Source organism: Gallibacterium melopsittaci (genome assembly GCF_042433085.1).
In the GTDB taxonomy this organism is placed as follows: Bacteria; Pseudomonadota; Gammaproteobacteria; order Enterobacterales; family Pasteurellaceae; genus Gallibacterium; species Gallibacterium melopsittaci.
In genome coordinates, this window is sequence record NZ_JBHLWA010000033.1 from 1 (window position 1) to 57,671 (window position 57,671).

General features: G+C 36.6%; 47 protein-coding genes and 1 tRNA gene (1 of these 48 running past the window's edge). 23 read left to right on the forward strand and 25 right to left on the reverse strand.

Features of this window, described 5'->3' with window-relative positions:
• Positions 1-66 precede the first annotated feature (66 nt).
• Positions 67-828: a DeoR family transcriptional regulator gene (locus ACFFHT_RS07490; RefSeq protein WP_382375046.1), complete on the reverse strand. Its 762-nt coding sequence runs from the start codon at positions 826-828 to the stop codon at positions 67-69.
• A gap of 245 nt (positions 829-1,073) precedes the next feature.
• Between ACFFHT_RS07490 and ltnD the strand changes: the two genes are divergently transcribed.
• The 5 genes from ltnD to ACFFHT_RS07515 all read left to right on the forward strand — a co-directional run bounded on the left by ltnD (position 1,074) and on the right by ACFFHT_RS07515 (position 6,055).
• The gene (ltnD, locus tag ACFFHT_RS07495) at positions 1,074-1,973 is read left to right on the forward strand and encodes an L-threonate dehydrogenase (RefSeq protein ID WP_382374958.1); all 900 of its coding nucleotides are present in this window, start codon (positions 1,074-1,076) and stop codon (positions 1,971-1,973) included.
• A gap of 1 nt (position 1,974) precedes the next feature.
• Complete coding sequence (gene otnK / locus ACFFHT_RS07500; RefSeq protein ID WP_382374960.1) at positions 1,975-3,213, forward strand: 3-oxo-tetronate kinase; 1,239 nt, start codon at positions 1,975-1,977, stop codon at positions 3,211-3,213.
• Entirely contained in the window at positions 3,210-3,842 is a 633-nt protein-coding gene (gene otnC / locus ACFFHT_RS07505; RefSeq protein ID WP_382374962.1) for a 3-oxo-tetronate 4-phosphate decarboxylase, read from the forward strand. The genes otnK and otnC overlap by 4 nt, the downstream gene beginning before the upstream one ends.
• 2 nt (positions 3,843-3,844) lie before the next feature.
• Positions 3,845-4,627 (forward strand): 2-oxo-tetronate isomerase, encoded by a 783-nt coding sequence (gene otnI, locus ACFFHT_RS07510; RefSeq protein WP_382374964.1) that lies wholly within the window; start codon positions 3,845-3,847, stop codon positions 4,625-4,627.
• A 72-nt stretch (positions 4,628-4,699) separates the two neighbouring features.
• The gene (locus ACFFHT_RS07515) at positions 4,700-6,055 is read left to right on the forward strand and encodes a GntT/GntP/DsdX family permease (protein WP_382374966.1); all 1,356 of its coding nucleotides are present in this window, start codon (positions 4,700-4,702) and stop codon (positions 6,053-6,055) included.
• Positions 6,056-6,286: 231 nt separating this feature from the next.
• On the opposite strand, the gene znuA is transcribed toward ACFFHT_RS07515, so the two are convergent.
• From znuA to ACFFHT_RS07530, 3 genes are all read right to left on the reverse strand, one after another.
• Positions 6,287-7,288, reverse strand: a complete 1,002-nt coding sequence (znuA, locus tag ACFFHT_RS07520) for a zinc ABC transporter substrate-binding protein ZnuA (protein ID WP_382374968.1) — start codon at positions 7,286-7,288, stop codon at positions 6,287-6,289.
• Positions 7,289-7,437: 149 nt separating this feature from the next.
• Positions 7,438-9,702 (reverse strand): heavy metal translocating P-type ATPase, encoded by a 2,265-nt coding sequence (locus tag ACFFHT_RS07525; protein WP_382375048.1) that lies wholly within the window; start codon positions 9,700-9,702, stop codon positions 7,438-7,440.
• A gap of 32 nt (positions 9,703-9,734) precedes the next feature.
• Positions 9,735-10,118 carry a cation transporter gene (locus ACFFHT_RS07530; RefSeq protein WP_382374970.1) on the reverse strand — a complete coding sequence of 128 codons (384 nt, stop codon included), beginning with the start codon at positions 10,116-10,118 and terminating at the stop codon, positions 9,735-9,737.
• A 93-nt stretch (positions 10,119-10,211) separates the two neighbouring features.
• Here ACFFHT_RS07530 and cueR point away from each other — a divergent pair, with 93 nt between their 5' ends.
• Positions 10,212-10,637, forward strand: a complete 426-nt coding sequence (cueR, locus tag ACFFHT_RS07535; protein ID WP_382374972.1) for a Cu(I)-responsive transcriptional regulator — start codon at positions 10,212-10,214, stop codon at positions 10,635-10,637.
• Here cueR and ACFFHT_RS07540 read toward each other — a convergent pair.
• Together ACFFHT_RS07540 and ACFFHT_RS07545 are read right to left on the reverse strand one after the other, a co-directional pair.
• The gene (locus ACFFHT_RS07540; RefSeq protein WP_382374974.1) at positions 10,620-12,023 is read right to left on the reverse strand and encodes a multicopper oxidase domain-containing protein; all 1,404 of its coding nucleotides are present in this window, start codon (positions 12,021-12,023) and stop codon (positions 10,620-10,622) included. The genes cueR and ACFFHT_RS07540 overlap by 18 nt on opposite strands.
• An 18-nt stretch (positions 12,024-12,041) precedes the next feature.
• Positions 12,042-12,773 carry a 1-acylglycerol-3-phosphate O-acyltransferase gene (locus tag ACFFHT_RS07545; RefSeq protein WP_382374976.1) on the reverse strand — a complete coding sequence of 244 codons (732 nt, stop codon included), beginning with the start codon at positions 12,771-12,773 and terminating at the stop codon, positions 12,042-12,044.
• 123 nt (positions 12,774-12,896) lie between these two features.
• Between ACFFHT_RS07545 and lpxH the strand changes: the two genes are divergently transcribed.
• Positions 12,897-13,631, forward strand: coding sequence for a UDP-2,3-diacylglucosamine diphosphatase (gene lpxH / locus ACFFHT_RS07550; protein WP_382374978.1), 735 nt, complete (start codon positions 12,897-12,899; stop codon positions 13,629-13,631).
• 115 nt (positions 13,632-13,746) lie between these two features.
• Here lpxH and ACFFHT_RS07555 read toward each other — a convergent pair.
• From ACFFHT_RS07555 to ACFFHT_RS07570, 4 genes are all read right to left on the reverse strand, one after another.
• Positions 13,747-13,822 (reverse strand) — tRNA-Asn (locus ACFFHT_RS07555).
• A gap of 70 nt (positions 13,823-13,892) precedes the next feature.
• Entirely contained in the window at positions 13,893-14,348 is a 456-nt protein-coding gene (locus ACFFHT_RS07560) for an RrF2 family transcriptional regulator (RefSeq protein WP_382374980.1), read from the reverse strand.
• A 100-nt stretch (positions 14,349-14,448) separates the two neighbouring features.
• On the reverse strand, positions 14,449-15,846 hold the full coding sequence (locus ACFFHT_RS07565; protein ID WP_382374982.1) for a YdgA family protein: 1,398 nt from the start codon (positions 15,844-15,846) through the stop codon (positions 14,449-14,451).
• 45 nt (positions 15,847-15,891) lie between these two features.
• Positions 15,892-17,202 (reverse strand): L-cysteine desulfidase family protein, encoded by a 1,311-nt coding sequence (locus ACFFHT_RS07570; protein ID WP_382374984.1) that lies wholly within the window; start codon positions 17,200-17,202, stop codon positions 15,892-15,894.
• Positions 17,203-17,507: 305 nt separating this feature from the next.
• On the opposite strand from ACFFHT_RS07570, the gene dnaK reads away from it, so the two are divergent.
• Together dnaK and dnaJ are read left to right on the forward strand one after the other, a co-directional pair.
• The gene (dnaK, locus tag ACFFHT_RS07575) at positions 17,508-19,424 is read left to right on the forward strand and encodes a molecular chaperone DnaK (RefSeq protein WP_382374986.1); all 1,917 of its coding nucleotides are present in this window, start codon (positions 17,508-17,510) and stop codon (positions 19,422-19,424) included.
• A gap of 129 nt (positions 19,425-19,553) precedes the next feature.
• A complete protein-coding gene (gene dnaJ, locus ACFFHT_RS07580; protein ID WP_382374988.1) occupies positions 19,554-20,675 on the forward strand; it encodes a molecular chaperone DnaJ in 1,122 nt (373 codons plus the stop codon).
• Positions 20,676-20,733: 58 nt separating this feature from the next.
• On the opposite strand, the gene ACFFHT_RS07585 is transcribed toward dnaJ, so the two are convergent.
• The 8 genes from ACFFHT_RS07585 to uvrB all read right to left on the reverse strand — a co-directional run bounded on the left by ACFFHT_RS07585 (position 20,734) and on the right by uvrB (position 32,694).
• Complete coding sequence (locus tag ACFFHT_RS07585; protein ID WP_382374990.1) at positions 20,734-21,690, reverse strand: ABC transporter permease; 957 nt, start codon at positions 21,688-21,690, stop codon at positions 20,734-20,736.
• Between the two features lie 24 nt (positions 21,691-21,714).
• Positions 21,715-23,232, reverse strand: a complete 1,518-nt coding sequence (locus tag ACFFHT_RS07590) for a sugar ABC transporter ATP-binding protein (RefSeq protein ID WP_382374992.1) — start codon at positions 23,230-23,232, stop codon at positions 21,715-21,717.
• A gap of 164 nt (positions 23,233-23,396) precedes the next feature.
• Positions 23,397-24,335 carry a substrate-binding domain-containing protein gene (locus ACFFHT_RS07595; protein ID WP_382375050.1) on the reverse strand — a complete coding sequence of 313 codons (939 nt, stop codon included), beginning with the start codon at positions 24,333-24,335 and terminating at the stop codon, positions 23,397-23,399.
• 442 nt (positions 24,336-24,777) lie between these two features.
• Positions 24,778-25,494, reverse strand: a complete 717-nt coding sequence (locus ACFFHT_RS07600) for a 3'-5' exonuclease (protein ID WP_382374994.1) — start codon at positions 25,492-25,494, stop codon at positions 24,778-24,780.
• Positions 25,491-27,350, reverse strand: a complete 1,860-nt coding sequence (locus ACFFHT_RS07605; protein WP_382374996.1) for a DUF294 nucleotidyltransferase-like domain-containing protein — start codon at positions 27,348-27,350, stop codon at positions 25,491-25,493. The genes ACFFHT_RS07600 and ACFFHT_RS07605 overlap by 4 nt, the downstream gene beginning before the upstream one ends.
• Before the next feature lie 68 nt (positions 27,351-27,418).
• The gene (locus ACFFHT_RS07610) at positions 27,419-29,110 is read right to left on the reverse strand and encodes a solute:sodium symporter family transporter (RefSeq protein ID WP_382374998.1); all 1,692 of its coding nucleotides are present in this window, start codon (positions 29,108-29,110) and stop codon (positions 27,419-27,421) included.
• Between the two features lie 56 nt (positions 29,111-29,166).
• Positions 29,167-30,300 (reverse strand): Gfo/Idh/MocA family protein, encoded by a 1,134-nt coding sequence (locus ACFFHT_RS07615; RefSeq protein WP_382375000.1) that lies wholly within the window; start codon positions 30,298-30,300, stop codon positions 29,167-29,169.
• Positions 30,301-30,657: 357 nt separating this feature from the next.
• Positions 30,658-32,694, reverse strand: a complete 2,037-nt coding sequence (uvrB, locus tag ACFFHT_RS07620) for an excinuclease ABC subunit UvrB (protein ID WP_382375002.1) — start codon at positions 32,692-32,694, stop codon at positions 30,658-30,660.
• 161 nt (positions 32,695-32,855) lie between these two features.
• On the opposite strand from uvrB, the gene ACFFHT_RS07625 reads away from it, so the two are divergent.
• Positions 32,856-33,869, forward strand: a complete 1,014-nt coding sequence (locus ACFFHT_RS07625; protein WP_382375004.1) for a YeiH family putative sulfate export transporter — start codon at positions 32,856-32,858, stop codon at positions 33,867-33,869.
• A gap of 491 nt (positions 33,870-34,360) precedes the next feature.
• Here ACFFHT_RS07625 and ACFFHT_RS07630 read toward each other — a convergent pair whose 3' ends face one another.
• Entirely contained in the window at positions 34,361-35,560 is a 1,200-nt protein-coding gene (locus tag ACFFHT_RS07630) for a Bcr/CflA family multidrug efflux MFS transporter (protein ID WP_382375006.1), read from the reverse strand.
• A gap of 18 nt (positions 35,561-35,578) precedes the next feature.
• Positions 35,579-36,283, reverse strand: a complete 705-nt coding sequence (gene rsuA, locus ACFFHT_RS07635) for a 16S rRNA pseudouridine(516) synthase RsuA (RefSeq protein ID WP_382375008.1) — start codon at positions 36,281-36,283, stop codon at positions 35,579-35,581.
• 390 nt (positions 36,284-36,673) lie between these two features.
• Between rsuA and ACFFHT_RS07640 the strand changes: the two genes are divergently transcribed.
• Together ACFFHT_RS07640 and ACFFHT_RS07645 are read left to right on the forward strand one after the other, a co-directional pair.
• Entirely contained in the window at positions 36,674-38,944 is a 2,271-nt protein-coding gene (locus ACFFHT_RS07640) for an NADP-dependent malic enzyme (protein WP_382375010.1), read from the forward strand.
• 503 nt (positions 38,945-39,447) lie between these two features.
• Positions 39,448-40,245, forward strand: a complete 798-nt coding sequence (locus ACFFHT_RS07645; protein WP_382375012.1) for a glycosyltransferase family 32 protein — start codon at positions 39,448-39,450, stop codon at positions 40,243-40,245.
• 53 nt (positions 40,246-40,298) lie between these two features.
• On the opposite strand, the gene pgeF is transcribed toward ACFFHT_RS07645, so the two are convergent.
• Positions 40,299-41,045 (reverse strand): peptidoglycan editing factor PgeF, encoded by a 747-nt coding sequence (gene pgeF, locus ACFFHT_RS07650; protein WP_382375014.1) that lies wholly within the window; start codon positions 41,043-41,045, stop codon positions 40,299-40,301.
• On the reverse strand, positions 41,045-42,019 hold the full coding sequence (gene rluD, locus ACFFHT_RS07655; RefSeq protein ID WP_382375016.1) for a 23S rRNA pseudouridine(1911/1915/1917) synthase RluD: 975 nt from the start codon (positions 42,017-42,019) through the stop codon (positions 41,045-41,047). The genes pgeF and rluD overlap by 1 nt, the downstream gene beginning before the upstream one ends.
• A gap of 184 nt (positions 42,020-42,203) precedes the next feature.
• Between rluD and bamD the strand changes: the two genes are divergently transcribed.
• Positions 42,204-42,998, forward strand: coding sequence for an outer membrane protein assembly factor BamD (bamD, locus tag ACFFHT_RS07660; RefSeq protein WP_382375018.1), 795 nt, complete (start codon positions 42,204-42,206; stop codon positions 42,996-42,998).
• 46 nt (positions 42,999-43,044) lie between these two features.
• Here the strand turns inward: bamD and ACFFHT_RS07665 are convergent, their stop codons facing one another.
• The 3 genes from ACFFHT_RS07665 to ACFFHT_RS07675 are packed head-to-tail and all read right to left on the reverse strand — an operon-like array spanning position 43,045 to position 45,604.
• Positions 43,045-44,550: a peptide ABC transporter substrate-binding protein gene (locus tag ACFFHT_RS07665; RefSeq protein WP_382375020.1), complete on the reverse strand. Its 1,506-nt coding sequence runs from the start codon at positions 44,548-44,550 to the stop codon at positions 43,045-43,047.
• Positions 44,550-45,197: a YchE family NAAT transporter gene (locus tag ACFFHT_RS07670; RefSeq protein ID WP_382375022.1), complete on the reverse strand. Its 648-nt coding sequence runs from the start codon at positions 45,195-45,197 to the stop codon at positions 44,550-44,552. The genes ACFFHT_RS07665 and ACFFHT_RS07670 overlap by 1 nt, the downstream gene beginning before the upstream one ends.
• A 53-nt stretch (positions 45,198-45,250) precedes the next feature.
• A complete protein-coding gene (locus ACFFHT_RS07675) occupies positions 45,251-45,604 on the reverse strand; it encodes a RidA family protein (RefSeq protein WP_382375024.1) in 354 nt (117 codons plus the stop codon).
• Positions 45,605-45,683: 79 nt separating this feature from the next.
• Here ACFFHT_RS07675 and ACFFHT_RS07680 point away from each other — a divergent pair, with 79 nt between their 5' ends.
• The 10 genes from ACFFHT_RS07680 to ACFFHT_RS07725 form a co-directional block, all read left to right on the forward strand.
• A complete protein-coding gene (locus ACFFHT_RS07680) occupies positions 45,684-46,406 on the forward strand; it encodes a YwiC-like family protein (RefSeq protein ID WP_382375026.1) in 723 nt (240 codons plus the stop codon).
• 80 nt (positions 46,407-46,486) lie between these two features.
• A complete protein-coding gene (gene parE, locus ACFFHT_RS07685; protein ID WP_382375028.1) occupies positions 46,487-48,397 on the forward strand; it encodes a DNA topoisomerase IV subunit B in 1,911 nt (636 codons plus the stop codon).
• A 23-nt stretch (positions 48,398-48,420) separates the two neighbouring features.
• Entirely contained in the window at positions 48,421-50,715 is a 2,295-nt protein-coding gene (gene parC, locus ACFFHT_RS07690) for a DNA topoisomerase IV subunit A (RefSeq protein ID WP_382375030.1), read from the forward strand.
• Positions 50,716-50,832: 117 nt separating this feature from the next.
• A complete protein-coding gene (gene rpsO / locus ACFFHT_RS07695; protein ID WP_382375032.1) occupies positions 50,833-51,102 on the forward strand; it encodes a 30S ribosomal protein S15 in 270 nt (89 codons plus the stop codon).
• A gap of 449 nt (positions 51,103-51,551) precedes the next feature.
• A complete protein-coding gene (cyoA, locus tag ACFFHT_RS07700; protein ID WP_382375034.1) occupies positions 51,552-52,547 on the forward strand; it encodes a ubiquinol oxidase subunit II in 996 nt (331 codons plus the stop codon).
• A gap of 26 nt (positions 52,548-52,573) precedes the next feature.
• A complete protein-coding gene (gene cyoB / locus ACFFHT_RS07705; protein ID WP_382375036.1) occupies positions 52,574-54,559 on the forward strand; it encodes a cytochrome o ubiquinol oxidase subunit I in 1,986 nt (661 codons plus the stop codon).
• The gene (locus ACFFHT_RS07710; RefSeq protein ID WP_382375038.1) at positions 54,559-55,167 is read left to right on the forward strand and encodes a cytochrome o ubiquinol oxidase subunit III; all 609 of its coding nucleotides are present in this window, start codon (positions 54,559-54,561) and stop codon (positions 55,165-55,167) included. The genes cyoB and ACFFHT_RS07710 overlap by 1 nt, the downstream gene beginning before the upstream one ends.
• Entirely contained in the window at positions 55,164-55,496 is a 333-nt protein-coding gene (cyoD, locus tag ACFFHT_RS07715; protein ID WP_382375040.1) for a cytochrome o ubiquinol oxidase subunit IV, read from the forward strand. The genes ACFFHT_RS07710 and cyoD overlap by 4 nt, the downstream gene beginning before the upstream one ends.
• Before the next feature lie 11 nt (positions 55,497-55,507).
• Positions 55,508-56,395 carry a heme o synthase gene (gene cyoE / locus ACFFHT_RS07720; protein ID WP_382375042.1) on the forward strand — a complete coding sequence of 296 codons (888 nt, stop codon included), beginning with the start codon at positions 55,508-55,510 and terminating at the stop codon, positions 56,393-56,395.
• A gap of 103 nt (positions 56,396-56,498) precedes the next feature.
• Positions 56,499-57,671, forward strand: the 5' portion of a protein-coding gene (locus tag ACFFHT_RS07725; RefSeq protein WP_382375044.1) for an MFS transporter. 198 nt of this gene lie beyond the right edge of the window; the window shows 1,173 of its 1,371 coding nt (coding positions 1-1,173); the start codon lies at positions 56,499-56,501; the stop codon falls past the right edge of the window.

The window sequence follows — 57,671 nt, forward strand, 5'->3', positions numbered from 1 at the left end:
ATAAATATTAGCCACAATTTTGTCCACTTGGCATAGTTTTTGACAGATTAGCAACAATTTTGTCTACTATGCCGCCAAAACTAATTCAATATCCATATTCCGAATCGTTTTTTGAATATTATCAGGCAACTGAGCATCAGTAATTAAACGATCAAATGCGGTTAATTCACAAATCCAAAAAGTGGCTAATTTGCCATATTTTGAAGAATCAGTAACTAAGGTTTTATGACGACTTGAAGCTAAAATTGCTCGTTTTACTGCTAATTTGCTTTCATCTGGTGTCGTTAGCCCTTTTAAACTCCAAGAGGAAGTAGAAACAAAAGCTAAATCAATCGAGATGTTGCGTAAAAACTGAGCTGCTAATTCACCGACTGCAGAACGGTTTAGTTTGTTAATTTTGCCACCTGTATGAATTAATTCACCTTTGCCATGGCTAATTAAAAAATCAGCGACTGCAAAATCATTAGTAATAATTAACAAATCTTCACGATCAGCAATATGGCGAGCGATTTCTAATGTGGTGGTTCCAGCATCAAGATAGATGGTAGAGTGTTCTGGAATTCTTTCTGCAGCATAACGGCCTATTTTTTCTTTTTCTGTCTGGAATAACAAAGATTTAGCGGTATGTGTTGGTTCTACGGATAAACGTTGCTGTAACTGTACTCCTCCCGAAACTGAAACCACAGCTCCCTTTTTTTCTAATGCTTGAATATCTCGGCGGATAGTCATATGTGAAACATTTAACAGTTCCATCAAAGTATTAATACTAACAATATTCTGTTCGTTAAGGATTGTTAAAATATGTTTTTGTCGTTCTGCGGGAATCATCATTCTATCCTGACTGTTTTTTATTAATTATATCCTTGATATTTCTATATATTCAATATGAATTTTGTGTCATGAGATTTTCATAGTTGAAATCGATTTATAATTCTCTTTCTACTTTTTTCACAAAAATATTTATAAGATATGTTAAGTTTTGTTAGAAATTGTGATCTAGATCGAAGAATTGATTGTATGAATAGAGTAGTATGCGTTTCATACAAAATAAACAACTCAAAGGAGAGATTAAAATGACATATTCAGTAGCCGTTGTTGGCTTAGGTGCAATGGGAATGGGTGCAGCTTTATCTTGTGTAAATGCAGGATTAGATACTTATGGTGTTGATTTAGATGAAAAACTTTTAGCTAAATTGAAAGCTGCTGGTGCAAAAGGAGTAGCAAAAAATGCGGCAGAATTTGCCGATAAATTAGATGCTGTTGTGTTATTAGTGGTGAATGCAAAGCAAGTTAATCAAGTCTTGTTTGCTGAAAATGGTTTAGCAAGTCAGTTAAAACCAGGTACAGTTGTGATGGTTTCTTCAACGATTTCTGCACAAGATGCAAAAGAAATTTCACAAAAATTAACAGAATTAAATTTAATTATGTTAGATGCACCTGTATCAGGTGGTGCTGCAAAAGCTGCTGTTGGTGAAATGACTGTGATGGCAGCTGGTTCAGAAGAGGCTTTTGCAAAATTACAACCCGTTTTAGATGCTGTGGCTAGCAAAGTTTATAACATTGGTACAGAAATTGGTTTAGGGGCTACCGTAAAAATTATTCACCAATTATTGGCAGGTGTACATATCGCAGCAGGTGCCGAAGCAATGGCGTTAGCAGCAAAAGCAGGTATTCCATTGGATTTAATGTATGACGTCGTAACCCACGCTGCGGGTAATTCATGGATGTTTGAAAATCGAATGAAGCACGTTGTTGATGGCGATTACACCCCGTTATCTATGGTGGATATTTTTGTTAAAGATTTAGGATTGGTGAATGACACGGCGAAATCATTAAAATTCCCACTTCACTTAGCAAGCACAGCATACAGTATGTTCACTGAAGCAAGTAATGCAGGTTATGGCAAACAAGACGATAGTGCGGTAATTAAAATTTTCAGCGGTATTGAATTACCACAAAAACAGGAGAAGTAAGATGTTAGGTGTAATCGCAGATGACTTTACTGGTGCGAGCGATATTGCCAGCTTTTTAGTTGAAAACGGCTTGCGTACGGTACAAATGAATGGGGTACCACATAGTGCGTTGGAAGAAGAAGTAGATGCGATTGTGATCAGCTTGAAATCTCGTTCAAATCCAGTTGCAGAAGCTATTCAACAATCATTAGATGCGTTGCATTGGTTGCAAAAGAATGGTGCAACACAATTCTATTTTAAATATTGCTCAACCTTTGATAGTACCGAAAAAGGCAATATTGGGCCTGTTACTGATGCGTTATTAGAGGCATTAGGTGAAGATTTCACCATTATTACACCAGCATTACCAGTAAATGGCCGTACGATTTTTAATGGCTATCTTTTTGTTGGACAAGTGTTATTGAATGAATCAGGTATGCAAAATCATCCAATTACGCCGATGAAAGATGCAAATTTGCTCCGTTTAATGGACTGTCAAGCAAAAGGAAAAACAGGATTAGTGCCGTATGCCGAGGTCATCAAAGGGGCCGAGAATGTTAAGCAATGTTTTGCACAATTAAAACAACAAGGTTATCGCTATGCAGTCGTAGATGCGGTCGATAATTCTCAACTTGATGTTTTGGCACAAGCTGTGGCCGATATGAAGCTAGTAACTGGGGGTTCAGGATTGGCAGCTTATATGGCAAAACATCAAGCACAAGGAAAAACACATCAAGCGTTTGTGCCGCCAAAAGGGAAAACCGTCATTTTATCAGGCTCTTGTTCCGTGATGACCAATAAACAGGTTGCAGATTATCAACAAAAAGCAGCAACAAAATGGTTGGATGTTGAACAGGCGTTGACCAGAGATGATTTTGTGGAAGAACTGTTTTCGTGGGTAGTGAAACATTTAGCAGATCAATATGCGCCGTTAGTCTATGCCACTGTACCACCAGAACAACTGAAACAAATTCAACAAAAATTTGGGGCAGAGATAGCGAGTCAAGCGATTGAACGTACCTTTGCACAACTTGCTGGTAGATTGCGTGATTATGGCGTAACCAATTTCATTACAGCAGGTGGAGAAACCTCAAGTATTGTTGTGCAACAACTTGGTTTTAAAGGTTTTCGTATTGGTAAACAAATTGCACCAGGTGTGCCTTGGTTAGCAACATTAGATGCTCCAGTTTATCTTGCATTGAAATCAGGCAATTTTGGACGTGAAGCCTTTTTCAGTCAGGCTCAGGAGATGATGCAATGAGTGAACAAGAAATTAAAACATTATTAGTTGAACTCTCTCGCTCGTTATTTGAGCGAGGGTTCAGTGTTGGTGGTGCTGGGAATATTTCAGTACGTTTAGCTGAAAACCGTTTTTTAGTTACTCCAACAGGTTCTTCACTTGGTCGTTTAAAAGAAGATGAATTATCGATAATTGATGGTGAAGGCAATGTATTAAGTGGGAAAAAACCATCAAAAGAGTATTTTTTCCATTTAGCACTTTATCAAAAGAAACCAGAATGCAATGCGATTGTACATTTACATTCAACCTATTTAACCGCGTTATCTTGTAAAGCAGACCTTGATTACAGTAATGCAATGAAGGCGTTTACACCTTATTACGTGATGCGAGTAGGGCAATTACCTGTGATTCCTTATTATCGTCCAGGTGCTGCCGAGATTGGTCGGGATCTTGCAGCGAAAGCAGATCAAGGAAAAGCCTTTTTATTAGCAAATCACGGTGTCGTGGTATGTGGGAAAGACTTACAAGATGCAGTGGATAATACAGAAGAGTTGGAAGAAACCGCAAAATTACTCTTTATTTTGCAAGGACAAAATATTCGTTATCTCACTGATGCAGAAGTAGAAGTGTTAAAGAATAGGGGGAAATAACAATGCCTAAATTTGCAGCTAATTTATCTATGATGTTTACTGAAGTACCATTTTTAGATCGTTTTGAGGCGGCAGCTAAAGCAGGGTTTAAATATGTGGAATATCTTTTCCCATATGAATATCCAGCAGCAGAACTTAAAGCGAAACTCGATCAATATGGTTTAAAACAAGTGTTATTTAATACCGCACCAGGCAATGTATCGGCAGGTGAATGGGGTGTTTCGGCAATTCCAGGACGAGAAGCAGATAGTCATCGTGATATTGATCAAGCACTAGAGTATGCCATTGCATTAGGTTGCCCTAATGTCCATGTGATGGCAGGCGTTGTACCAGATCCAAAAGAATATGCGAAATATAAACAAACCTTTATTGATAATGTACGTTATGCCGCTGATAAATTTAAACCTTATGGCATTAAGGTGTTATTAGAAGCATTAAGCCCACAAGTGAAACCTAATTATTTAATGTCTAGCCAATATCAAACCTTAGAATTGGTTGAGTTAATCAATCGGGATAATGTGTTTGTACAACTAGACTATTTCCACGCTCAAAATGTTGATGGCAACTTATCTCGTTTAACCGATCGTTTAAAAGGTAAATTTGCGCATGTACAAATTGCTTCTGTACCAGATCGACATGAACCAGATGAAGGTGAGATCAACTATACCTATATTTTCAACAAACTTGATGAAGTCGGTTATGACGGTTGGGTAGGTTGTGAATATAACCCACGAGGTAAAACCGAAGATGGGTTAGTGTGGTTTGAGGCATATAAAAATAAATAAGTTAATTAAACATAGGTGCGATTCATAATTTGTGTCGCACTTGGATATTCCGCCAAATTTAAAGGTGATTCTATGTCAAACGAAATGTTAATTTTAATAGGTATTGTGAGTGTTTTGGCTTTACTTACAATGATGATCAAAGGAAAAGTCCATCCATTCCTTGCCTTAGGAGTTGTTAGTATCGCAGTAGCTTTAAGTGCGGGAATTCCAATGAGTAAAGTCATTCCAACCTTAATCTCAGGGATGGGAAATACATTAGGAAGTGTTGCCCTAATTGTTGGTTTAGGTGCTATGTTAGGTAAAATTATTGAGAAATCTAATGGTGCAGATGTGTTAGCATCATGGTTACTTGATAAGTTTGGTGCCCAAAAAGCTGCTTTTGCTTTAGGAATGACAGGGTTTATTTTTGGTATTCCAGTATTCGTGGATGTTGGTTTTATCGTGTTAATTCCAATTATTTTCAGTGTGGCACGTAGAATTGGTGGAAATATGTTGGTGTATGCACTTCCAATTGCATTATCAATGTTGACCGTTCATGTGTTTATGCCACCTCATCCAGGTATTGTTGCTGGTGCACAAGGCTTAAATGCAGATATTGGACTTGTTCTTGGTTTTGGTTTTTTAGCAGCATTTCCTGCTTATATGATTGGTCAATTCTGTATTCCATTCTTTACTAAACGAGTATTTGTTGAGATTCCAGCTTCTACAGATTTAATCCAATATCAAAAAATGTTAGCTCAAGATGCAAGCGGATTACCAAAATTTGGCACTGTATTAGCGATGATTGTTACTCCATTAGTTTTAATTATGCTAGGTACTGTGACAGCAACAACTTTACCAAAAGGTAATATTGTTCGTGAAGTCTTTAGTATGATTGGTAGTTCTCCATTTGCATTACTATTGGCAGTATGTTTATCTTCTTATGTATTAGGGATTCGTCGTGGTTGGGATAAAGCAAAATTAGAAGAAATTCTTAATTCAGCATTAGCGCCAATTGCAGGAATTATCCTTATTACTGGTGCTGGTGGTATGTTTGGTAAAGTTCTTGATGCGAGTGGTGTAGGTAAAGCATTATCTGATGTTTTAGCAAGTACAGGTTTACCTCTTTTAGCGTTAGCATTCATTTTATCAGCGTTATTGCGTGCTGCACAAGGTTCTGCCACTGTTGCGACTATTACGACTGCAACGATTCTTGCTCCAGCGATTGCAGCAGCTCAATATAATGGTATTCAAATTGCATTACTTACTTCAGCTATTGGTGCAGGCTCAATGACATTATCTCATGTAAATGATTCATTATTCTGGGTATGGACAAAATTCTTTGGAATTTCTGTTTCACAAGGTTTAAGAACATGGACATTCTTAACAACAATTTATGGAACACTTGGTTTCTTAATGGTATGTATTATGTGGATGTTCGTATCATAAGATATTGATTCGCAAAATAAAAAAACTGCATCTTACTACTAAATAAGTAAGGTGCAGTTTTTATATTCTAATTTAGACTATATGCCTTTCTGTAAAGTGATTTTTTTATAAACTATATAGGAATTTAGGCGTAATAGGCTCAAATGAATCTGACAGCTCCTATTATTCGGAATAGGAGCTGTCAGGTTAAGAAGGAGAATATTTAGCGTTAAATATTGCTTTCTTTTGAGGTTACTTCAAACAACTCGCAAAAGCATCAGCAATTTGTTGTAAGAAAGCAGTATAAGATCCCTTACCTAATTTAATTTTCTCACCCATTGGATCAAGTTGTCCAACATTCACCTTGGTACTGTGTTGTAAGGTTTCAATCACTTTAGGCGTAAATTGTGGTTCTGCAAATAAGCATTGCACTTTATGTTCATTAATCTCTTCTTTGATTTCAGCTAATTTTTTTGCACCTGGTGCGATTAATGGGTTAATTGTGAAATAACCAGTTTGTTTTAAACCGTAAGCATTTTCAAAGTAACGATAGGCATCATGGAAGACATAGAAACCTTTATCTTTAAGAGATACAAGTTGTTGATTAATTTGTTTATTTTTATCTGCTAATTGTTGTTTAAACTCTGCTAGATTAGCTGCAATTTTATCTTTTTGTTGTGGGAAAGATTGGGTTAATTTTTCCGCTAATTGTTCTGCAACACGTTGGCTAATAGCGGGTGAAAACCAGATATGCCAATCTTGTTCTAATTCGTTAGCGTGATTATGATTATGGTCAGCGTGTTCATGGTTGTGTTCATCATGTTGTTGATCAGAATGTTGATGGTCGTGGTCGTGGTCGTGGTCGTGGTCGTGGTCGTGGTCGTGGTCGTGGTCGTGGGCAGAGGTTTCACCTAGCAATGACGCCAATCCATCAATTTTACTAATTGTTAATACGGTTTTTGGATCACGTTTCTCAATCGATTTTGCTAAAAAAGCATCGACATCTTCTCCGATCCATACAATGAAGTCTGTATCATGTACACGCTTAACATCGGATGGTTTAAGACTGTAATCGTGAGGAGATGCACCTGCTGGTACTAAAACTTGGGTATCTGTTACCCCATCAGCAATAGAAGAAGCAATAAAACCTAATGGACGAACAGAGGTGAGTATATCAGCGTTAGCAAAGGTGGTTATTGTATATATTGATAGAGCTAAGGTTATTTTATTAATATTTTTCAATGGGTTATACATATAAATTCCTCACGCAAAGTAATAAAAGGCAATTAAACTATGCCTATTTTAAATAAAAATCAAGTGTTATTCGGTAAATAAAAGCAAATAATTGCGAGTCATTCTTATTTAGGAAAGATTCACGCTCTTGTATCAAGAGCGTGAATAACTTAAGTGTGGAAATATCTTAAACGATTGGCATTCAGTACGACAGTTACTGAACTACAAGCCATTGCAAGGGCAGCCCACATTGGATTGAGTAAACCTAAGGCAGCGACAGGAATTAAGATTAAGTTATAGATAAAAGCAAAAAATAGACTTATTTTTATATTGTTGAAAATAGCTTTAGCTATTTTAATGGCATTAATTAATGTCATAAGATTGGTGTTAAGCAAAGTAAGATCAGCTGTTTCCATTGAAACTTTTGCGCCACTACCCATTGCAATGGATACATCTGCCATCACAAATGCCTGTGCATCATTTACCCCATCACCAACCATTGCGGTTGTCATCTGTTGAACACTTTGTTGAATTTGTTCTGCTTTGATTTGTGGGGTAGCTTGAGCAATAACTTGAGTCATTGTTAACTGTTCGGCAAAAGCATTTGCGGTATTGATGTTATCGCCAGTAAGCATGACACATTCTATTCCTAATGCTCTTAAATGATTTAAGGCAGAAACTGCATCAGATTTTATTTGATCACTAATCGCAAAAACATTAATTAATTGTTTGTCTTGAGCAAGAAAAACTAAGCTAGCAGCTTGTTGTAGATGTGTTTGTATAAAGATTTGTGCAGGAGCAATATCAATCTGTTGTTCTTGCATAAACACTTGACTACCTAATATCCAAGTTTTCCCATTCAGCGTGGCAATCAGTCCTTTGCCAGCAATTATTTCGCTACGTTCAATCGAGAAAGTTTGTAACTGTTGCTGTTGAGCAAATTGAATAATCGCATCAGCAAGTGGATGAACCATTTGTTGTTCAATGCTGGCTGCAACAGCGAAGCTATGTGGGTCTTGTTGCCAAACGGCATTTACCGTTGTTTTACCGGTAGTAAGGGTACCCGTTTTATCGAAAAAGATTCGTTTTACTTGAGTTAATTGCTGTAAACCATTGGCTTCCTTAACTAACATACCAAGTTTTGCAGCTTGTCCTGTACCGACAATAATTGACATTGGAATTGCCAAACCTAAAGCACAAGGACAAGAGATTACCAATACTGAAATCGCTGCTAGCATTGCTTTACTAAATGTAGCGCCAGCAATCAACCAACCAATTAAAGTGAATAAAGCAATAATCAATACAGCAGGAACAAAAATAGCTGCCACTTTATCGACTAACGTAGCGAGTTTCGGTTTGGAAGTTTGTGCTTGATCGATCGTGTGTATCATCTGGGAAAGTGTTGTATTACGACCTGTTTGTGTAGCAATAATTTGCTCACCACCGTTACTCACTAAAGTACCAGCTGTTACTTGATCACCTATCCCTTTTTTGACTGGTAGCGATTCCCCAGTAAGCATCGCTTCATTAATCCATAATTCACCAGTTTGTACCGTACCATCCACAGGAACCTTATCGCCAGTTTGTAACTGTACCAACATGCCAATTTTGACCTGCTTGGTTGGAATGGTTTTGCTTATTCCTGCTTCAATAATAGTTGTTTGAGTAGGCAATAAGTCCATAAGTGCAGACAGTGCTTTAGTCGCAGATTTTTTACCTCGACTTTCTAAAATTTTGCCAATATTGACAAACCCTACTACCATTAAGCCAGAATCTAGATAGAGATGGTGTTGGTTGAAAGTATGTGGAAATAGGATAATCAATAGTGATAACAATAAACTTGTCAATGCACCTAAAGCAACTAACGTATCCATTGAGGTGGTTTTATGACGAAGATTAGTCCAAGCTCGAATGAAAAAATGTTTTCCTGAATAATAGAGTGCTGAAATAACTAATCCACTCAACAGCAAATAAATTATTTGATACATGAGAGGCTGCGTTGAACCCAATTCAGCATAAGTTGGCAACCAATCAAACCACATCGCAAACATTAAAGCAAAACCAGTAACTAAAGCGACAATAGCTTGCTTGATTTTGTGCTGGATTTCTTGTTGATACTGTTGCTCAATGCGAGCAGCACGGCTCATTTCATCTTCAATTAATTCAGCTTGATAACCAGCATTGACTACTGCAAAGCAAATTTGATCAGCTTCTCCACCTAGCACAGTAGCCGTATTATCTGCCAGATTTACTCGCACACGACTAACACCTGTAACTTGTTGAATCGCTTTTTCTACTTTTGCTACACAAGCTGCGCACGACATCCCTTCGATCAGAAAAAGCTGTTCTAGGAGCTTGTCTGATTGAGTAGGTGTTATGCTATTTGTTTGTTTGATCGGGGATTCAACGTGTTGTTGTTCAACTTGTTGTGTTATTGGAAGAACAGATTTGACAACACGTTGATCAGCTACTTTGCTGCAAAACCTGCTTGTTCTATTGCTTGGATAGCTTGTTCTGTATTGGCATCACCATAAATTTTTGCCGAAGTTAGATCTACATCAGCATAAACTACATCAGTTAGGTTTTCTAATGCTGTACGGACGCTTTTTATACAATGTTGGCAATTTAAACCTGAAAGTTCAAGGGTATAAGCTGGGGTAGTTGCGATTTCTGCTTGATAACCTGCTTGTTCTACTGCTTGAATAGCTTGTTCTGCTGTCACATCGCCTACAATTCTCGCATAGTGTAATGATACTTTAACTTGTTCAACATTAGGTAAGGCACTAAGTGCTTTAGTTACGCTTTTAACACAGTGTTGGCAAGATAGATCAGCAAGTTTTAGTAAAAGCATAATTGTTCTCCTTAAATAAATTTTTCAGATAATTTTGATAAAAAACGGTGCTACAATAAACCTTCCTGTAAGGTAAGAGTCAAGGAAAAAAAGATGTATATTCATGAAGTCGCAAAATTGACCAATTTAACCGCAAAAACAATTCGTTTTTATGAGGAAAAAGGACTGATTACCCCTCCAAGTCGTAGTGCCAATGGTTATCGTCAATATGGAATCCAACATATTGAGGCATTAAATTTAATTCGTGAAGCGAGAGAAATTGGTTTTTCATTGCCAGAATGTGGACAACTTTTATCTTTATATCATAATCCACATCGGCGTAGTGCAGATGTTAAGGCACAGACATTAGCCAAAATTAATGAAATTGATCAACAGATAATGCGTTTACAACAAATGCGTGAAAAATTAACTTCATTAGCTGCACAATGTCCAGGGGATGATAGCGAAGATTGTCCCATTATTAATTCACTTAGTAGACAAAGTTGTTGCCAGCATAAAACATCACTGCACCACGAGTAAGCCCATACAACCTTTATCTGCCAATAGTAAATTAGACGCACCAAAAATAAATGGATAAGAGTTGGAAGATTGATTTTCAAATTTCACTAAAATTCGGGTTTCACCTTCTACCCACACAGTGTCTGTCCAACTCAGATCATCTTTAGTAGAACGTTTACCATTTTGTTGTTCAATTAAAAATTTAGCGCCTTGTAGTTGGAAACCTGTTGGTTGATCGGCAGAGAGAATCCAACGTTCGACCGTATCTAATTTAGCAACAATATCAATTCGGCGAGGATCAAAACGGCGTTGATTAATCATCGCATCTTGTGTGTTAAGGACAAAAGTGCGTTCTTTAACTGGTGTTAATGGTAATCCCAGATTAGCGTCAGGTAAGGTTGGTTTCTGTTGTGCAAAGGCAGAGGCTAAGCCTTGTGGACGTAATTCTAAAACAAGATTATTTTCTAGATCGTCAGATAAACCCAAGATACTGCGTAGTTGATCAAAAATACCACGATCTTTACCTGCCAATAATCTAACGGTTTGTCCCTGTGTTAAATTCACTAATACTTCAACTCGCTCACCAGGTACTAAAGGTAATGTTGTTATTTCTTGCGGCTTTGGTAAAAAACCTAAACCCGAGGCAATTTTCAATAGTGGTTGCTGGTTATCTAAAGCTAAATAGTAGGGGCGAGAAACAGAAGCATTAAGTAAACGTAAACGAACAAAACCTCTTGGTACATTCACGAAGCAATTACGCTGCCCATTCACGAAAAGCTGTTTTCCTAAAAACTGGTTTTTATCGAGATTAAAAAGTTGTTGACCTTCATAATTAAGGGAAAGATCTTGCAAAATAAGTGGAATATCATTTTCGCCATATTTGTTGGGAATTAGACCTTTCTTGCTTTCTTCATCTTCAATAATCCACATTCCAACTAAACCACGATAGCTTTGATACGCTGAACGACCAATGGTGTCACTATGATACCAACAAGTTGAAGCACTTTGTTTAATTGGAATAATCGGCGACCAAGAAGTTTGAGGTGCAATATTACGATTGATACTGCCTGAAATTTCACCATTTGCTTGTAAGCCCTGAATATTGATTGCAATCGTCTCACTTAAGCTATTGCGATAGGTTAAACGTAGAAAATCATTTTGTTTCATTTTAATGGTTGGACCGAGATAAAAATCATTGAAACCCCAAGCATCAACTTTTTGTTTGCCATTAAATGATTTTTTGATATTTAACGCATTCAATAGGATTGGAGAACCACGCCCAACAGCTGTTAGTGGAGGAATCCACAGAGGAACTTTATCTTCCGCCATTGCATAACGAGATAAGCTACTGCTAACAGCAACAGCTAGTGAGCTTTGTAGAAATTGGCGACGAGAAAAGTTTCCCATAATCCTCCTCCTTATTATTTATATGCGATGGTTAGTTTCTGCAATTTCTGCATCAAGTTTCGCAATATGTTGTTCCATTAAATCATGACAATATTTAGCAAAATCACGTACTGTTTCACGGCTGTAATCACTGCTTGAAATAGGTGGCAACATTTCACAAATGACTTTACCGTTGTGCCAGCGATTAAGATTAATTTTGTTATGTGTTGTTGAACAAACCACAGGGACCACTGGTACACCCGCTTCGATAGCAGCATAAAAAGCACCTGTTTTAAACGGCAGTAAACCTCTGCCACGGCTACGAGTACCTTCTGGGAACATCCAAATAGATAAGTTATCTTGATGAATGCGTTTCGCTAATGTAGTCATGGTATTGTGTGCTTTACTACGATTTTCACGGTCAATAAAAATATTACCTGTTGCCCAATACAATATGCCAAAAAAAGGAATCCAAATTAGACTTTTTTTTCCAACGCTTACTGTACGAGGCATTACCATATGTGAAATGGTAACCATATCATAATTATTTTGGTGATTGCCGATATAGATACAACGCTCAAATTTTTCTGCACCTTCAGGGTAGCGATATTCTACTTGTAAACCGAATAAAGGGTGTAAACGTGCGAACCAATGGGCAAAAAGAGCAACATTATTTGGATTTTTAAAGCGGATTAATGAATAAATAGAACCAATGACACAAATAAGAATACAACAAATAATAACAATCAAAATACGAAGTAATTTAAGCATAGGTTGTCCCTCAAACAAATTGCAGCAAGTATAGCGAATTTACTAGGATAAGTACAAAAGAAGAAAGCACGGATAACAAAAATGCTTTATAGTATGCGTTTCATTAATGAATGATAATTTAAGATGAGTAAACCAACCTATTTTATTGCCGATTTACATTTGAGCGAGCATTCTCCGCACTTGTTGGCACTGTTTCGTTATTTTATGACGAACTTGGCACCACAAGCACAAGCACTCTATATTTTAGGTGATCTATTTGATTTTTGGGTGGGAGATGATGAAGATTCTGCAACTATTCAAGAAATTAAACAGTTATTGCGTCATTTAACAGCACAAGGTATCCCTTGCTATTTTTGTCATGGTAATCGTGATTTTTTAGTAGGCGAACGCTTTGCCAAACAGACTGGGGTTCAACTATTACCTGAATATCATAAAATTGATCTCTATGGACAAATGACGTTGCTTTGTCATGGCGACACGTTATGTACTGATGATGTGGCTTATCAAAAATTTCGCCAACGTGTTCATCAACGTTGGTTACAGAAACTGTTTCTTTGTTTACCGTTAAATTTCAGAATTAGGCTTGCACAACGAATTCGTCAACAAAGCCAAACAGATAAACAGAATAAATCTGCACAAATTATGGATGTCAATGCAGATACTGTGGAAGAAACTTTTGCAAAGTTTCAAGTCAATCAACTGATTCATGGGCATACGCATCGTCAAGCGGTTCATGTATTAGAAAATAATAGAAAACGGATTGTATTAGGAGATTGGCGAGAGGAGTTATCTGTATTTGTTGTTGCTGCAGGACAAGAAGGTTATTTCCTTAATTTAGCTTTGCCAACCGAAAAGTAGATATAATAGAAAAAAGAAAGCCCATAGTATAAAAACTATGGGCAAAATTCTTTTGGTATTAAAACTAAATTTCATAAAAGGAGACAAATAAAACATAGTACCAAAAGAAAAAATCTGGCTCCTCCTGCTGGACTTGAACCAGCGACATATGGATTAACAGTCCACCGTTCTACCGACTGAACTAAGGAGGAATAGCCCCATTGGGCAATGCGGGCAGAATTTTATTTATTTTGTATTGCTTTGTCAACAGCTAAGCTAATGCTAATTTTTGAGTAGTTCATTTTCTGACGTAATAGGCAGAATGGTAAAGATTTTAGGATCTAAAAGAATATCTTGTAGTGTATATTGAGATAATGTTTGATAAAAAGCTTCAAACGCTTTTACTAGAATAGGTGGTAAACGGCAATTAGGGCTAAGACAACATTGGTTCTTGTTACCAAAACATTCAATAATTACACTTTTCTCCTCTGCTGATCGAATAATTTCAGCAAGATTTAATTCACTAGGCTCTCTATGTAATCTAATGCCACCACCTTTACCTCTAATTGACTGAATAAAATTATTTTTAGCTAAATGATGAATCACTTTCATCAGATGATTTTCAGAAATATGGTAGTTATTGGCAATTTCTTGAATGGTTGACAGTTTTTCACGATGGGCGGCTAAATAGAGTAGTAGAACACGCAAATTATAATCAGTGAAAGTACTTAGTTTCATAATAATTACCAAATAACGAATAAGAGGTATAAGTATCTTACGCCTTATTCGTTATTTGAACAATGTTCTGCCTAATTGATTAACGGGGACTTATCCTAGATCAAAACCCAGCAAATAATTGTAATAAACCAAATAATAATACTTCTTTTGGTATTTCTTGTTGGTTGAGATAAAACTTACCTTCTCTTTGTTCAAAATTTAATTCATAAGATTTATCAGTTTCAGTCAAAATTCCTTTTGCGACCTGTTCTTGTAATAATCTTTGAATATCATTTTGAGTATCTTGTAATTTTTGTTCATTCACAGTTTTTTCTGGATATTGTGCATTAGAAAAAGAAATCTTGATTAGATTAGCAATATATTGTTTTTGAAAGTCCTTATCTAAAATTAAGGAGAAGGTGAATTTATCAAAAATCTCTTCAATTTTCCCTCTATTTAATACTTGTTTAAAATTAGCATTCGCTAATTGAATATTTGTATTTAATGCAAATTTTCCGTGAGAATTATAAGCCTGTAATGGTTCGATAATAAGTTGTGGATGATTCATTAATACTGTTTGCAAGGCTTGCTCAAATGCTGGTTGATTATTTTCTAATGAAGCATCAATTATTTTTACCAAAGCATCGCCCTGCAAATGATTTAATTCGATTTTACTCTTTTGTGAGAAAAGTGATTGTTGATTAATTAGAAAATCTTTAATCGTACTATCACCTTTAATAGCATAAAAATCGCCATTTTTGCTAAATTCAAAATTACTTACTGGATCTTGATAAGTGACTGTAGCTAATACGTTTTCACTTAAAGATTGGCTAAGTTGAAATAATTTGAGACTTGTTGTTCCTTTTCCGATGGGGAGATATTGCCAATTAGTTAATTGTAAATCACCTTGTGTATCAAATTCATCTAATAAAACTTGTGTAGGTTTTGCGTATGGTTCAGGAGCAATATTTAAATCAAGATGTTTTAATGCAGCTCGATAGTGAATATTTTTATCTTTATCAAGCGTAAACTGAAATTGACTATCTGACCACTTAGCCTGTTCTTTTTCTGTTTGTAATTTACCTGAACTAATATCTAAATTAAGATTAAATTGTTGTTGATAACCAACATTCGTTGTCAATAATAACGGTTGTTCTTTACTAAAGAGTTTAAAAAATGGTTCAGTTTGTTGATTTTTGATTACAGTAGTTTCAGCCGAGGCGATGAGAGGCTGAAAGGAAAGATGTGACAACATATTTGTTGGAAATGGACCGTGATAAATATTACTTTGTACAGGGAATGATTTATCGCCAATTTTTACCTCATATTGCATCTCACTGGAAAAGAAGTGTCGTTGAAATTTAACATTTTCAATCTGAAGGAATTTATTTTGATTAATCGCCGCAATTCTTTCAGGATAATTTTGTTCAATTTGTTTACCTGTGTACCAAGCTCCACCAATCCACACACCTCCAAGTACTATGATTACTGCAGGAATGATAGCCCATTTCTTTTGCATAAGAATTTTCCTTTTAGTTAGTTATTTTAACCACGTTAGTATAACTTATTTACACTGGTTTTGTGGTTTATTTGCCATAATTTCAATGATTTGGAAGTCAGTATGTTGCATACTTTTACAAGCCAACGCACATAAGTTATCAATACTACGATCAATCGTATGTTCGACAATACCTTCATCTCCAGTAACACCAGTTTGATTCATTGCCATTAAGACAGATTTATAGGCAGAGGTAACACTAGTGGACACTTTCATCGCACAACTGTTGGCTGCACCATCACATAACATACCGCTAATATCACCAATCATACTGCTGATTGCCATTGCAGCCGTTTCAAAACTATTAGTAATTAAATAAGAAATGCCTGCACAACTGCCCATTGCTGCTGTGGTTACGGCACACAGTGCAGAGAGTTTTGGTAATTTACTATGAATAAAAATTGCCATTAAATGGGAAAGAAATAATGCTCTAGTGCGTTGTTCTGCACTTACGTTGAGATGATCAGCAACAATAACCACAGGCATCGTTGCCGTAATTCCTTGATTTCCAGAACCAGAATTACTCATTGCTGGTAATGTTGCACCACCCATACGTGCATCTGAAGCAGAGGTGGTATGGATCATAATTCTCGATAATAAATCATCGGAGAGTAAACCATCGCCAATATGTTTTTGTAATGTACGTCCAATATGTAACCCATAATCTTGGCGTAATCCCTCTTGCGATAATGCAGAATTTAATGTTTCGGCTTGATTGATAAAGTTAATTTTAGCTAAATCAACTTGCATTGAAAAATCAAAAATATCTTTTGCTTTTAATTGGTTAAATATACCGTGTTGATCATGATCACCTTTTAGTTGAGAAGGGGCTTGATAAATAATTTGTTCATTTTTTTCGATCAACATAATTTGGGTATGTTGGTCTTCAATCACGACTCGTACCCAATCATTTCCAGCATATAAAGTGGCTTCTGCATAAAGAATATGATCAGTTTGTTTAATAGAAACAGTCACCAAATTATTTTTTAATAATGTTTTGGCTGTTGTTAATTGTTCAGGGGAAATATGTTTTAACACTTCTAGTCCTGCATCAGGATCGCCACCAATCGCTCCGATTGCAGCGGCAATCGGTAATCCGACCATACCTGTTCCAGGTACAGCAACGCCTAAACCATTTTTCATTAAATTAGGTGAAACTTTACCTATAATTTTTTCAGGTGTTTTGCCTAAATATTTCGCTGCAGTAGCTGATGCTAAGGCAAGTGAAATGGGTTCGGTACAGCCTAAAGCAGGCACAACATCTTGTTTAACAATTTCAATTAGTGCTTGTTCAAAAGGTTGTAAAGATGGATTCATAAGACCTCATAGGTTACTGAATTGGTTAAAGATAAATTATATTTGCTAACTATACACAGTAATGTGATAAGTGCTAGTCAAATCAAGAAAAAATTTATTCAATCACTAGAATAATTTGAAAAAATAAAAAATTTTTTTAACTTACCCCTTGAAAATTTGATTTTAACGTCAATTTAGTGGGGCACGAACAATAAGGTGATAGATTGAAGAAGAGAAAATTTAAAAATTGCCTCTTGTAATTTAAAAAATGAGCCTTATTTAGTCGAACGTCAAAAAATGAATTTAAAATCAGGAGAATAACGATTATGGGAAAAATTATTGGTATTGACTTAGGTACAACAAACTCATGTGTTGCAGTAATGGATGGTGACAAACCACGTGTTATTGAAAATGCAGAGGGGGATCGTACAACTCCATCAATTATTGCTTATACACAAGATGGAGAAACTCTTGTAGGACAACCAGCAAAACGTCAAGCAGTAACAAATCCAAAAAATACTTTATTTGCAATTAAACGTTTAATCGGTCGTCGTTTTACCGATGATGAAGTTCAACGTGATGTAAACATTATGCCATTTGATATTGTTAAAGCTGATAATGGTGACGCTTGGGTAGATGTCAAAGGTGATAAAATGGCTCCACCACAAATTTCTGCTGAAGTATTGAAAAAAATGAAGAAAACAGCAGAAGATTTCTTAGGTGAAACAGTTACTGAAGCGGTAATTACTGTGCCAGCTTACTTCAATGATGCACAACGTCAAGCAACAAAAGATGCTGGTCGTATCGCTGGTTTAGAAGTAAAACGTATTATTAATGAACCAACTGCTGCGGCATTAGCATATGGTTTAGATAAAGCAAAAGGTAATCATACCATTGCAGTATATGACTTAGGTGGTGGTACATTTGACCTTTCAATTATTGAAATTGATGAAGTTGATGGTGAAAAAACTTTCGAAGTATTAGCAACAAATGGTGATACTCACTTAGGTGGTGAAGACTTTGATAACCGTGTAATCAATTACTTAGTGGATGAGTTCAAGAAAGAACAAGGTATTGATTTACGTAATGATCCATTAGCAATGCAACGTTTGAAAGAAGCTGGAGAAAAAGCAAAAATTGAACTTTCTTCTGCACAACAAACTGATGTAAATCTTCCATACATCACTGCAGATGCGACTGGTCCAAAACACTTAAACATCAAATTGACTCGTGCAAAATTAGAATCTTTAGTTGAAGATCTTGTTGCAAAATCAATGGAACCAATTCGTGTGGCATTAAAAGATGCGGATTTAAGTGTTTCTGAAATCAATGATGTGATTTTAGTTGGTGGTCAAACTCGTATGCCATTAGTACAACAAAAAGTGGCTGAGTTCTTTGGTAAGGAACCACGTAAAGATGTCAACCCAGATGAAGCGGTAGCGATTGGTGCGGCAGTACAAGGTGGTGTATTAGCTGGTGATGTGAAAGACGTATTATTACTTGACGTAACTCCATTATCACTTGGTATCGAAACCATGGGCGGCGTAATGACAACCTTAATTGAAAAGAATACAACGATTCCAACGAAGAAATCACAAGTATTCTCAACTGCAGAAGATAACCAAAGTGCGGTAACTATCCATGTGTTACAAGGTGAACGTAAACGCGCAGCTGATAATAAATCATTAGGTCAATTTAATTTAGAAGGTATTAACCCAGCACCTCGTGGTATGCCACAAATTGAAGTTACATTTGATATTGATGCTGATGGTATTATCCACGTTTCTGCGAAAGATAAAGGTACAGGTAAAGAACAACAAATCACTATCAAAGCGTCTTCAGGGTTAAGTGATGAAGAAATTCAACAAATGGTGCGTGATGCAGAAGCAAATGCAGAAGCAGACCGTAAATTTGAAGAGTTAGTTCAAGCTCGTAACCAAGCAGATCACTTAGTTCACTCAACTCGTAAACAGTTAAGTGAAGTCGGTGCAAACCTTGCTGCAGATGATAAAGCTGCGATTGAGAAAGCAGCAAATGATCTAGAAGCAGCTGCGAAAGGTGAAGATAAAGCAGAAATTGAAGCGAAAACGCAAGCATTAATTCAAGCAGCAGAAAAATTAATGCAAGCGGCACAACAACAAGCTCAAGGTGGTCAAGCACAGCAACAACAAGCACAAGGTAGTGCAAAGAACAGCGGTGATGATGTTGTTGATGCTGAGTTTGAAGAGGTAAAAGATAAATAATATCCTCCTGATGTGGCAGTCTAATAAGCTGCCACAATTTACGATTGGGCGATGGCTAAACACCTCGCCCTTTTAGCGTATTCAAAGGGTTAATTCCAACCTTTCATTCCAACAAAAATAGGAAAACGAATGGCAAAACGTGATTATTATGAAGTGTTAGGCGTTTCAAGATCAGATGATGAAAAGGCAATTAAGAAAGCCTATAAACGTTTAGCAATGAAATTACACCCAGACCGTAATCCTGGTGACAAAGAAGCAGAAGCGAAATTTAAAGAAGTACAAGAAGCTTATGAGGTACTAGGAGATAAAGAAAAACGTGCCGCCTATGATCAATATGGACACGCTGCTTTTGAGCAAGGTGGAGCAGGAACAGGTGGTTTTGGTGGAGCCGATTTTGGTGATATTTTCGGCGATATCTTTAGTGATATGTTTGGTGGTGGACGTGGTCGCCAACGTGTAGTGCGTGGAGAAGATCTTCGTTATGACCTAGAAATTACACTTGAAGAAGCCGTCAAGGGCGTAAGTAAAGATATTCGTATCGCGACATTGGCAACGTGTGACACCTGTCATGGTAGTGGTGCAAAAGCAGGTTCGAAAGTCGATACTTGTAACTATTGTCATGGTTCAGGCCGTATTCGTCGTCAAAGTGGATTCTTTGTACAAGAACAGACTTGTCCACATTGTCATGGTACAGGAAAAATTATTGAACAACCTTGTGATAGCTGTCATGGTGATGGTCGAGTTCATAAACATAAAAATCTTTCTGTAAAAGTACCTGCAGGCGTAGATACTGGTAATCAACTTCGTTTAAATGGTGAAGGGGCAGCTGGGGAAAATGGTGCACCAGCAGGTGATCTTTATGTTGTTATTCACGTTAAAGAACATGATATTTTCCAACGTGATGGCAATAACCTTTATTGTGAAGTTCCTATTAGTTTCACCTTAGCTGCATTGGGCGGCGAAATTGAAGTGCCAACATTAGATGGAAAAGTAAAATTAAAAATTCCTGAAGAGACCCAAACTGGCAAACTTTTCCGTTTAAGAGGAAAAGGAGTAACCTCAACACGTTCACATTATCAAGGTGATTTAATTTGTCGTGTCATTGTAGAAACACCTGTGAAATTAAATAAAGAACAGAAAGAGCTACTACAAAAATTTGAGCAAAGTTTAGAAGGACGTAATCAACATCGTCCCAAGGAAAGTGGCTTTTTAGACGGGGTAAAACGTTTTTTCGATAATTTAGGTAAATAAAAATAGCAATGGCGAGAAAATTCTCGCCATTTTGTTTATTAATAAGCAAGTATTTTACCTAGCTACCTTTTTTACGACGTTTCAAGGTATCAATTAATACCGCAACGACAATAATCATTCCTTTTACAATTTGTTGCCAATATGGATCAACACCAAGCATATTTAAGCCTTTATTGGTTGTCCCAATAATTAAGGCACCAATCACACACATTGGAATGGTACCAATACCACCACTAAGGGATACGCCACCAATTACTGCAGCAGCAATCGCATCTAATTCCCAAGCTAAACCGTAAGATGGGTTGCCAGCGTAAGTGCGTGCTGCTAGCATTGCTCCCGCTAATCCTGATAATGCACCTGCTAAGATATAAACCCAAATTAAGGTTTTGGTGGTATTAATTCCGCAAATTTTTGCAGCATTCAAGTTACCACCAACAGCATAAACATGACGGCCAAAAGTCGATTTACTTAGGAGAATATGTGCACCAATAACTACTAAAATGTATAAGATAACTAATCCAGGTAGCCCAAAGAAATTAACATCTGAAATCCAAGTGAATGCTTCAGAAGAGGCATCAATAGGACGTCCATCAGAGTAAAGTTGTGCAGCGCCACGTGCAATAATCATCATACCAAGTGTGGCAATAAAGGGTGGAATGGATCCAATGGCGGTTAAACCTCCATTAATTGCACCGAGTAAGGCACCTAGTGCAATAGAAAGAGCAAAGGCAAGAAATGCTGCACTAACGCTATCACCACCAGTCACAATGGATGCGGCAACTACTGAAGTTAATGCCACCATAGAACCAGAAGATAGGTCAATCCCAGTCGTTACAATGGCAAATGTTACTCCAATCGCAATAATTCCAAACATTGATACTTGCTCAATAATACTCCAGACAGTTCGTGCAGAGAAAAAGCCATCAATTGAAACGGATAACACTAAAAACAGTGCAATTAAAATAAGAACCATGCCATAAGCATTTAGCATTTTTTTCATCATATCATTCGACATAATTAATTCCCCATACGTTAAGTTTTAGTTATGTGTTAAACCTGAGGCTAGTTCCAGCACTCGTTCTTGTGTTAATTCTTGATGAGGAATAATGCCTACTTGATGCCCCTCATGCATAACCATGACACGATCACTCATCGAAAGTAATTCCAACATATCAGAAGTAATCATAATGATAGTTTTACCTTGTTTAGCGAGTTCAACCATCAGTTTATAGAGTTCTGCTTTTGCTCCTACATCAATTCCTTTAGTAGGCTCATCTAAAATTAAAATATCGGGTTCTAGTAATAGCCAACGAGCTAATAAAACTTTTTGTTGGTTACCACCTGAAAGATTATTGGTAATCACTTCAACATTAGGTGCTTTAATTTTTAGCTTATCTTTTTGTTCAAGTGCAGTACGTTGAGCTTTAGTGACTGAAATTAAAAAATTCTCTAGATAAGGTGACATTTTCGGCATAATCATATTGTCGGTAATGCTTAAATTTAGAAATAAGCCTGTTAATTTTCTATCTTCAGTAACAAACCCAATTTTGTATTTCATTGCATCTAGTGGATTCTTAATTTCGGCTTTTTGCCCATGAATATAGATTTCTCCGCTATCAGCTGGTTTATAGCCAAATAATCCTTCAACAATTTCTGATCTACCTGCACCTACTAAACCAGCGATGCCGAAAATTTCACCTTTCTTGACTTGGAAACTGACATTTTGATATTTCCCTTCACGGGTTAAATTTTTGACTTCTAAGATAGTTTCATCTGAAATATCTACCCGTTCACGTTGGAACATTTCGGACATATCACGTCCTACCATCATTGAAATTAATTCATCTTTAGTAACTTCAGAGGCAGGTTTAGTGCCAATATATTGACCATCACGAATAACGGTAATTTCATCGGACACTTTGAATACTTCGTCTAATTTGTGAGAAATGAAGATAATGGCAATACCGTGATTTTTAACGGTTTCAATAATTTTATAAAGTTGTTCGACTTCAGTTTCAGTTAATGCAGTAGTTGGTTCATCCATAATAATGACTTTGGCATTATTTGAAACTGCGGTAGCAATCGCCACTAATTGAGCTTTCGCGACAGAAACTTCAGACATTTTTACCGTTACATCCATAGGAATACCAAGGCCTTTAAGGATTTTAGCGGCTTTTTCATCCATTTCTTTTTGATTAAGAAAGAATTTGCCTTTAGTTAATTCTCGTCCAAGATAAAAATTATCTGCGATAGTGAGATTTGCGGCTGGGGAGATTTCCTGAGGAACCATGGTTAAACCTTTACGAATTGCATCAATAGGACGTGAAGGACTGAAAGGTTTGCCATTTAATAATATTTCTCCACCCTCATCAGGGATATAGATGCCATATAAAATTTTCATTAAGGTAGATTTGCCTGCACCATTTTCTCCCATTAGTGCATGTACACTGCCTTTCTTTACTTTTAAATTGATGCCATCTAGTGCTTTAACCCCAGGAAATGTTTTAGAAACATTTTTCATTTCTAAGATATAAGGGGTATGGGTTAATGAATCCATTTAGAACTCCTTAAGATACTAGAAGTTTATTATTGTATTTATTCGATTTATTTACGTTATCAACCTAAAAATCTTTGTTATAACGTTATTGCATTCGTCTGTATTTAACTTGACTGCAAATAAATTGGGGAAAGAAAGGGAAATAGATTCCCTTTCCAAACACATTATTTATATCTTGCTTGATATTCTTCTTTTTTATCTGGAGTAACGAGTTCAAATGGAACCCAATTAATTTTTTCGACTTTTTCACCTTTTGCTGCACGATAAGCTGTTTCAGCACCAGTGTATCCTTGACCCTGAGCAGATTGGAAAACGGTTGCATCAAGACCTTTGCCTAAATACTCTAATGCATCAGGTGTTGCATCTAAACCAACAATAATAATGTCTTCATCTTTGATACCTAATTTACGAGAAGCTAGTACAGCACCAATAGCCATTTCATCATTATTACTTACAACAACATTAATTGATTTTTGTCCAGAGAGAACATTTTCAGCGATAGCTAAACCTCTATCACGCTCCCATTTACCCTCTTGTTCTGCAGCAATGGTGATATTTTTATGATCTTTGAAAACGTCTTTATTTCCTTGAGTACGTTTAGTTACCGCATCTTGTCCCAATGGACCGAGTAGAATTAAAGCTTCGCCTTTCTTACCATTAAGCGTATTTACAATGTAGTTTCCTTGAATACGTCCGCCCTCAATTTCATCAGATCCAACAAAACTAGTAACATATTTTTCTAAATCATCATCATTTGGACGGCGGTTTACAATGATTAATGGAATACCTGCATTTTTTGCTTTACGACCAATAGCCTTAACAATGTTAGGATCATTAGGGACAACTAATAAGGCATCAACTTTTTGATCAATAAAGGTTTCCACATCACTTAATTGTTTTGCCGAATCTGCATTCGCATCAGCAAGTTTGATGACAACATCATCATGTTTTTTATCAAAATCACGGATAGCATCTTGAAGATAAGTTTGCCATTTATCGGCAAAAGAATTCATTGGCGCGCCGATTACATAAGTTTTAGCTGTTACAGCTTGTGCTGTTAATAACAAGCCGCTACATAACACAGTTAATAATGTTTTTTTCATCATAGGATTAGCCTTTTTTGTTGAGTTAATCACGATGGAAATACGACTATATTCTATAAAACGTCAATGAAAAGAATATAAATTCCAAATAATGATAATTTGAAATAAATTATCTGGTGCAATATATAGCATTAAGAAAATTTTATGACAATCGTAAAGTTAAAGAATTGTGAAATGTATCTCATTTTTTCGTATAAATTTTATTAGTTTACATTGGAGATAGTAAGAGATTACAAAATGCAATTTCATTTAAATTCTTTTTATATCAACTAATTAATTTATTTTTAATGATTTGTCATTGATTGGCTAGATGGAAAGATTATTAGATGAAAAGTCGGTAATTAGTTATCTAAAGTTAATAAAGTTTAATTCTTTAGCATGTTTATTAGATAGTAATTTTTGCGAATAAAAATTTTATTTTTATTATTTTGAAAATTTAAGATCAAATGATATTGCCTTGTTGACGAATAATCTGTCTTAAAGTAATGGCAGAACTATTAAAAATTTTTGCCATTAGTGCTAAAAAAAGCTCTCCAGTTGCAATTGCATCTGCAATAGCATTATGGGCTAAATAAGCGGGGAGTCCTATTTTTTGGCGAATTTCTGTGAGGCGTAAATCTGGAGTTTGCTGTCCCCAATATTCAGATAAAGATCGAGATAAGGTTAAAGTATCTAGAAAGATTAGTGGTAATGGTGTTGTTGATGATAATTTTAATGCCTGCTTTAAGAAATTTTTTTCAATTAACGCACAGTGAGCAATAATTACTTTTCCAGCCAAATAAGGAATAATTCGTTGTAAACAGTTCTGTTCACTTAATCCTAGTGTTAATACTTCTGGACGAATATGATTAATAATTGCGGTTTCTGGTTTGATTGCATCTCCAGCGGAGAGATAGTAGTGTTGTGATGTAGCTAAAGAAAGCACTTGTTGTTGAATTTCAACCATTCCAATAGAGAGAATGCGATCTTGCATAAAATTCAAACCAGATGTTTCAAAATCTAAAGCAACAAAAGTAAGTTGATCTAAAGATAGTTCTCCTGAAGGTAGTGGGGTTTGAAATAGTGGCAATGCCATTTCAGGAATATCTTGTGTAACTAAAGTATGTTGTCGCTGTTTTTCTAATTGTTTTAAAGGATCCTGCCAAAATTGCCAAATCATCGTAATAATCCTTTTGCATTAAAACGCAGTTGTGCAGCCTCTTGATAACGAGCAATAATCCGAAAGGCATCTTTTAGATGATTTCGTTCAAACGAGGTTAAAGAAGTAGGCTCAATTTCATTTGTTAATGGCTGCTGCTGTAATATAGCTTGTTGTTGATGACGTAAGCGAACTTGATTGATGAATGAGAAAGTTTCATATAGTTCTTGCTGACTTTCTTGATTAATAACGCCTTGTTGACTAGCAATTTTTAATCGTTCGCCTGTGTTTGTGGTTAAACTATTAGCAGCTAAAGCATAAACTCTAGCCAGTTCTATAATTAAATTAACGGCTTGTCGCTTAATATTTAGTACTTTTTGGTTTGCACCATTTTTGGCTAAAACGAATTGACGGAACATACCTAATGGTGGATTAATCCGTAATGAATTTGCAATAAGTAATGCTAAAAAACGGTTATTGCCTTTAATATGCATAAGAATGGTGTGTTGTAGGCTTTCTACCAATGATTCATCACCAAATAAGAAACGAATATCGAGATAGACACTAATATCAAGTAAGGCTTGTGGATCAGGGGTATATACCCATTGACGATAATATTCTTTCCATTTAGCTAAAGATACTGACCATTTTGCTTGATTTGCCATCATATTGCCTTCGCAATAAGGATAACCACAGGCATTTAAACCAGAACAAACAAAATTGCTTAAACGTTGGAAATAATCTTGCTCTTCTGATGTCGGCTGGCGAGCGAGAATTAATCCACTATCTTGATCAGAATTAAGGTGCATTTCTTGTCGTGCTTGAGAACCAATAGCAAACCAAGCATATGGCATAGGTGCTGGACCAAATTCACGTTCGGCAAGTTGTAATAATCGTTTGGTAAAGGCATCTGCGATTAAAGTAAGCATCTGTTGAATTACTTGTGCATCAGTACCAGCCTCTTGTAATGTAAGAAATACCGCTTGTTTTTGTGGTACTAAAGCGAGCAATTCTTCTAAAGATTCTTGACGATAAATACGACTAATTAAAAAGACAGCTTGTACTTTACTTCTTTCAACTAAACTGGTTGCGGTTAATACGCCAATAACATTGTTTTCCTCAACCACGGGCAGACTACGCACATTATGTTGCATCATCATTTCGACTGCTTCAATGAGCAATGCAGATTTATTAATGACCTGAGGATCTTTTGTCATCACTAAACTAATAGGTTGATCAATCGTTATTCCTTCTGCAACCACACGTTTAGTTATATCTCGATCACTAATAATGCCAAGTAACTTATCATCTTGCATAATTAACGCACTAGAACGGTGCATTTTTACCATAATTTTAGCGGTATCTTGGATAGAACAATTAGGTGAAACAATCGCCATTTGTCGATTCATAACCGTTTCAACTGTTTTCAAATAAATAGCTTCTTCGGCTAAATGTGTAGTAGAGTGAGCTAAGCGAACGCTTTCTTTCGCAGCAAAATGATGACGAATTGCTGGATTATTTTCAATTAATTCAAATAGTTTTGATCGAGGAATACGATATAACAGTGTATTTTCGATAGCGATAACGTGATAATCTCCCATTCCTTCTTGGTTAAGTTGGCTAAAACCAAAAAGATCTTCATCGGTTAATCTTGCGCGTAGTTCACCTGAAGGCAACCGCTGTTCAACCGCACCAGAACGAATAATAAATAAACCTTTACCAACTAATTGTTGTTGTTCTAATGGTTGATCTTTAGTGAGATAGAGGATATCGACAACGCCAGCTAAGGCCTGTTGATCGTGCTTGGATAGAAGATCAAAAGGATGAATGGTGGATAAGAAAGTAACGATATTTGGTAAAAGAGAGGTTTCCAACATAACAAAATATTTTATAGTGAGTAAAGTAAACCGCACTTTGGCGGTTTACTTAAGATGATTTATTTTTATTATGCAACAACTTTTTTGGTTTGGGTATGACGTAAAGCCTGAATGATAGACCAAACAACATAAGCAATAGCAAGTGTTGCGACTACATAATAGGTTGGCATTAACCATGCCCCTACATTTTGAGCCAAGAAGGTATACATGGATACAGAAGCTAAACAAATTAATACGGCAACAGGCTTAGTTAATGACCAAGGTTTAATATCCACTTGTTCGGTATAAACTTCTTGATATTCGGTTTCTCGAGGGAAGAACCGACCAATTACCAACATAAATAAGATATTGGCGACAAAGAGTAAACCAATTAAATGGAAGAAGTGAATATCTACTTTAATAATAAAGTTAAATACGATATAAGCAGACATACCAAAAAGTAGTCCTAATTTTGCAGCGATAGCAGGTACGCGTTTAGTTAATAAACCAATTAAGACAACACTTAAAATTGGCGCATTAAACATTCCTTGTAATTGCTGGATTAAATAGAATAAACCATCTGCACTATTAGCTACTAAAGGTGCAGCAACCATAGCAATAATCGCTAAACTTAAACCTAGAATTTTACCAACAGTAACTACTTGGGTTTCAGTGGCATTTGGGTTTAATGATTTTTTATAAATATTGACGGTAAATAGTGTTACTGAAGAGTTTAATGCACCACTGAAAGTTGAAAATACTGCACCGACTACTACGGCAGCAAAGAAACCTACTAATAAATCAGGTAAAACTAATTGTACTAACATTGGATAGGCATTATCAGGATTCTCCATCTGGCCATTGAAGATATGGTAGGCGATGATGCCTGGTAAAATAATAATGCTTGGAATTAATAACTTAAAGAATGCACATAGGAATACCCCTTTTTGTCCTTCAGCCAGATTTTTTGCACCTAATGCTTTTTGGACGATTGATTGATTAGTACACCAGAAAAACATATTGGATACGATCAATCCAGTAAAGAGAGTTGAAAAGGGAACTAATGAATCTTCTGCACCAATAGAATTAAATTTCTCAGGATGAGATTGAAAAACTTCTGTTAGACCAGACCAAACATTACCATCGCCAACATAGCCAAGAGCAAATAAGGTTACGGTTAATCCTCCAACAATTAATCCTACGCCATTTAAGGTGTCTGCAATCGCAATGGCTTTAATACCACCGAATACAGCATAAATAGCACCAATAGCTCCAACTCCCCAAACCATAATTAATAAAGCGGTTGAACGATCTAAATGGAAGACATTAGAAACTTGGAATAAATTTTCTAAGGCGATTGCACCAGTATAAAGAACAATAGGTAGTAATGAGATGACATATAACCCTAAGAATAAAATTGAGGTGATGGTAAGCGTTTGTTTATCAAAACGTTTTTCTAAATATTCAGGGATACTCGAAATACCGAGTTTAAGATAACGAGGTAGGAAGAAAATAGCGAATAGAACAATCGTGATAGCTGCCATGACTTCCCATGCCATTACAATAAAACCAGTACGGAAAGAAAGACCATTTAAACCAACAAGGTGTTCAGTAGAAAGGTTCATCAATAACATAGATGAACCAATATAAATGCCAGTTAAAGAACGTCCACCAAGGAAATACCCTTCGGCAGATTCGGTCAGATGTGCATTACGCGTTTTATAATAAGCATAACCAGCAACAAAGGCGGTAAATGCGATAAATGAAATAAAAGCAAACATTATTTTCTCCTACATCAAGGAAACAAGATTGTTTCCAGTACTAAAGTATCAAATTGTTAAATTTCACTCACTTTTACCCAAGTTTTATGTTGTGCAGAATGTGCAATGGCTTCTAAAACTTGAGAAATGTGATAGCCAACATAGAAATCAGGCATAATTGGTTTGTTATAGAGAAGTCCTTCAACCAGATCTCTTATTTCGACTGTTTTTTGATCATTAAATCCAATGCCATGACCAGCACTAATACAGAATGGACGATAATCAGGATGTTCTGGACCAGTTAAAATAGTTTTAAACCCTTGACGGTGGGAGGCATCTTCGTGGCGATAGAGTTTTAATTCGGCCATACGTTCTTGGGTAAAACTCAATGTACCTTTCGTACCTGTGACAACATAAGTTAATCCCATTTTACGTCCGCAAGCGATACGAGAGGTTTCAATCGTTCCCATTGAACCATTAGCAAAACGTACTAATGCACTCGCTTGATCTTCATTTTCAACAGTACAACGTTTATTAAGGTCTTTGGGATCTGGACGTTGTTTAATGACTGTCTGCATATCACCGCACACTTCTTGAATTTCAGAACCTAGTAAATATTCCGCCATATGGACGATATGGGCAGCGAGATCACCCAAGGTACCTAGCCCAGCGAGATGACGATAACAATGCCAATCCATAGGAGTATTAGGATTGGCTAAATAATCTTCATTATGTGTACCGTAAAAATGGATAACATCACCAATTTCACCATTAGCAATAATTTCACGTGCTAATTGGCTCGTTGGATTTTTGGCATAATTGAAACCAACCAATGTTTTTACACCAGCTCGTTGTGCAGCAAGATACATCTCTTTGGCTTCTGCAGCTGTTAAAGCTAATGGTTTTTCAGAATAAACAGTTTTCCCATGTTGAATTGCTGCTAAAGCAATCTCTTTATGTAAGAAATTAGGCGTACAAATATCAACAACATCGACATTTGGATCGGAAACTAATTGTTTCCAATCTGCAGTAGAACGGCGAAAACCAAACTCTTTTGCACGTTGGGCTGCCAATTCAGGTGTAACTTCTGCTAAAAATTCGAGTTCAACTTTATTTTGTAAATTGAACACTGTCGATAATTGTGCATAGGCAATGGCATGGCAACGACCGATGTAACCTGTACCAACAAGACCAATTCTGACTTTATCCATTTTTAGGCTCCTTTTTGGAAAATACCTTGTGTATTGAACGCTTGTAGTCTGTTTTAAAAAGCTATCTTTCTAAATAGTACAGAGCACAAGTAAATCATCAGTTAACATACCCTTTGATAATGAAAATTTCAATTCAGTTTTATTTTAAAATAAAAAATTTATTTCATTTTGTGATCTGTGTAGGAATATTTAAAATTCAAAATAGAAAAGGCTTGAAATGAATAAAAAAAGAGTATCACTGTTAATTCTATGATTAAGATAAAAGAATATTTATTCTATCCTTTTTTGTGGTGAAAAAATAAGCAGGAAAAGAGTTCCTGCTTGAGATTTATATATAAATGCAAGTATTTATGGAAGTTAATCTCCTTGTAATTGCATAAAACGTTCACGCAGTGAATGTAATTGATCTCGAGTTTGTGCTGCTTTTTCAAATTCAAGATCTTGAGCAAATTTATACATTTGCTGTTCAAGTCGTTTAATCTCTTTTTGTAGATCTTTTGCATTATCCAACGTTGCGTAAGTAGCTGTGGGCTCTGCAATTTTGCTTGGACGAGATTTTTTCCCTTTTTGATTTGTTGGGCTTTGTCCAATATCTAAAATCTCACCAATTTTCTTATTTAATGCTTTTGGTACGATACCATGTTGTTTATTATAAGCCTGTTGTTTTTGTCGACGACGTTCCGTTTCATCAATCGCTTTTTGCATAGATGGGGTAATATGATCGGCATAGAGAATCGCTTTACCGTGAAGATTTCGTGCCGCACGTCCAATCGTTTGAATTAAGGAACGTTCCGAACGTAAAAAGCCCTCTTTATCGGCATCGAGAATGGCAACCAATGAAACTTCAGGCATATCTAATCCTTCACGCAATAGGTTGATACCAACTAGGACATCAAATTCACCCGCACGTAAATCCCGAATAATTTCAACACGCTCTACGGTATCAATGTCTGAGTGTAGATAACGAACTAAGACACCGTGTTCCGCTAAGTAATCGGTCAGATCTTCTGCCATCTTTTTGGTAAGTGTAGTAACTAATACACGCTCATTTTTCTCTACTCGTAAACGAATTTCTGAGAGGAGATCATCAACCTGAGTACCAACTGGACGCACCTCAATTTCTGGATCTAATAATCCAGTTGGGCGCACAACTTGATCGATAATTTCATCACCCGATTTTTCTAATTCATAAGGGCCTGGTGTGGCTGAAACATAAATCGTTTGTGGGGCTAGACGTTCAAACTCTTCAAAACGTAATGGACGATTGTCCAATGCAGAAGGTAAGCGGAATCCATATTCAACCAAAGTTTCTTTGCGAGAACGGTCGCCACGATACATTCCTCCGATTTGAGGAACGGTAACGTGTGATTCATCGATAATTAATAGACCATCGCTTGGAATATAGTCGAATAGTGTTGGTGGTGGCTCTCCCTCTTTGCGACCAGAGAGATAACGAGAGTAGTTTTCAATTCCTGAGCAATAGCCAAGCTCATTCATCATCTCAATATCAAATTGGGTGCGTTGAGTAATACGTTGTTCTTCTAAGAGTTTATGTTCTTTTATAAAGTATTCTCGGCGTTGAACTAACTCTTGTTTGATTTGTTCTATTGCTTCAAGAATTCGTTCTCGTGGCGTAACATAGTGTGTTTTAGGATAAACAGTATAACGAGGCACTACACCAAGCGAGTGATTGGTCAACGGATCGAACAGGCTTAAACGCTCAATTTCTTCATCAAATAACTCTACTCGTAACGCAACATCATCTGATTCTGCTGGGAAAATATCAATTACATCACCATGTACACGGAATGTTCCACGTTGAAAGGCTTGATCATTGCGTGTGTACTGTAAAGCGGCGAGATGGGATAGGATTTGGCGTTGATCGATAATCGCACCTGTCTGCAAATGCAGCATCATTTTTAAATAGGAATCTGGATCGCCTAACCCATAAATTGCAGAAACGGATGTCACCACAATAGTATCACGACGTTCGAGAAAGGATTTTGTTGCTGAAAGTCGCATCTGTTCGATTTGATCATTAATAGACGCATCTTTCTCAATAAAAGTATCGCTTGCTGGAACATAGGCTTCTGGTTGGTAGTAGTCATAGTAAGAAACGAAATATTCCACAGCATTTTCAGGGAAAAAGGCTTTCATTTCTGCATAAAGTTGTGCCGCTAACGTTTTATTTGGTGCAAAGATCATTGCTGGTCGATTTAATTGAGCAATGACATTGGCAATGGTAAATGTTTTGCCTGAACCCGTTACTCCGAGTAATGTTTGGTGAGCTAGCCCATCGTTTAGATTCTCTACCAATTTGGCAATAGCAGCAGGTTGGTCACCAGAGGGTTTAAAATCAGAATGGAGAATAAATGGCTTACTATTTTTTTTCATAATTACCGTGAGAGATTAGTAAAATTTTGCAGAATTTTAACATATTTCTGTAACAAGCTACATTTGTCAGGCAAATTCAAAGAATTTCGGTAAACCACAATAGAATTAGGTGATATAACGAATTATAATTTCTTATAACATTAATTTATTAAAAAAATCATATGAAAATTAGCAGTTTATTACCTGGTTTATTATTAGCTGGTGTGGTAACTATTGTTGCCTTTACCTTAACGTATTTTGGAGTTGGTCAATCATTAGGTATTAGTGCCTTAACTTTTGCCATTTTATTAGGAATGCTTGTTGGGAATACAATCTATCCTAAGATAGCCAATACCTGTCATGAGGGTGTGAATTTTTCTAAAGGAATTCTGTTACGTGCAGGCATTATTTTGTATGGCTTTCGGATTACTTTCCAACAAATTGATTCTGTTGGCGTGAATGCAGTTGTGACTGATGCCATTATGCTGCTTTCAACTTTTCTTATTACTTGTTGGTTAGGGATAAAATGGCTCAAAATTGATAAAGAAACGACTTATCTTTGTGCAACGGGTGCAAGTATTTGTGGAGCGGCTGCGGTGATGGCAGCTGAACCTGTAGTGAAAGCACAATCGCATAAAGTGTCTGTCGCAATCGCCACTGTCGTGATCTTTGGTACGATAGCGATGTTTACCTATCCAATTTTTTATACTTGGTTGCAACATTATCTAACAGAACATCAATTTGGTATCTATATTGGTTCAACAGTACATGAAGTGGCACAAGTGTATGCAGCTGGTCAGAATATTAATAGTCAGATTGCAGATAGTGCTGTGATTACCAAAATGATTCGAGTGATGATGTTAGCACCATTCTTATTAGGACTTTCTTATTTCTTAAGTCGTGAGCAATCAACGACAGAACATAGAAAAATCAATATTCCGTGGTTTGCTGTTTGGTTTATTATTGTCGCTATTTTTAACTCATTCCCAATTTTGCCTGTACAAATAACACAATGGTTAGTCCAGATCGATACCATTTTGTTAATGATGGCGATGTCAGCATTAGGGTTAACGACACATATTGATGCTATTAAAAAAGCAGGAGCAAAACCATTAATTCTTGGTTTGATTGTCTTTTTCTGGTTATCGATTGGAGGTTTCGTAATTAATATGGTAAGTCAAGCACTATTTGGCTAATAAAATGTATCAAAAATGGAGTGCCGATTACTCCAACAATAATTATTTCAACTGAACATTGCATAAGAAAAAAACTTGAAAAATAGTAAGTTTTGCACAGACTTATTTTTGTCAAGTTTTTTTTTATTTATTTTTTTAGCGAAAAATATAATCTTTACTAGATTTTATATAACTTATTGATTTTTAATAAAATGTTATTTTGCAAACAATTCCAATAACAACGAATAAAAACCCTTATATAGCAAGGATTAAGGAAAATTCGAGAAGAGTATTCCACAAAGTTATCCACAGGTTGTGTGGATAGAAAAATCTCTCCAAAATTGATGGAGAAATGTTCAAATATAATGGGTAAACATGAATGGACTGTGAGTTATTGAATTTATTGTATTCAATGTTGATTTCATTATATTGATGAGAAATTTATTTATTGTGAAATAGTATGATGTTATGTCGGACAAATTATGTCCGACATAGCATCAGATTAAGAATGTTTAGGAGTGATGTAGATTTTTATAGGTTAATAACCAATAACCTAACACAGCAATCGCAATACAAGCAATCATCGTGGCTAACATAGGAATTGCACTAGTAACGGGGACTAATGCCAATAATGATCCTACCACAGCACCTCCACCAAAACGTAATGTGCCTAACACAGAATTTGCAGTACCTGCAGTACGAGGAAATTTTTCTAGAATGAGTGCGGCTGCGTTTGCCCCAATAGTTGAGTTCATACCAATAAACCAAGAAATACCTAATGCCATTGACCAGAAACCAAGATCTAATAAGGCAACTAGCAATAACCACAAACCAGCGGCAGCTTGCATCCCTAGACCGAATTGCAACATCCTTTCTGCACCAACTTTTCCAACAACACGCCCATTAATGACGGTAAAGGTTGCCATAACGATAATGTTCATCATAAAAAAGTAACCGAAGTTTTGTACTTTAACGCCGTAGATGTCGATATAGACTAATGAGCCCGAAGTAAGAAATGCAAATAATCCAGCAAAAGAAAAGGTTGATACAATTAAGTAACCGATCACCTGTTTAATTCTTAATACTCCCCAAAATTGACGTAGAATATTTCTCAATGAGAATGTCTGACGTTTTTCTGGTTCTAAAGTTTCTGGAATTCGCCAAGCAAATAGCCCACCACTGAGTACACCAACAACAACTAAGAGATAAAAAATCGTATGCCAATGGAAATATTGCACAATATAGCCACCAAGAATTGGAGCTAATAGTGGGGCAACCATAATGACTAAGGTGACTAAAGACATCATTTTAGAAAAATCATTTTTACTAAATAAATCTCTTAATAAAGCACCTAACACAACAACAGGGGCTGCACCAAAAAATCCTTGTAGTAAACGTAATCCAATGAAATGATGAATATTGCTGATTTGAGTTAAGCCTAAGGCAGCAATCGTACTCACCATTAAACCGAATAAGATAATAGGTTTACGTCCGACACTATCTGCAATCGGTCCCCAAACAAGTTGTCCAACGCCCATACCTAAAGTAAACATAGTTAAGGTATATTGAACTTGGCTCGATGGAACATTTAAATCTTTAGCGATATTCAGAAATGCTGGAAGATACATATCGATACCGAGTGGTGGCATCATGGACAAGAGTCCTAAAATTAAAATAAAGATAAAATTTATGCGTGCTTTTTTCTTTGTCATTTAAACCTCTTATTATTGTTATTCTAAAAATGATTGAATTTCTTCTTTTGTGAGAGGACGATATTCACCTTCGGTGAGATGTTCGTCTAAAGTGATCTGCCCAATACGCCAGCGATGTAGAGCAACAACTTTATTACCAAGGGCAGCAAACATACGTTTAACCTGATGATATTTACCCTCAATTAAGGTCAAATTCAAATTGTAATCATCGATTATTTCAATTTGTGCAGGCTTAGTTGGTTGTTTTTCCCCTTTTAATAGAATACCTTGCCGGCATTGTTCGATGTAAAAATCTTCAATGGGATCGGCTAATGTTACCAAATAAGTTTTTTCACAATGGTGCTTTGGTGAGGTGATACGGTGTGACCATTGCCCATCATCAGTTAATAACACTAAGCCTGTAGTATCGACATCTAAACGTCCAGCAGTGTGTAAACGAGCTGAAAGTGGATAATCAAAAAATTGATAAACTGTTGGATATTCGCTGTCATCATTTGAGCAAATATAACCTTCTGGTTTATATAATAGAAAATATTGATTGCCTTCCACCCAAAGGAGCGGTTCATCCTCGAATTCAATCAGATCATCAGTAGATACTTTTAATGCCCCATCTTTGACTATTTCATGGTTGACTTTGACTAAATTTTGTCGGAGTGCTTTGTTCGCTTGCGAACGAGATAATCCAGTATATTCGGATAAAAATTTATCTAAACGTTGTTTCATAGTTAATTCAGTAGTGAAATTGTGAGCTTTTATAAGCTGAAGAATTGGAGTAATTATTCTAACATTATTTGGAAAATGTGGCATAGCTCACAGCTTTCCTGAAAAAGGAAACTATAATAAAGAGTGGATTTTTACTGAGAGCTTTCTCATTTTAGGGTACGGAGCTTTACTCCAATAAAATCAAAAATCCATTTTCTGGCTCAATGATCACGAGCGGATGTTAGTTAGTAAATTAATGGAGTATCGATAGACTTTGATGATGTTTTATTAGAGCCTGTTATGAACACAGCAGTGGATTGCCCCTCAACTTTTCTTATTCCTCTTCGTAGTAAGTATAGTGGTAAACCTCTTGCAATTAATCATTTTCAATATGATACATAAGGATAGATTATGGACGAAAAATTACGCCAAGCAGCATTGGATTTCCATCAATTTCCAATTCCGGGAAAAATTGAAGTCACGCCAACAAAATCGCTTGCAACTCAACAAGATCTCGCTTTAGCGTATTCTCCTGGTGTGGCAGAGCCTTGCTTAGAGATCGAAAAAGATCCTGCAAATGCTTATAAATATACCTCGAGAGGGAATTTAGTTGCCGTTATTTCTAACGGTACAGCTGTATTGGGATTAGGAAATATTGGTGCATTAGCAGGCAAACCCGTTATGGAAGGAAAAGGCGTATTGTTCAAAAAATTCGCTGGAATTGATGTGTTCGATATTGAAATTAATGAAACTGATCCAGATAAGTTAATCGATATTATTGCAGCATTAGAACCAACTTTTGGTGGTATTAACTTAGAAGATATTAAAGCTCCAGAATGTTTTTATATTGAGAAAAAATTACGTGAGCGGATGAAAATTCCTGTCTTCCATGATGACCAACACGGTACGGCTATTATTTGTGCAGCAGCAGTATTAAATGGGTTACGCGTCGTAAATAAAGACATTAAAAAAGTGAAAGTAGTCGCATCTGGTGCAGGAGCATCTGCGATTGCGTGTTTAAATTTAATGGTAGCGTTAGGAATCGAAAGGAAGAATATTACAATTTGCGATTCTAAAGGTGTGGTTTATAAAGGTCGTGGTGATCATATTGATGAAACCAAACAAGTTTATGCAATCGAAGATAATGGTGCACGTACTTTAGCCGATGCCTTACCTGGTGCAGATATTTTCTTAGGTTGTTCAAAAGCAGGTGTGTTGACACCAGAAATGGTTAAGACAATGGCTGATACGCCATTGATTCTTGCATTGGCAAATCCAGTACCAGAAATTTTACCACCAGTTGCTAAAGCAGCACGTCCAGATGCGATTATTTGTACTGGTCGTTCAGATTATCCAAATCAAGTTAACAATGTACTCTGTTTCCCATTTATTTTCCGTGGTGCATTAGATGTACATGCGACAACGATTAATGAAGAGATGAAATTAGCCGCAGTGCGAGCGATTGCTGATCTTGCATTGGCTGAACAAAGTGATGTGGTTTCATCGGCATATGGTGAAAGTGAGGTATCTTTTGGGGCGGAATATATTATTCCAAAACCATTTGATCCTCGTTTAATCGTGAAAATTGCACCAGCAGTAGCCAAAGCTGCTATGGATACAGGGGTTGCACAAAAGCCAATTACAGATTTTAACGCTTATATCGATCAGTTAACCCAATTTGTTTATAAAACAAACTTGTTTATGAAGCCTGTCTTTGCACAAGCAAAATTGGATAAAAAACGTGTGATTTTAACTGATGGGGAAGAACCTCGAGTATTACATGCGGTACAAGAAATTAGTAGTTCTGGTATTGCCTATCCAATTTTGATTGGCCGTCCAAGTGTTATTGAACAACGAATCAAAAATTTGGGCTTAAAAATCGAAGCAGGCAAAGATTTTGATATTGTTAATAATGAACAAGATAGCCGTTATGCAGAATGTTGGCAGGCATATTATGAAATTATGAAGCGTAAAGGTGTTACTCCATCGCTTGCAAAACATCGTTTAATTACCGATAAGACAGCGATTGCATCAATTTTAGTACAACGTGGTGAAGCTGATGCGATTATCTGTGGATTGGTTGGTTCTTATCGTGAACATTTACAAACTTTGCAAGATGTGATTGGTGTTGCTGATGGCGTACATACTTTAGCTACTGTAAACAGCTTAGTATTACCAACAGGTAACGTGTTTATTTCAGATACTTTTGTGAATGAAAATCCAACAGCAGAAGAGTTAGTAGAGATTACTTTAATGGCAGCGGAAGAGGTGCAATCTTTTGGTATTGAACCGCAAGTGGCACTCCTTTCTAACTCAAATTATGGTTCATCAAATAGTGAAAATGCGGTGAAAATGCGTAAAGTGCTTGAGTTAGTGAAAGCACGTCGCCCAGATTTAATTATTGATGGTGAAATGCATGGTGATATTGCACTTTCAGAAAACTTACGCAAAAACATTATGCCTGATAGCCCAATTAAAGGAGCGGCAAACTTATTAATTATGCCAAGTATGGAATCTGCTCGGATTAGTTATAACTTATTACGTGCAACAACAACGGCAATTACTGTTGGACCAATGTTAATGGGCTTGAAGAAATCTGCACATATTCTGACACCAGTATCTTCTGTTCGCCGTATTATCAATATGGTGGCAGTTGCTGCGGTACAAGCACAGAAGAAATAGATTGAGTATTTGGATTAAATATTAAAAGTCATATAAATCTGCATTTAAATGGTAACACTGTTTAGGTGCAGATTTTTTATTGTGTTTGATAGAGCGAATATGAAAAAAGAGAGTTGATTGGGTATAGAGTGAAATTTTTTATATGAAGGTGTGATGAAATGAGCGGTTAGAGCTTTTTTAAGAATTTACGCATATAGGACAAAAAAGTTGGTAAAAAGTGGTTTAAAAGCATATAAAAGACTACCAATCGAATAGAGGGATTATTTAAAGAACTTAAGGATAAATTACGTCCACATAGTGGTTTAACAATAAGACATAAGATATTGTTTATACAGGATTTTTTAAATAAAAAAGCTGGTAAGAATTATGAGAAATAATAATTACCAACTTTTTGTCCTATATGCCACTTATTGTCATTTTCTATGTGTAGTAAATGGTTGATTAAAAAGGATTTTTTAAGTAATATGATACTATTTAGAAAACAGTAGCATAGAGAAAAATAAATGAATATACAGTCTGAAGTAAAATATAAACATTTAATTCTAATTTCTAATGGATTAACTCGTTTACTGGGTAATATTATTAAAACTATTAGTTATCCATTTCATTTATTCTTTCCTAAAAAACGATTTGTGATTCCTGAATTTAGTTCCGCTAAAAGAGCAAAAACACAAGTGAATAAAATTACTCCTGTTATTTGGCAAACGAATTATAGTAATCGTGTCACACTTCCAGTTTATTGTAATTATTTGTTTAACCGTTTGTTATCCTTAGATTATGACTATCGTTATGTGAGTACAGAAGGGCGAGAGGAATATATTAAATCTCATGCTGATCAGCGTACATATCAAGCCTATATGAAATTAACAGATGGTGCCGCTCAAGCTGATTTTTGGCGTATCTTTGTTTTATATAATGAAGGTGGAGTGTATATGGACATTGATGCTCATTTAGTCTGGAATTTATCGTCAATTATTAAGAAACATGATAATGAAGTCGTTATTTTTCGTCGCGATAAATATACAAACTTTTTTCTTGCTAGTATGAAAGGGAATGAGTTTTTAGGTAAAACATTAGAACTGATTATTGATAATATTGAACAGAAGCGGATTGATGGGGGCGTTTTTTCGTTAACTGGACCAGTTACTTTAAATGATGCATTAAAAAATTATGATTCTATTAATTCTAGATTGGATAAATTGACTTGTTCACAAGGTACCTTTACTAATGAATATTTCCAATATATGGATAAAAAACGAGGTAAATGGATACATCGTAGTAATGACGAGTTACTGAAATAACAATTTAGAATCCTATCCGTAAGATAGGATTCATTTTTATAGTACTATTACTCTTATTGTTCACTAAACCAAATTAAGGTTGCCATTCTGCCAGTCTGTTTATCACGGCGATAAGAATAAAATTTTTCTGGATCGGAATAAGTACAATATTCGCCACCACTAATGTTTTCTGCCAATACGCCAGCTTGTTGTAAACGTAAACGAGCTAGTTGATAGAGATCGGCAAAATATTTATCAGTGTGTTCTGGATCTGGAAGAAAAGCTTGCTCTGCTACTGGATGTTTTTCACAAAAGGCTTGTTTTACTTCTGCACCAACTTGGAATGCAGTTGGACCAATCGCAGGCGCTAACCAAACTTTAATTTGATCTGGTGCAGTTTTAAATTGAGATAAGGTATTTTCTAATATTCCAGCTGCTAATCCACGCCAACCAGCGTGTGCTGCTGCTACTTCTGTCCCATTTCCCGCTGCAAATAAGACAGGCAAACAATCGGCTGTCATAATTAAACAAACTTGGTTGGCTTGGTTGGTATAACAGGCATCTGCGGTGAGATTGTTATCTGTAAGTGGTAACTGTTTTACTATCGTGCCGTGTACTTGTGTAAGAAACGCTGGATATTGTGGTAGTTGAAATTGTTCCACTAAACGTTGGCGATTTTTTTGTACCACATTGGGATCATCGCCAACGTGGTCACCTAAATTTAAACCAGCATAAGTGCCACAACTATAACCATCAGTGCGTAGTGTACTTAAAGCATGGACATTTGCTGGTACTTGCCAGTTTGGATAAATTGCTTTCATTAATAATCTAGCTCATCTTTATGTAATTCGTAATCTACTTTTAGTGCGTCAACTAGTGCAATAAAATCATCAGGTAATGGTGCATACCATTCCATCAATTCACCCGTAATAGGATGTTCTAAACGCAGCATAATTGCGTGTAGTGCTTGACGTTGAAACTGACGCAATACTGTTAATAATTCTTCACTTGCACCTTTTGGCGGTTTTGGTCGTCCACCATAGGTTTGATCGCCTAATAATGGATGTGCAATATGTGCCATATGAACACGAATTTGGTGTGTTCTTCCTGTTTCAAGACGTAAACGTAAACGCGTATAGTTACGGAAGCGTTCCATAATTCGATAATGGGTAACAGCGGGCTTGCCCATTGGATGAACTGCCATATGGGTGCGTTTAGTAGGATGGCGTGCCATAGGTTGATCTACTGTACCACCTTTGGTCATAATCCCGCTTGCTATTGCTTCATATTCACGAGTGATTTGGCGCTTTTGTAAGGCACGCACAAGTTTGGTTTGTGCTTCAACAGTTTTAGCAACGACCATTAGCCCAGTGGTATCTTTATCTAATCGATGCACAATTCCTGCACGAGGTACTTCTGCAATTGGTGGATAATGATAAAGTAATCCATTTAATACCGTATTATCTGGATTTCCAGCACCTGGATGTACCACTAAATCTTTTGTTTTATTAATTACTAGAATGTGCTCATCTTCATAAATAATGTCTAATGGGACATCTTGTGGTGTAAAGCGAGTATCCTCTTCGATTTCCGCTTGCATAATAATGTGTTCTGTACCGAAGACTTTTTCTTTTGGGACGGTAACAACTTTACCATCTACTTGTACTAAGCCAGCTTCAATCCAAGTTTTTATTCGAGAACGAGAATATTCTGGAAACAATTCTGCTAAAGTTTGGTCTAAGCGCTGACCTAATTGATGAGGTTGAACCTCTGCTGTTAATTTAAGGTGTTCCATAGTGATTATAATTCCAGTAACATAAACATTTAATTATTTGCTGATACACTATACAATAACAGCAAAAAATGATGTCAAAGTCGTGATTGTACCTTAACTATCAACGAGTTTACAGATTGAAAATAACTTGAACGATGAATTCATCAGGCAATTCACCAAATAAAATCGAGGATCTATGATGAGTATGAATAAGATAAAAGCGATTGCTGTAACAGCCTTATCTGCGTTGGTATTAACTGCTTGTTCTAATTCTAAAGAACAAGTAGAGCAAGCCCCAGTTCAGGAGTTATACCAAAAAGCACAAGACTATTTGCAAGATGAAAATTATCGTCAAGCAATTCGTTATCTTGAAGCCACAGATAGCCGTTTCCCATATGGCGAATATGCACAACAAGCTGATTTAAATTTAATTTATGCTTATTACCGTAGCGAAGATTATGTTAATACGCTTTCAACTGCGGATCGTTATCTACAAAAATATCCACAAGGTCCACATTTAGATTATGTGTTATATCTGGCAGGATTAACCAATATGGCATTGGGGGATAACTTGTTCCAAGATTTCTTTGGTGTTGATCGTTCTTCTCGTGAAACTAAGCCAAGAGAAGATGCCTATCATAATTTTGAAACATTAGTGCGTTATTTCCCAAATAGTGAATATACAAAAGATGCGGTGCAACGAATGCAGTATATTCGTGAGAGTTTAGCGAAACATCAATATGAAATTGCGGAATTTTATCAAAAACGTAATGCATATGTGGCAGTAGTAAATCGTATTCAAGATAATTTATTACGTTTATATTCAGACACAAGTTATGCGTATAAAGCATTGCCAATGTTGCAACAAGCCTATGCAGAATTACATTTGGATAAACAAGCTGATGAAATTGGTAAGATATTAGCCAATAGTAAGGAAAAAACATTCCCAGAGCTAGTCAAACCTGAATCTTCTCCAGATGTTAAACCACCATTAAAATAAGTATCGAAAAGGAGTGTGGTCAAGTACCACACTTTTTTTATTCCTATTACTTCACCAACCGATATAAATCCTTGCTATAAAAGATTTGAGTTGGATTATTTAAATCATATCCCGCTAAATTTGGTGCAATAGAAACAGGTAAATAATACTGGAACAAAGGCAAAATAATGGCATCCTGTGCGATTGCATCTACTACTTGTTGATAAAGCTGTTGGCGGGCTTCTGGATTAAGTTCTGTCATGGCTTGTTCTAACCATTGATCTACTTGTGGATTGTAATAATGGATCAAATTATCAGGATTTTTTGAATGGAAATTGTTTAAAAAGGCTGATGGATCATTATAGTCGGCACACCAACCACTACGAATAAGCTGAAATTGTTGTTGTATGTGTTGTGTTGCCCATTCTTGAGTTGTTTTACCTTGTAATGAGACATGAATCAGATCTGATTGTGAAAATTGGCGAGAAAGATTTTGTGCAATTTGTTGATTTACTGCGGAATCATCATAAGTCAATGTGATGTGTAGTGGATGTTGATTGGTCACATTAGCTTGCATGAGTAATTGTTCTGCTGGTGGTAAATTTAAATAGCTACTAAATAGCATTGATTGTGGCAATAAATTGACTGTTGCCTTGCCATTAAGTGCAACATTAGCAATAGCAGATTGACTTGAAATTAGGCTGATCAGTGCTTGCCGAATTGCTGTATTTTGCAATGTTGGATGATGAGGATTTAATTCATAGTAATAGCTACATAATTTGGGTACTTGTTGGACTTCAGTAGTTGTTTTTGGTGGTAAAAATTGCCAATCAATTTTGGTTGATGAGAGATTAGTTCGCCAATATTCTACTTGCTGAAAAGAAACATGCACTTTATTCCAATAATAAGGATTAGCTGTTAAAGAAATTTTCTTATCATCTATATTCGTTAGACTATATGCTCCGTTATATAGACCACTTTTATTTGGCACTAAAGCGATATGTGCCAACATCATCGGTAAATAGGCATTAGCTTTATCTAATTGAATTGCTAATGTATGGGGATCAATGGCTTTAATACCGAGTGCAGTAGCAGGTAATTTATTTTGTAAAATCTCTCGTGCATTCTGTACAGCAATAAAACCCAAATATGGGGCTAATGCAGTTTTATTAGTTAATAGGTTTTGCCAACTGTGAACAAAATCTTCTGCGGTAACTTCACTGCCATCAGACCATTTTGCATCTTGGCGTAAATGAAATAACCAACTTTTTTGGTCTTTACTTTCCCAAGATTGGGCAACTGCTGGCGTAATATTACCGTGAATATCATAGCTAACTAATCCTTCATAGAGATCGTAGAGAAGAGCAGTATTTTGAATATCACTCACTTGATGAGGATCGAGAATAGGTTGAGCAAAATTACCTGCACGTACTAATGTTGTCGTAGATCCTGATATTTCAGATGATGTATTGCTAGTGGTGGATATATTTTGTTTTTGTTGATCGCAAGCAATCGCAAAAAATAAACAACAACAAACAATAATCGAAAATTTGCTTTTTGAGAAAGGCTTCATCAATGTAATAACCCTGGGAATAAGTTAGAAATACCAGCAACACAAATTTCAATACCTAGTGCCATTAGAATCAATCCCATGATACGTGTAACCACGTTGCTGCCTGTTTTACCAAGATATTTCATAATCATCGGGCCAGAACGGAAAATGGCATAACATAAGAATGAGAAAATAATAATTGCTAAGGCAAAACCAAGCCAATCAATCCAATTGTTGTAACGAGATGCCCAAACAATAGTAGAGCTGATTGCACCAGGTCCAGCAATCAATGGCATTGCTAATGGCACAACAGCAATACTTTCATTATCAGAAAAGTTAGTAGCTCGTTCCTCTTTATTTTGTTTTTCTTCCCCTAATTTACCGCTGATCATCGTCATTGCGATTGAGATCACTAAGATACCACCAGCAATACGGAATGAATTAATTGAGATACTAAAGAAGTTGAGCAGAAGTTGACCAATAAATAAACTTGTCAGTAATACAATGCCAATCGCAGTTGATGTGACAAGCATAGTTTTTTGACGTTCTGCTTCATATTGATTACTGGTCATACTCATAAAAATTGGTAATGATCCAACAGGATTGGTTACCGCAAATAGACCAATAAAAAACTGCATATAAATAGGAAAATTCTCAATAAACAACATAAATCTCAAACAATTAGGGAAATTAACAATAATATTATGGCATAAGTAGAACGTTATTTACATGCAGCAGTGATGACGATTTCGACTTTCCAATCTGGATGAGCGAGTTTTGCTTCAACAGTTGAGCGAGCTGGTGCTGAACCTGCAATTACCCATTCATCCCAAGCACGATTCATTGCTGCATAATCCTGCATATCTGCAAGGAAAATTTCTGCTCGCAGAATACGGGATTTATCAGAATTACTTTGTGCTAATAAATTATCAATTAATTGCAAAACCTGTTGCGTTTGTCCGTAAGCATCAAGCGAAGTATCTTCTGGAACTTGTCCCGCAAGATAGGCGATGCCACCATAAATTACGGCTTCGGATAAGCGATTACCTGCATCAATCCGTTTCATTTCACTCATAAAGCACTCCTTTAAGTTATATCTCGTTAGAAAAATTAAGGTTAAAATCGTTGGCTATTATCAACTGTTAGGTCGAAAAATGAAACTATTAATTTCCAATCAGCATGGTGCCATTGTGATGGCATTATTACCTTTCTGTTATGGTGTAATGCTTTCTTCTCCAATAATGTTACATCTGAGTTTATTACTAGCGTGGTTTTCGTTGTATTTGATGACTTATCCGTTTCTTGCTTTATTTAAAGGACGAAATCTTTCACTCTATTGGCGTTGGACCTTAATTTATGGCAGTACGAGCTTATTATTTGCGTTACCTGCAATTTGGTATAACCCAAATATTCTCTATTTTTTAGCAGCAATGTTGCCATTTGTCCTAATCAATATTTATTACAGCAAAACAAAAAATGAACGCGCGTTTCTCAATGATTTAGCCGCGATTATTATTTTTGCACTTGCAGGTATGTGTGCTTATTATTTCCCACAGTCACAATGGGATTACCATTTAATAGAGATTGCCCTGTATCCAAGTTTCTTTTTTATCGGTACAACGTTATATGTCAAAAGTGTTATGCGTGAACGCAAGAATCCTAAATACTATTATGCTTCTTGTATTTTTCATTTCCTTTGTGTGTTATTTCCATTAGGGCTATCTAATATCTTACTCAGTATTGCTTTTTTGTTACCTCTGATAAGAGCTATATTCTTACCAAAACGTAACTTATCAGTGAAACAGGTTGGTTTGATTGAATTTGCAATCTCCTTCTATTTTCTTCTCATTCTGTATGGTGCAACGGGAATAAATTAATTCTACTTAGTGACAATCTTTGTTCACTAACAAAAAAATGCTAGAATCTAGCCCTTTGTGATTTAAGGTAGCCTAGAACAATGAGTCAAGAGATTTATAACGCTAACGATATTACTGTCCTGAAAGATCTCGAGCCAGTGCAATTACGCCCGGGAATGTACACTGATACCACAAGGCCAAACCATTTAGGTCAAGAAGTTATTGATAATAGTGTAGATGAGGCCTTAGCTGGATATGCAAGCAAAATAGAGGTCATTCTTTATCCAGATCAATCTTTAGAAGTCATTGATAATGGGCGTGGTATGCCTGTTGATATTCACCCTGTGGAAAAAATCTCTGGGGTCGAGCTAATCTTAACGAAACTGCATGCAGGTGGAAAATTCTCTAATAAAAACTATCAGTTTGCTGGTGGTTTACACGGTGTGGGAATTTCGGTGGTGAATGCACTGTCTGCACGCGTTGATGTAACTGTCAAACGTAATGGTGAGGTTTATCATATTGCTTTTGCTGATGGCAAAAAGGTTGAAGAATTAGCGGTTATTGGTAGCTGTGGTAGAAGAACCACTGGTACAACCGTGAAATTTTTACCTAATCCTAAATATTTTGATTCGGCAAAATTTTCTGTTTCTCGTTTGCGTCATTTATTGCGAGCTAAAGCCGTTCTCTGCCCTGGTTTAGAAATCAAGTTTGTTGATAAAGTTAATCAAACCGAAGATATCTGGTGTTATCAAGATGGTTTATCAGATTATTTATTGGAAGCGGTTGATGGCGTAGAAACTGTTCCAGAAAAACCATTTATTGGTGAATTTAAAGCCTCTACTGAAGCGGTAAGTTGGGCATTATTTTGGTTACCTGAAGGTGGGAATATTATTGGTGAAAGTTATGTTAACTTAATCCCAACTCCTCTAGGTGGAACACACGTGAATGGACTGCGTCAAGGCTTGTTAGATGCGATGCGAGAATTTTGTGAGTTCCGCAATTTATTACCTCGTGGCGTGAAATTAACTGCCGATGATCTTTGGGAGCGTTGTGCTTATATCCTTTCATTAAAAATGCAAGATCCACAATTTGCAGGGCAAACGAAAGAGCGCTTATCTTCACGACAAAGTGCGGTCTTTGTGAGTGGTGTTGTCAAAGATAGTTTTAGCCTTTGGTTAAACCAAAATGTGCAACAGGCTGAACAATTAGCTGAAATGGCGATTGCCTCTGCACAACGTCGTTTACGCAGTGCAAAAAAAGTGGTGCGTAAAAAATTAGTTAGTGGCCCAGCACTTCCTGGCAAATTAGCCGATTGTACTCAACAAGATCTTTCACGCACAGAATTGTTCTTGGTTGAGGGGGATTCTGCTGGTGGTTCAGCAAAACAGGCACGAGATCGAGAATATCAAGCGATTTTGCCATTGCGTGGCAAGATTCTCAATACTTGGGAAGTGGCTGGTGATCAAGTACTGGGTTCGCAAGAGATTCACGATATTGCCGTGGCATTAGGGATTGACCCTGATTCAGATGACCTTTCACAATTACGTTATGGCAAGGTGTGTATTCTTGCAGATGCGGACTCAGATGGTCTGCATATTGCAACATTATTATGTGCATTATTTTTACGTCATTTCCCGAAATTGGTGGAAGAGGGGCACGTTTATGTAGCGATGCCACCACTTTACCGTATTGATTTAGGCAAAGAAGTGTATTACGCCCTTGATGAGGGAGAAAAAGAGGCGATTTTAGAACGCTTACAAAGTAAACGTGGTAAAGCTAATGTACAACGTTTCAAAGGGTTAGGAGAAATGAATCCATTACAATTACGCGAAACAACAATGGATCCGAATACTCGTCGTTTAGTACAACTGGTCTATCAACCTACTGCTGTGGAAGAGGGAGAACAAGATCACACCTTTGAAATTTTGGATATGTTATTAGCGAAAAAACGAGCAGATGATCGTAAAAATTGGTTACAAGAGAAAGGCGATCATGCCGAACTTAGCGTGTAGAATCGAATAATAGAGAGAAAATAATGGCAACAATTAATTATGAAGGGGTTGAGCAGATGCCTATTGGGCATTTTACAGAGAATGCTTACCTCAATTATTCAATGTATGTGATTATGGATCGTGCCTTGCCATTTATTGGTGATGGCTTAAAACCTGTACAGCGCCGTATTATTTATGCGATGTCAGAATTAGGATTGAATGCAACGGCGAAATATAAAAAATCTGCACGTACTGTTGGTGATGTGTTAGGTAAATTTCATCCACACGGTGATACTGCTTGTTATGAAGCAATGGTGTTGATGGCACAACCTTTTTCTTATCGTTATCCATTAGTTGATGGGCAAGGAAACTGGGGAGCACCAGACGATCCAAAATCCTTTGCGGCAATGCGTTATACCGAATCACGTTTATCTAAAATTTCTGAATTATTATTGTCGGAATTAGGGCAAGGAACGGTTGATTATCAACCAAATTTTGATGGTACGATTGAGGAACCACAATATTTACCTGCACGTTTGCCACATATTTTACTCAATGGCACAACGGGTATTGCTGTAGGAATGGCAACAGATATTCCACCGCATAATATCAATGAAATTGCTAAAGCATTGATTCTGTTGTTAGATAAACCTGAAGCAACAATAAAAGATCTTTTAAAAATTGTTAAAGCTCCTGATTTTCCAACAGAAGCTGAAATTATTTCTCCACCAGAAGATTTACAAAAAATCTATACTCAAGGCAAAGGTTCGTTAAAAATGCGGGCTGTTTGGAAAAAAGAAGATGGGGAAATTGTTATTACTGCTATTCCTTATCAAGCCTCTGGGGCGAAAATTATTGAGCAAATTGCAACGCAAATGCGTAACAAAAAATTGCCAATGGTAGATGATATCAAAGATGAATCTGATCATGAAAATCCAACTCGAATCGTGATTGTGCCACGTTCCAATCGAGTAAATGAAGATGAACTAATGGCACATTTATTTGCTACGACAGATTTAGAGAAAAGCTATCGTGTTAATATGAATATGATAGGTTTGGATCGTAAGCCTGCGGTGAAAGATCTTTATACGATTTTAACAGAATGGCTCACGTTCCGCCGTCAAACGGTAACTCGCCGCTTGCAATATCGTTTAGATAAAGTTTTAGCTCGCTTACATATTTTAGATGGCTTATTAATTGCTTTTTTAAATATTGATGAGGTCATTGAGATAATTCGCCATGAAGACGAACCAAAACAGGTCTTAATGGCACGCTTTGCCTTGTCAGAAGAACAGGCCGAAGCCATTCTGAATTTACGTTTGCGTCATTTGGCAAAATTAGAAGAAACAGAATTAAAAGCAGAGCAGCAACAATTAGCCGAAGAACGGAAGCAGTTAGAAAATATTCTTTCTTCTGCCGAGAATTTGAACCAATTAATTAAGCAAGAAATTCAACAAGACGCAGAAACTTTTGCTAGCCCTCGCCGTTCAAAAATTGTTGAACGTGAAGAAGCCAAAGCGCTAGCAGAAAGTGCGTTAATTCCGGTAGAACCTGTTACCGTCATTCTTTCTGAAATGGGATGGGTACGCTGTGCGAAAGGGCATGATATTGATCCAGTTTCATTGAGTTATAAAGCAGGCGATAAATATTTAGCACACGTTTATGGGCGTTCAAATCAACCAGTGATTTTCTTTGATAGTACAGGGCGTAGTTATAGCTTAGATGCGTTATCGCTACCATCTGCTCGCTCCCAAGGTGAACCTATTACAGGAAAATTAACCTTACCAGCTGGGGCAACGATTGAACAATTACTGATGAGTAAAGCTGAACAGCCTATTTTGCTTGCGTCTGATGCTGGATATGGATTTGTATGCCAAGTGGAAGATTTGGTTTCTCGCAATAAAGCTGGGAAAGCAAGTATTTCATTACCTGAAAATGCGAAAGTATTGCCGCCAGTGATTGTAGAAAATAAAGCCGCTTGGTTAGTTGCGATCACAACCGCAAATAGAATGTTAGTGTTCCAATTAAGTGAATTACCTGAATTGGCAAAAGGAAAAGGGAATAAGATTATTAATATTCCTGCGGCGAAAGCAAAATCCCGTGAAGAGTTATTAGCGAGAGTTTTCTTAATTGATGCAGGTAGCAGTTTGATTTTCCGAGCAGGAAAACGAAAAGTAACATTAACCGCAGAAGATGTAGAAAACTATCGTGGGGAGCGTGGCCGCCGTGGAGCAGCTTTACCACGAGGAGTGCAATTTAATACGGAAGTAGAGGTTGTAGCCCCTAAAATTGAACAGTCTGCTATCACAGCAGAGGAATTCACGTTAACCAGTGAATAATAAATTAAAATATTTTGCCATTCTGTAGCAGAACAGGTAAAATGCACAGCTCTTGTCGTAGCTGGATTAGAGATCGGCTATTGATGTATTGTTAACTTAACTTTTTAGGAGTTTATTATGTCTCTAAGTACTGAAGCAAAAGCAAAAATCATTGCTGAATTTGGTCGTGATGCAAAAGATACTGGTTCATCAGAAGTACAAATTGCATTATTAACTGCACAAATTAACCACTTACAAGAACATTTTTCAGTTCATAAAAAAGATCATCATGGTCGTCGTGGTTTATTAGGTATGGTTTCACGCCGTCGTAAATTATTAGATTATTTAAGACGTACAAATTTAGAAAGCTATTCTAACTTAATTAGCCGTTTAGGTTTACGTCGCTAATTTTTACACTATTCTTAGATAGCCCTAAAGCAGATTTGTTTTAGGGCTATTTTTTTGCCTTGATATTGTCACACCTTAAAGAATTAGGTTAAGTAAAGATCTGATAATAGCTGAGTATGTCTAGCTGTTTTTTTATTCTTGCATACTGTTATAACAAATGGTTTTTGTCCTGAAATATTGTCTTTATTATCTTCATTTTATTTGCTTGTTTAATTTGATCTACTTTAATAGATATAAATGTAAATAAAACTATTAAAATGGCATAAAAAAAGTGACTAAAATATGAAAAAAATGTTAATATGGCCTCCCGTTTTAATCCTATATAATCCTAAGAAGCAGAGTCATGATTGCACGCACAAAACTACTGTTATTTTTGTTGTAACAGTAGCGTATATATTGTGCTTCATTCTCTAAAACTTTTGTTTGTTTCTGTATTGAGGTTATCATTTATGAAACTGAGTAGTAAACATGCCAAATGGAGCTTTGTGCTTGCTTGTGCCACTTTGTTGTTAAGTGGTTGTGAGAGCGCTGTATTGCTCAATTCTAAGGGCCAAGTCGGTATGGAGGAGCGTACACTCATCCTTGTGGCAACTGGTCTCATGTTGCTTGTCGTGATTCCAGTAATTGTAATGGCAATTGTATTTGTTAGAAAATATCGAGAAGGCACAAATGCTAAATATTCACCTAACTGGGCTCATTCAAATAAGATTGAGATGGTTGTTTGGGGAATTCCTATCATCATTATCCTTATTTTGGGAACAATTACGTGGAAAACTACCCACTCGCTTGATCCTTATCGTCCGTTAGACCATGAGAAAAAACCTATAACTATCCAAGTTGTTTCTTTAGATTGGAAGTGGTTGTTTATTTATCCTGAGCAGGGTATTGCCACAATCAATGAGATTGCTTTCCCACAAAATACACCTGTTGAATTTAAGATCACATCAGATACAGTGATGAACTCTTTCTTCATTCCTCAATTAGGTAGTCAAGTATATGCAATGGCTGGTATGCAAACTAAACTACATTTAATTGCTAATGAACCAGGTACTTATAAGGGGATCTCTGCAAGTTATAGTGGTGCAGGTTTCTCAGGTATGAAATTCTCTGCTATTGCGACTCCTGATGATGCCTCTTTTGAAGAATGGGTTGCGAAAGTAAAACAATCACCTGAGGCTTTAGACAGCATAGCAGCATTTGATCAAGTTGCTACACCAAGCAAATTTGATAAGCCAAGATATTTCTCTAGTGTTGTTCCACATCTGTTCTATGAAATTATGAAAAAATATGGCAGTCCGCATATGCCAATGAACCATGATATGCATCATATGCATGGTGCAAATATGTCGCATAATCAGTCAACATTATTGACATATACAGTAGAACTGATGGCACTAACGAACTTATTAGCTGAAACAGAATTATCAGCAGCAAATATTAAATAGTTGGATAAGCATCAAAGGATATAACTATGTTCGGAAAATTATCATTAGACGCTATACCGTTTCATGAACCCATTGTAATGGTAACGGTTAGCGGTATTATTTTGGGCGGTATTGCTGTCATTATCGCTTTGACTTATTTTAAATTGTGGGGACCACTATGGCGTGATTGGATTACCACTGTGGACCATAAACGTATTGGTATTATGTATATCTTTTTAGCTATCGTGATGTTAATCCGTGGCTTTGCCGATGCAATTATGATGCGTAGTCAACAACTTTTGGCTTCAAGTGGGCATGCAGGCTTCTTACCGCCAGAACATTATGACCAAATCTTTACCGCGCACGGCGTAATTATGATTTTCTTCGTTGCTATGCCATTTGTGATTGGTTTAATGAATATTGTGATTCCATTACAAATTGGAGCTCGCGACGTTGCCTATCCATTCTTGAATAACTTAGGTTTTTGGTTTACTGCTGTCAGTGTGGTGTTGATTAATATCTCGTTAGGGGTTGGAGAATTTGCGAAAACTGGTTGGTTGGCTTATCCACCATTGTCAGAATTACAATATAGCCCTGATGTAGGGGTGGATTATTGGATCTGGACGCTGCAGATATCGGGGATAGGGACAACGTTGAGTGCGATTAACTTTATCGTGACTATTCTCAAAATGCGTGCACCAGGAATGAGCTTAATGAAAATGCCAATTTTCTGTTGGGCTTCTTTCTGTTCTAATGTGTTAATTTTAACTTCATTCCCAATTTTGACTGCAAGTATTGCGTTACTTACATTAGATCGTTATTTAGGTACCCATTTCTTTACCAATGATTTGGGTGGTAACATGATGATGTATATCAACCTAATTTGGGCATGGGGACACCCTGAAGTATATATTCTCGTATTGCCTATGTTTGGTGTGTACGCAGAAGTTACAGCAACATTCTCACGTAAGAAAATGTTTGGTTACACCTCTATGGTGTGGGCAACTGTATGTATTACTATTCTTTCTTTCATCGTTTGGTTGCACCACTTCTTTACTATGGGATCAGGCGCAAATGTCAATGCGTTCTTTGGTATTGCGACGATGATTATCTCTATTCCGACTGGGGTGAAAATTTTCAACTGGTTATTCACCATGTACCAAGGACGTATTAAATTTAGTGTGCCTATGTTATGGACTATTGGATTTATCGTTACCTTTGCTATTGGTGGAATGACTGGGGTGTTATTAGCTGTACCTGGTGCTGACTTCGTATTACATGGTAGTGTATTCTTAGTTGCTCACTTCCATAACACTATTATTGGTGGTGTGGTATTTGGTCTATTCGCTGCCTTGAACTATTGGTTCCCTAAAGCATTCGGATTTACCTTAAATGAAAAATGGGGTAGACGTTCATTCTGGTGCTGGCAAATCGGGTTTATTGTCGCATTTTTACCTTTATACGCTTTAGGCTTTATGGGAATGACTCGTCGATTGAGCCAACACATTGATTCAGAATTCCAACCATTGCTTGCAGTAGCAGCACTTGGTGCGGTGATTATCGCTTGTGGTATTGCTTGCCAATTTATTCAACTTGGCGTATCTATTCGTGACCGTAATAAAAATAGAGATACAACAGGTGATCCATGGGGTGGTCGTACACTTGAATGGGCAACTTCTTCACCTCCACCGTTTTATAATTTTGCGGTTACTCCTCGTGTCGAAGAAATCGATGCTTTCTGGGACAATAAAGAGAAAGGTGTGGCTTATGCTAAACCAACAGCGGCTTATGAACCTATTCATATGCCAAAAAATACCGCAGCAGGTATCATTATCGCTGTATTTGCGATGATCTTTGGTTTTGCAATGATCTGGCATATTTGGTGGATGGCAATTGTTGGTTTTGCTGGCATCGTTGTCACATGGATTGCTAAGAGTTTCGATCAAGATGTGGACTATTATGTTCCAGTTGATCAAATTGAAACTATTGAAAACAAACACTTTAAAGAATTATCTCAAGCAGGGCTGCAATAATGTCAACAAATACTATGATACATGAGAGTGCCCATCATGGGCACCACGATACAGGGCCGATGAAAGTTTTCGGTTTCTGGATTTATCTAATGAGCGACTTGATTCTATTCTCTTGTCTATTTGCAACCTATATCGTGTTGTTACCTGGTACAGCAGGTGCACCGACAGGTAAAGAGATTTTCGAGTTACCTTATGTCTTAATTGAAACTTTTCTATTGTTGTTAAGTTCTATTACTTACGGTTTTGCTGTTTTAGCTATGAATCGTAACCAGTCTCAACAAGTTTTATTATGGTTGGGAGTAACCTTTTTATTTGGTGCTGGTTTCGTAGGTATGGAAATAAATGAGTTTCACCATCTGATTGCAGAAGGTATAGGACCTGATCGTAGTGGTTTCCTTTCTGGTTTCTTTGCACTAGTTGGTACACACGGTTTACACGTTACTGCTGGGCTAATTTGGATGGTCGTCATGATGGTACAGGTAGTTACTCGCGGTTTATCTTCTGTTACTCGTACTCGTTTGATGTGTTTAAGTCTATTTTGGCACTTCCTTGACATTGTTTGGATTTGTGTCTTTTCCATTGTTTACTTGATGGGGGTTCTGCTATGAGTCATGGTAACCACGAGCAAGTTACTGCCGTGCACGGTAGTACAAAAAGCTATTTAATTGGTTTTGTTTTATCTGTTATTTTGACTTTGATTCCATTCCTTATGGTAATGAATCACAGTGCACCTAAAACTACTTTATTACTTGTTATTGCTGTTACAGCTGTAGTACAGCTTATTGTTCAGCTTGTATGCTTCTTGCATATGGGGACTTCCCATGATGAACGCTGGAATCTTATCTCTTTCATTTTCACAGCTATTGTGATTTTGTTATTGGTAGGATTATCCATTTGGATTATGTGGAGTCTAAATGCAAATATGATGGCAGGTTAATAGGATTTGCAATGGTTAAATCTTACCTACAAGTAACCAAACCAGGAATTATCGTCGGCAACCTTATTTCCGTTGTCGGCGGTTTTCTGTTAGCCGCTAAAGGGCATCTTGATCACATGCTGTTTATTTATACGCTTATTGGCGTATCATTAGTAGTGGCATCAGGTTGTGCTTTTAATAATTTGATTGATCGTGATATTGATCGAAAAATGGAGCGCACTAAAAATCGTGTATTAGTCAAAGGTTTAATATCCGTACAGGCTGCCTTTGTGTTAGCTACAGTATTGGGTATTTTAGGATTTGTAACGCTTTATTTTGGTGCTAATCCTCTTGCTATGTGGCTGGCAGTCATGGGATTTATGGTGTATGTGTTTGTCTATAGCCTATACATGAAGCGTCATTCTGTTTATGGTACTCTCATAGGTAGTTTATCTGGTGCAGCTCCTCCTGTTATCGGTTATTGTGCTGTTAGTAATGAATTTGATGCAGGCGCATTAATTTTGTTAGCGATTTTTAGCTTATGGCAGATGCCTCATTCTTATGCTATTGCTATTTTCCGCTTTAAAGACTATCAAACAGCGAATATTCCAGTTTTACCTGTGGTAAAAGGTATTGCGGTGGCTAAGCATCATATTATGTTGTATATCATTGCTTTTATGTTTGCTGCACTGATGTTATCTATAGGTGGCTATGCTGGTTATAAATACCTTGTAGTGGCGATGACTGTTAGTCTGTGGTGGTTATGTATGGCATTGTCTGGTTATAAAGCTGAGAATAATGATCATATTTGGGCAAGAAAACTATTTGTGTTTTCTATCATCACAATTTTTACGCTTAATATTATGATGTCGATTGATTTTATGGTTCCAGCACATACAGTCGTTAGTTTAGCTAATTAAATTATTGGCTAAAACTTATTTAATATAATTCTTGAATATCTGCCCATTGGGCAGATTTTTTTATTTCCTCCAACTTTATTAAATATCCATGAAGACAATAACTATGAACAATGATAATCGTATGACAGCCGAAGAGCGTAAGGCTACATGGGGGCTTGGGGCGATTTTTTCCTTACGTATGTTTGGTATGTTTATGGTCTTACCAGTACTTACTACCTATGGTATGCATTTACAAGGCGCAAATGAAACGCTTATTGGTATTGCTATTGGTATATATGGTTTTATGCAAGCTATCTTTCAAATTCCTTTCGGTTTATGGTCTGATAAGATAGAACGTAAGACTTTAATTATTTTCGGATTATTAATTTTTGTGATTGGCAGTGTGGTTGCTGCATTATCTACCTCTATTTGGGGCGTGATTATTGGACGTGCATTACAGGGAAGTGGTGCTATTTCTGCAGCGGTAATGGCATTATTGTCTGATTTAACGCGTGAACAAACACGTACCAAAGCAATGGCATTTATTGGTGTTTCTTTTGGTATTACTTTTGCGGTTGCGATGGTAGTGGGGCCTATCATTACTCACCAGATTGGCTTGCAAGGTTTATTTTGGTTTATTGCTGTACTCGCTGTAAGTGGAATTATCCTAACTATTACTATTATTCCCAAAAGCCAAAACCATATACGTAATAGCGAATCTGCTGTGGTTAAAGGCTGCTTAAAAGATGTGCTAAAACAACCCCAGTTACTGAAACTGAATATTGGTATTTTTTGCATGCATTGTTTATTGATGGCAACATTTATTGCTTTACCACTATGTCTTGAACGTGCAGGTTTTCCAGCTTATCGTCATTGGCAAATTTATCTTGTTACTATGTTGATTGCTTTTGTTAGTGTGATACCAGGCATTATTATTGCTGAAGTTAAACGTAAAATGCGGACTGTTTTTTTATGTTGCATTGTGATTTTGATTACTGCTGAAGCAACGTTATGGCAAGCACACAATCAGTTATGGGTACTCATTGGTGGAACACTATTATTTTTCATTGCGTTTAATCTTATGGAAGCGCTGCTCCCATCTTTGATTAGTAAAGAAGCACCAGCAGGTAGTAAGGGTACAGCAATGGGAATTTATTCAACCTTTCAATTTTTTGGTGCTGCTGTTGGTGGTAGTGTAGGTGGATGGATTGCAGAACATGAAGGTACTATGGTGTTACTGTTAAGTGCAACTTTGATGGCTTGTTTATGGCTTATATTTGCTTTTACGATGAAAGAA

What these genes read in the sequence shown, in the direction of transcription:
- ACFFHT_RS07665 (WP_382375020.1), bottom strand. Translation starts at nt 44,550, where the DNA reads ATGAAGCCTTTCTCAAAAAGCAAATTTTCGATTATTGTTTGTTGTTGT.
- ACFFHT_RS07590 (WP_382374992.1), bottom strand. Translation starts at nt 23,232, where the DNA reads ATGGATTCATTAACCCATACCCCTTATATCTTAGAAATGAAAAATGTT.
- znuA (WP_382374968.1), bottom strand. Translation starts at nt 7,288, where the DNA reads ATGTATAACCCATTGAAAAATATTAATAAAATAACCTTAGCTCTATCA.
- cyoE (WP_382375042.1), top strand. Translation starts at nt 55,508, where the DNA reads ATGGTTAAATCTTACCTACAAGTAACCAAACCAGGAATTATCGTCGGC.
- ltnD (WP_382374958.1), top strand. Translation starts at nt 1,074, where the DNA reads ATGACATATTCAGTAGCCGTTGTTGGCTTAGGTGCAATGGGAATGGGT.
- ACFFHT_RS07670 (WP_382375022.1), bottom strand. Translation starts at nt 45,197, where the DNA reads ATGTTGTTTATTGAGAATTTTCCTATTTATATGCAGTTTTTTATTGGT.
- ACFFHT_RS07490 (WP_382375046.1), bottom strand. Translation starts at nt 828, where the DNA reads ATGATTCCCGCAGAACGACAAAAACATATTTTAACAATCCTTAACGAA.
- otnI (WP_382374964.1), top strand. Translation starts at nt 3,845, where the DNA reads ATGCCTAAATTTGCAGCTAATTTATCTATGATGTTTACTGAAGTACCA.
- dnaJ (WP_382374988.1), top strand. Translation starts at nt 19,554, where the DNA reads ATGGCAAAACGTGATTATTATGAAGTGTTAGGCGTTTCAAGATCAGAT.
- ACFFHT_RS07610 (WP_382374998.1), bottom strand. Translation starts at nt 29,110, where the DNA reads ATGTTTGCTTTTATTTCATTTATCGCATTTACCGCCTTTGTTGCTGGT.
- ACFFHT_RS07570 (WP_382374984.1), bottom strand. Translation starts at nt 17,202, where the DNA reads ATGAATCCATCTTTACAACCTTTTGAACAAGCACTAATTGAAATTGTT.
- ACFFHT_RS07545 (WP_382374976.1), bottom strand. Translation starts at nt 12,773, where the DNA reads ATGCTTAAATTACTTCGTATTTTGATTGTTATTATTTGTTGTATTCTT.
- ACFFHT_RS07605 (WP_382374996.1), bottom strand. Translation starts at nt 27,350, where the DNA reads ATGTTGGAAACCTCTCTTTTACCAAATATCGTTACTTTCTTATCCACC.
- ACFFHT_RS07560 (WP_382374980.1), bottom strand. Translation starts at nt 14,348, where the DNA reads ATGAAACTAAGTACTTTCACTGATTATAATTTGCGTGTTCTACTACTC.
- ACFFHT_RS07565 (WP_382374982.1), bottom strand. Translation starts at nt 15,846, where the DNA reads ATGCAAAAGAAATGGGCTATCATTCCTGCAGTAATCATAGTACTTGGA.
- ACFFHT_RS07515 (WP_382374966.1), top strand. Translation starts at nt 4,700, where the DNA reads ATGTCAAACGAAATGTTAATTTTAATAGGTATTGTGAGTGTTTTGGCT.
- ACFFHT_RS07600 (WP_382374994.1), bottom strand. Translation starts at nt 25,494, where the DNA reads ATGATTTGGCAATTTTGGCAGGATCCTTTAAAACAATTAGAAAAACAG.
- cyoA (WP_382375034.1), top strand. Translation starts at nt 51,552, where the DNA reads ATGAAACTGAGTAGTAAACATGCCAAATGGAGCTTTGTGCTTGCTTGT.
- ACFFHT_RS07615 (WP_382375000.1), bottom strand. Translation starts at nt 30,300, where the DNA reads ATGGATAAAGTCAGAATTGGTCTTGTTGGTACAGGTTACATCGGTCGT.
- rpsO (WP_382375032.1), top strand. Translation starts at nt 50,833, where the DNA reads ATGTCTCTAAGTACTGAAGCAAAAGCAAAAATCATTGCTGAATTTGGT.
- ACFFHT_RS07530 (WP_382374970.1), bottom strand. Translation starts at nt 10,118, where the DNA reads ATGCTTTTACTAAAACTTGCTGATCTATCTTGCCAACACTGTGTTAAA.
- cyoD (WP_382375040.1), top strand. Translation starts at nt 55,164, where the DNA reads ATGAGTCATGGTAACCACGAGCAAGTTACTGCCGTGCACGGTAGTACA.
- rsuA (WP_382375008.1), bottom strand. Translation starts at nt 36,283, where the DNA reads ATGAAACAACGTTTAGATAAATTTTTATCCGAATATACTGGATTATCT.
- parE (WP_382375028.1), top strand. Translation starts at nt 46,487, where the DNA reads ATGAGTCAAGAGATTTATAACGCTAACGATATTACTGTCCTGAAAGAT.
- parC (WP_382375030.1), top strand. Translation starts at nt 48,421, where the DNA reads ATGGCAACAATTAATTATGAAGGGGTTGAGCAGATGCCTATTGGGCAT.
- cyoB (WP_382375036.1), top strand. Translation starts at nt 52,574, where the DNA reads ATGTTCGGAAAATTATCATTAGACGCTATACCGTTTCATGAACCCATT.
- otnC (WP_382374962.1), top strand. Translation starts at nt 3,210, where the DNA reads ATGAGTGAACAAGAAATTAAAACATTATTAGTTGAACTCTCTCGCTCG.
- ACFFHT_RS07710 (WP_382375038.1), top strand. Translation starts at nt 54,559, where the DNA reads ATGTCAACAAATACTATGATACATGAGAGTGCCCATCATGGGCACCAC.
- pgeF (WP_382375014.1), bottom strand. Translation starts at nt 41,045, where the DNA reads ATGAAAGCAATTTATCCAAACTGGCAAGTACCAGCAAATGTCCATGCT.
- ACFFHT_RS07540 (WP_382374974.1), bottom strand. Translation starts at nt 12,023, where the DNA reads ATGGGAAACTTTTCTCGTCGCCAATTTCTACAAAGCTCACTAGCTGTT.
- ACFFHT_RS07680 (WP_382375026.1), top strand. Translation starts at nt 45,684, where the DNA reads ATGAAACTATTAATTTCCAATCAGCATGGTGCCATTGTGATGGCATTA.
- ACFFHT_RS07585 (WP_382374990.1), bottom strand. Translation starts at nt 21,690, where the DNA reads ATGTCGAATGATATGATGAAAAAAATGCTAAATGCTTATGGCATGGTT.
- dnaK (WP_382374986.1), top strand. Translation starts at nt 17,508, where the DNA reads ATGGGAAAAATTATTGGTATTGACTTAGGTACAACAAACTCATGTGTT.
- uvrB (WP_382375002.1), bottom strand. Translation starts at nt 32,694, where the DNA reads ATGAAAAAAAATAGTAAGCCATTTATTCTCCATTCTGATTTTAAACCC.
- rluD (WP_382375016.1), bottom strand. Translation starts at nt 42,019, where the DNA reads ATGGAACACCTTAAATTAACAGCAGAGGTTCAACCTCATCAATTAGGT.
- cueR (WP_382374972.1), top strand. Translation starts at nt 10,212, where the DNA reads ATGTATATTCATGAAGTCGCAAAATTGACCAATTTAACCGCAAAAACA.
- otnK (WP_382374960.1), top strand. Translation starts at nt 1,975, where the DNA reads ATGTTAGGTGTAATCGCAGATGACTTTACTGGTGCGAGCGATATTGCC.
- ACFFHT_RS07625 (WP_382375004.1), top strand. Translation starts at nt 32,856, where the DNA reads ATGAAAATTAGCAGTTTATTACCTGGTTTATTATTAGCTGGTGTGGTA.
- ACFFHT_RS07630 (WP_382375006.1), bottom strand. Translation starts at nt 35,560, where the DNA reads ATGACAAAGAAAAAAGCACGCATAAATTTTATCTTTATTTTAATTTTA.
- ACFFHT_RS07595 (WP_382375050.1), bottom strand. Translation starts at nt 24,335, where the DNA reads ATGAAAAAAACATTATTAACTGTGTTATGTAGCGGCTTGTTATTAACA.
- lpxH (WP_382374978.1), top strand. Translation starts at nt 12,897, where the DNA reads ATGAGTAAACCAACCTATTTTATTGCCGATTTACATTTGAGCGAGCAT.
- ACFFHT_RS07640 (WP_382375010.1), top strand. Translation starts at nt 36,674, where the DNA reads ATGGACGAAAAATTACGCCAAGCAGCATTGGATTTCCATCAATTTCCA.
- ACFFHT_RS07675 (WP_382375024.1), bottom strand. Translation starts at nt 45,604, where the DNA reads ATGAGTGAAATGAAACGGATTGATGCAGGTAATCGCTTATCCGAAGCC.
- bamD (WP_382375018.1), top strand. Translation starts at nt 42,204, where the DNA reads ATGAATAAGATAAAAGCGATTGCTGTAACAGCCTTATCTGCGTTGGTA.
- ACFFHT_RS07645 (WP_382375012.1), top strand. Translation starts at nt 39,448, where the DNA reads ATGAATATACAGTCTGAAGTAAAATATAAACATTTAATTCTAATTTCT.